This is a genomic window from Dechloromonas sp. A34 (assembly GCF_026261605.1).
Classification (GTDB): Bacteria; Pseudomonadota; Gammaproteobacteria; order Burkholderiales; family Rhodocyclaceae; genus Azonexus.
In genome coordinates, this window is the sequence record NZ_CP102486.1 from 2646668 (window position 1) to 2702698 (window position 56031).

The window sequence follows — 56031 nt, forward strand, 5'->3', positions numbered from 1 at the left end:
GCTCAAGTCGGGCAGACGGATGTCGCTGACGACAATGCTGTAGCGCCGTCTTTGCAAGGCCAGCAAGGCATCCCGCCCGCATTTGTGCCAATCGTGAGCGAAGCCTTCCATTTCGAAGCGCTCGCCCAGCGCCTCACCCATTAATTCGTCATCCTCGATCAGGCAGATGCGTAGCGGTTCGCTGGTCATATATTTTCTCCGGCCGGTAGCGAAATGGAAAATCGGGTCAGGCCGTCGTGGCTTTCGGCCGCGACCTGTCCGCCCAACTGCGAAACGATTTGATAAGTGATCCACAAGCCGAGGCCATGGCCGTTCTCCTGGCCGCAGGCAAAGGGTTCGAAAAGATGACTCATGACTTCCTCGGGAATGGGGGAGCCGGTGTTTTCGGTTTCGATGCTCAGGCGCTCCGGGTTTTGCGCATCGTGCAGCGGACCGTGGAAAGTTCTTCGGCGGCTTGGATGGCATTGAGTAGCAGGTTCATCAGAATCTGCCGTATCAGGTTAGCAGGCAAGGCCAAGGGAGCGACGAGGTCGCTGTCGATGTCAATTTCCACGGCCCGTTTGTGGGCTTCGCCGGTCAGTAGCGTGTGCACGTCATCGATGTCCTGCGGTCCGAAATTCCGGCTTTTTACCTTGGCTTCGACCAGCATGGCACTCACGCTATCCTTGATCTGGGCCAGGCCCCGTTCGATCATGGCGACGGTTTTGAGGGTGCGCTCATCATGCCCGCCGCGGCGCTTGAAATTGTTCAGGGCGATGAGCATGCCGCCCAGCGGGTTGTTGATCTCATGGGCGAGGCCGGCCGACAGCCGACCGATGGCGGCGAGTCGTTCCGAACGGATCATCTCCTGCTCCAGCAGGTTTTTGTCCTGCAAGGCTTTCACCATCATGCCGTAGACTTCAAATAGCTGCCCCAACTCGTCCTGGTAGGGATAGGCGGTCGAGAATGCCTCCGCCGGCCGGCCTTGTGCGACTTTTCCGATGCTGCGGGCCAGTTGCACGATGGGGATGGCCATGCGCTGCCCCCAGTACCAGTTGATCGGTAGCAGCAGCGCCAGCACCAGCAGACCTGTGAGCGTTGCACGCAAGGCTTTGCTGCGAAAGCGCGGCAGGAACTTGTCTTTCGAGTGCACGATGACCACGGTACCAACCCGCTCGCCATCGTCGCTGATCGGCACAGCCACGTAGATCTTGTGGGCTCCGGACAGTTCCACCGCGGCGGCTTCCGATGTCGCTGGGGCGGCAATCCGTTCTGCGAGTTGGGCATATTCCGCACCGAGTTGCCGTACGTCGGCCAGCATCGGCACGCCATTCGGTTGCGTGGTGACAAAGACCTTCTGCTGCTGGTCTAGGGCCAGGATCATCTCGGGCTGGATCAGGTCGTCGGCCTGCTCGCCGTGCAGCGGCGCCCGAATGATTTCGTAGGCTCGCCATACCTCGTCGTTCAGCATGACGGGGAAGAGATTCTTGGCCAGCGTTCGGGCAAGACTGGCCGAACTCGTCAGCAGGTCGTTACGCAGATCATCGTAAGCCTGGGCCATCAGAGCCGCCGAAACCGTCAAGGCGGCCACGACGATCAGACCGCTTCCCCACAGCGGCACCTTGTAACGAAAACTCAGATTGAACAAGCGCCTCATGGCTTGCCGTAGGCCCGGATCATTTGGTCGACCCGATCGTAGAAATGAGCATCTCCGGCCACGAAACCATCGAGGTTGAGCCCGCCCAGCAACTGCCGACCGAGTTCGTCCTCGCTCATCGCCAGCAGTGCCAACTGCATGGCGTGGAACTCCGCATCGCTGATCGAGGAGCGGGCAACAAAGGGCGGAAAGCCGTATTCGGGGGACCGGGAAACGATGCGGGTCGCTGCCGTGAGTTCCGGCTTGACCTTGGCGAGGGTGTCCCAGACGTGACTGCTCACCGCGCCACCCTGAGCGAGACCGGCGGCCACGGCTTCCACGGTCTTGCGATGCCCCCAGGTGAAAAAGGTCTTGCTGAAGAAACGCGATGGGTTTTCGCCCAACTGTTGCAACTCGAAGCGGGGGGTGAGGTAGCCGGTATTGGAGTAGGGGTCGGCGTAGGCGAATACCCGATTTTTCAGCTGGGCAATCGAGGTGGTCTGTGAGTCTTGCGCCGGAACGATCAGGTAGGACTGGTAATAGGGACGGCCGTGATAGAGCGGCACGGCAAGCAACTTGATCTGGCCCTTGAAAAACACAAAGGGATAGTCGCAAATCCACGCGAAGTCGACCTTCTGCAGGCGCAGCAAGTCCATCGCCTCGATATAGCTGTCGCGCCGGATGAACTCCACTTTGCGCTTGAGCCGTTGCTCCAGATAGCGGCGCCATTCCTCCAGTGCACGGTACTGGTCGTTCGGGAAGGTTGGCGTCAGGCCAATGCGCAAGGGCGTAGTCGGCTCCTCCACAGCATTGGCTGGCGCTATGCAGATTGCCGCCAGCACGGCGAGCACGACCGCGATCAAATTTTTCATCAGGTGTCCTGTTACCAAAAGGTAAGGGAAAAAATACGCTCTTTCAAGTTTATTACGCAACGGTAAGCCTTGGTGCCTCATTGATCAAGAAACAGCTATCCCAAGAGCCGGATGATTACTGCTTTCGTCTCGGCATTAAAAATATATTTCCAAAAATTCATTGAGTTACATTTTTTTTGCGCGAGATGGCCTGCTTTCTGCAGTACCAGTACCGGGAAACCCTTGAACGCAATTTGGACATCGTCCGATCGGAACTCGCAAACATCATGCCGGATGGCCTGCATCACTTGCCTGGTAGAGAACCTCTTCCATTACCGGTAGAGGGCCGTAACTCGAGATCGCCGCTGACCGCTTTCCGTATTTCCCATTTTCAGGAACGAGAGGGAGCGTCACATTTATTACCGAACAGTAACTAAAGGCCATTCGTCCGGAAAAAATCGGACGGGCAAAATCTTGATCTAGGTCAATACGCTATGACCAAAGTAATAGTCCTATTGATATACCGATTCAACAGAGGAGCTGAAAATCATGAATAGTCCCACCGGCGGCAACAGCCGTCGCAGATTCCTGCAGATGTCGGGTTCGGCACTGGCCGGCCTTGCCATGCCCTCCAGTGTGTGGGCCTTTTCGAAGATTGTGCCCGTCGATGATCCGCTCAAATCCTATCCCTACCGCGCTTGGGAAGACCTCTATCGCAAGGAATGGACCTGGGATTCGACTGGCTTCATCACCCACTCCAACGGCTGCGTCGCCGGTTGTGCCTGGAAAGTGTTCGTCAAGAACGGCGTGCCCATGCGCGAAGAGCAGGTCAGTGAGTATCCGCAACTGCCGGGGGTTCCCGACATGAACCCACGCGGCTGCCAGAAGGGGGCGGTGTATTGCTCCTGGTCGAAACAGCCTGATTTCCTCAAGTACCCCCTGAAGCGTGTCGGCGAGCGCGGCGAGCGCAAGTGGAAGCGCATCTCCTGGGACGAGGCCTTCACCGAGATCGCCGACAAGATCATCGACACCACCGTGACGCGCGGGCCGGGCAACGTCTGCATGCCCAAGCGGCCGTTCGCGGTCATCACCAGCACCGGCTACTCGCGGCTGGCCAACCTGATCGGCGCCATCAAGCCCGACGTCTCCTCGATGACCGGCGACCTCTATCCGGGCATCCAGACCGTGCGCATGCCGGCCCGCACCGTATCCACCTTCGACGACTGGTTCACCTCCGACCTGATCCTGATGTGGCACAAGAACCCCATTGTGACGCGGATTCCCGATGCTCACTTCCTGACGGAAGCGCGCTACAACGGCGCGCGGCTGGTCAACATCTCGCCCGACTACAACCCCTCCTCAGTCCACGCCGACCTGCACATACCGGTCACGACGGGTACCGACTCGCATCTCGCCTCGGCCATCGTCAACGTGCTGATCGCCGACAAAAAATACAAGGCCGATTACCTCAAGGAGCAGACCGACCTGCCTTTCCTGGTCCGCACCGACAATGGCAAGTTCCTGCGCGAAAAGGATTTCAAGGCGGACGGCAGCGACGAGGTGTTCTACATCTGGGATACCAAGAGCGGCAAGGCAGTACTCGCTCCCGGCAGCATGGGCAGCAAGAACAAGACCCTCAAGCTTGGCGCCGTGGAGCCAGCGCTGGAAGGCACCTTCAAGGCCGACGGCATCGAGGTGACGACGGTGTTCGAGCGCCTGAAGGCCGAGATCGCCCCGTACACTCCGGAGGCCACCCACAAGACCACCGGCATCCACCCTTCGGTGGTGCGCCAGCTGGCCGGCTGGATCGGCGACTGCAAGGCGCTGCGCATCCTCGATGGCTACAACAACCAGAAGCACTTCGACGGCTTCCAGTGCGGCCGCCTGAAGATCCTGATCCTTACGCTGATCGGCCACCACGGCACCACCGGCTCGATCGACACCACCTACGAGGGCTGGAACCTGGAAGGCAACAAAGAACTCGGTACAGTGAAGGGCCGCCCCGGGCGTAGTGTTTCCATGGTGCTGGCGCAGTGGGTGTGGGGCGAGCAGTACCGGCGCTCCAAGGCCTACTTCGACGACACGGAACTGCGCGAACAGATCGGTTTCGGTATCGACGAGATGGAAGCCCTGCGCAAGGAGTCGGAAGCCAAGGGCTGGATGCCCAACTGGCAGTCGATCAAGGATCCGCTGGTCTACATCAATGCCGGCATCAACACTTTCGCCACCTCCACCGGTTATCAGCATCTGCGGGAGAACTTCCTCAAGCGTTGCGAACTGTATGTGGTGGTCGACTTCCGCCTCAATTCCGGCGCCATGTATGCCGACATCGTGCTGCCGGCGGCGACCAACCTGGAAAAGCTGGACATCCGCGAGACCTCGTCGACCCGCTTCATCCATGCCTTCGGCCAGCCGATCAAGCCGATGTACGAGCGCAAGACCGACTGGCAGATCAGCGTCGGCCTGGCGAAGAAGATCCAGGAGCGGGCCAAAGCGCGCGGCATCGCCCGCGTCGAGGACCCGGAGATTAAGAGTTTCATCGACTTCGACAAGGTCTACGACGAGTTCACCATGAACGGCGCCGTCGAGAAGGACGAGGATGCCCTGCGCTTCGTCATGGAGAAATCCAAGGCCCTTGGCCCCGGTTCCTATGAAGAGATGATGAAGCGCGGCTTCGTCGGCGTCGGCCCGTCGGCCGGCAAGACGTCCCCTGTGCCCAAGGACAAGCCTTACCGGCCGTTCATGGTGAATGTGTCCGAGAAGGTGCCCTACAAGACCCTGACCGGCCGCCTGCAGTTCTACATCGACCACGACTGGTTTCAGCGCTTCGGCGCGACGGTGCCTAAGCCCCAGTACGGCGGCGGCGTGCTCGGGCCGAAGAAGTACCCCTTCGTCTATAACACGCCGCATACCCGCTGGGGCGTCCATTCCTTTGCCCGTACCGACCAGTGGATGATGCGCCACCAGCGCGGCGAGCCCGACGTGCGCCTCAATCCGGTGGCGATGGCCAGGAAGGGCATCAAGGATGGCGACCAGGTGCGGATCTTCAATTCCTCGGGCGAATTCTTCGCCATGGCCAAGGCCTGGCCGGGGCTACCGGAGAACATGCTGTTCTCCGAGCACGGCTGGGAGCAGTACCTATACAAGAACATGACGCACTACAACGCGGTGAACGCGGAGTTGATCAATCCGCTGGAACTGGTGGGCGGCTACGGCCACGTCAAGTTCGCGGCCGGCGGTTTCAATCCGAACCGCATCTTCCACGAAACGACGGTCGACGTCGAAAAAGCCTGAGGAAATAGATCATGAGCAAGAGACAGTTGGCCTACGTATTCGATTTGAACAAGTGCATCGGTTGCCACACCTGCACGATGGCCTGCAAGCAGTTGTGGACCAATCGCGACGGGCGCGAGTACATGTACTGGAACAACGTCGAGACCCGTCCCGGCAAGGGCTACCCGAAGAACTGGGAGCAGAAGGGCGGCGGCTTCGACAAGGATGGCAACATCAAAACCAACGGCATCATCCCGATCCGGGCCGACTACGGCGGCACCTGGAACTACAACCTTCTGGAAACGCTGGTGGAAGGCAAGAGCAACCAGGTGGTACCCGACGAGAAGCCGACTTGGGGTCCGAACTGGGACGAGGACGAGGGCAAGGGCGAATTCCCGAACAACCACTACTTCTATCTGCCGCGCATCTGCAACCATTGCTCCAATCCGGCGTGCCTGGCGGCGTGCCCGACCAAAGCGATCTACAAGCGCGAGGAGGACGGGCTGGTGGTGGTCGACCAGGAGCGCTGCCGCGGCTACCGCTACTGCGTCAAGGCCTGCCCCTACGGCAAGATCTACTTCAACATGCAGAGCGGCAAGTCGGAGAAGTGCATTGGCTGCTATCCGCGGGTCGAAAAGGGCGAGGCGCCCGCCTGCGTCAAGCAGTGCTCGGGCCGCATCCGCTTCTGGGGCTATCGCGACGACAAGGACGGACCGATCTACAAGCTGGTCGACCAGTGGAAAATCGCCCTGCCGCTGCACGCCGAGCATGGCACCCAGCCCAACGTCTTCTACGTGCCGCCGATGAACGTCACGCCGCCGCCCTTCGAGGAGGACGGTCGCCTCGGCGACAAGCCGCGCATTCCGATCGAGGATCTGGAAGCGCTGTTCGGACCGGGGGTCAAGCAGGCCCTGGCAACGCTCGGGGGGGAGATGGCCAAGCGCCGCCAGGCGCAGGCCTCGGAACTCACCGACATCCTCATCGGCTACACCAACAAGGATAGGTACGGCATATGAACGCGACGATCAACACTGCCGAAGCCCTGGCCGGCGGCTATCTGGCGATGGCCCAGGTGTTCTCCTATCCCAGCCCGGAAGTCTGGCAACGCTTGTCCGAATCCGGACTGGTGGATCCTGATCTGAGCCGGGAGACGCTGGAGGCGGAGTACTTGGCCGCTTTCGAGGTGGGGAGCAACGGCAAGCCGGTGGCCCTGTTCGAAGGCATTAACCGGCCCGAGTGCGGGCGTGACGGCATCCTGCAGGAACTGTTGCGCTTCTATGAATACTTCGATGTCCTGCTCAACGAGAATGACCGGGACTATCCCGATCATCTGGTGACCGAACTTGAATTCGTCGCCTGGCTCTGCCAGCAGGAGCACGCCGCCGAAGGCAAGGGGGGCGATGCCGCCCCTTTCCGCCGCGCCACACGGGATTTCCTCGACCGCCACCTGGTGGTTTGGTTGCCCGAATTTCAGCGCAAGCTCGAAGGAACGGGCACGGCCTACAGCGAGTATGGCGCCGCCCTGGCCGATCTGGTGCGCCAGCACCGGAGCCAGCTCAACGAAGAAGCGAATCGATTGGAGGCATCACATGAAAGCTAACGGAATGGCGAAGAAACTCTCGTTGGCGGCTCTGTGTTCAGTCGCCGCCCTGAGCGCACCCACCGTCGCCGCCCGGCGGCTAGCAAGACCCTGCAGGTATTCACGGCAGCGGCCGGGGTGGACGCCCGATCAACTGATGCCGCCATCTGGGAAAAGGCGCCGGTCGCCCAGGTGGCGTTGCAGACGGCCTTCCCCGGGCACCCCTCGATCGTCGGCACGGCGCTGAACGAACAGCTAACGGCCCAGGCGGTGCGGGCCGGGAACGTGCTGTATGTGCGACTGCGCTGGAACGACAAGACGGCCAACACCAAGGTCAGCGATAACAACCGCTTCGTCGATGGGGTCGCGGTGCAGTTTCCGGTTAATGGCAAGGCGTCCACCGTTCCTTTCATGGGTGACCCGAAGGCTCCGGTGAATGTCTGGCACTGGCGCGCCGACGGTCGCACGGAGAGCCTGGTGGCGCACGGCTTCGGTAGCGCGACGCGACTGCCCTTCGACGGCCTGAAGAGCGCGGCGGCACGCACCGATAGCGGATGGGCAGTGGTTCTCACCCGCACCTTGAAGGTCAAGGCCGACGAGGGCGCCAGCCTGCTCGGCAAGGGCAGCGTGCCGATCGCATTCGCCGCGTGGGATGGCGACAACCAGGAACGGGACGGCTTCAAGGCGGTGACCATGGAGTGGTGGCAACTGCGCTTCTGACCGTTGCCGCCGGCCGTCTCGAGCGTTGTTAACGGCGGCGGATGTGTGATGAAACGAACCGGAGGCGCAAGCTTCCGGTTAAATTTTCGGAAAGTATTGACATCATTCCAACGAACGTTAGACTGATGGAATGCGGTCGGGGTAGCCGGATCTGAAAACAGGCCGGAGTTGGCTCGACTTTCAGGTTGGTTCCTGATCGATTGTTTCCCAGTTCATTTCGGAGGCTCACCATGAAAATCCTGTTCATCCTTAACGATCCTCCCTACGGCAGCGAGCGCAGCTACAACGCGCTGCGCCTCGCCCGCGCGCTCGCCAAGCAGGCGGGGCAGGAAGTCAGCGTCTTCCTGATGGGCGATGCCGTCGCCTGCGCCAAGGCCGGCCAGCAGGTGCCCGACGGTTATTACAATGCCGGCGACATGGTGCGTATGGTCGCCGCCAACGGCAACGTGGGCCTCTGCGGCACCTGCATGACGGCCCGCGGCATCGGCGATGCCGAGGTGGTCGAGGGCGCGCGGCGCAGCACCTTGAACGAGTTGGCCGAGTGGACGGCGGCCGCCGACAAGACTCTGGTTTTCTGAGGAGGCCGCCATGGCGCGCACCGTTCTCGTTCTTGGCGCTGGACTGGGTGGGCTGGTTGCCGCCGAGGAACTCCGTCGCCTTCTCCCCGCCAGCCACCGGGTGGTGGTCGTCGAGCGCAACGGCGCACACTTTTTCCCGCCGTCGCTGCTTTGGTTGATGGTTGGCGAGCGTCGCCCAGCGGACATCACCCGTTCCTACGGGCGCCTGGATCGCCGTGGCATCGAGTTCTGGCAAGGGGAGGTCACCAAGATCGATCCGGCCGGGCGCAGTGCCGAGATCGATGGCCGAGCCATCGCCGCCGACGCGCTGATCGTCGCCCTGGGAGCCGACTATGCCGACGCGGCAATCCCGGGCCTGACCGAGGCCGGCTTATCCCTCTACACCCTGGACGGCGCTGAGGCGATCCGCCAGGCACTGGCGACATTCAAGGGCGGACGCATCGTCATCCTCACCGCCGCCCCCGCCTACAAATGCCCGGCAGCCCCCTACGAGGCGGCCCTGCTGGTGGATGCCAGTCTGCGCAAGGCGGGCCGGCGGAGTGCCGCCCGCATCGATTTTTTTGCCGCCGAAGCCGCTCCGATGGTGGTGGCCGGGCCGCAGATCGGCGGTGCCGTGCGCGGCATGCTGGAAGGGCGGGGAATCGGTTATTTCCCCGAACACCAGGTCAGCACGGTGGACGTGGCGGCCCGCAAGCTCGTTTTCGCCAACGGGGCCGAGGCCGAATTCGATCTCCTGCTCTACGTGCCGCCGCATCGCGCCCCGGCCGTGGTGCGCGAAGCTGGGCTGTGCAACGAAAGTGGCTGGGTGCCGGTGGATCGCCATACCCTGCAAACGCGCTTCGAGGGTATTTATGCCATCGGCGATGTCACCACCATTCCCCTGGCCATGGGCCGTCCTTTGCCGAAAGCCGGGGTTTTCGCCCATGGCCAGGCGGAAGTGGTGGCCCACAACATCGCCCAGGGTTGGACCGGCCAGGGCGACACGCGGCAATTTGAGGGGGAAGGCATGTGTTTCATCGAAACCGGCAATCATCGCGCCGGCATGGGGAGGGGCAACTTCTATGCCGAGCCGACACCGCAAGTAAAAATGCACGCGCCCGGCCTGCTCTGGCACGCCGGCAAGCTCGTCTACGAAAAATACTGGCTGTGGCGCCGGTTCTGACCGATTGAAGAAAGCATCCATGCAAGCGAGCCCGCCATGACGAAATTCTCCCTGGTCGAATTTTCCATTCGCCGCCCGAAGTGGGTGCTGCTGCTGGTCGGCCTGCTGACCCTGCTGTTCCTCACCCAGTTGCCGCGCCTGCGCACCGACACCAATCCGAAGCACATGCTGCCGGAGACATCCGACGTGCGGGTCTGGAACGACAAAGTCGACAAGACCTTCGCGCTCTACGAAGACACCCTGGTCGTCGGCGTGCGCAATGAAGCCGGTGTGCTGAACCGGGAGACGCTGGGGCGTATCGCCCGCATCACCGATGCCATCCTCATGCTCGATGGCGTCGCCAGCCGCGACGTCAATGGTTTGACCACCATTACTAACGTTACCGCCGAGGCCGGCACGTTGAAAGTAGGGCCCCTGATGCCGGGCGCACCGAAGACGGAAGCCGAGGTGTCGGCGCTGCGTGTGGCTCTGTTCGGGAATCCGCTGCTGGTGGATCGCGTCATCTCCCGGGACGGCAAGACCACTGCGATTTACGTGCCGCTGGAAAAGGGTGCCAACGGTGCCGAGATCGCTCAGAAACTCGCTGCCATCGTGGCCGGGGAGCCGGGCCCGAGCGCTATTACATCGCCGGCGATCCGGTCGCCCGCGATACCTTCGGGGCCGAGATGTTCAAACTGATGGGCATTTTCTCGCCCATCGCCGGCCTGATCATGTTCGCCGCCATCCAGCTGATGTTCCGCAACCTGGCACTGTCCGTCGCCATGATGGCGGTGGCCATGGCGGCCATCCTCTGGAGCATGGGCCTGCTGATCGGCGCTGGTTTTCCGGTGCATATCATGAGCTCGATGGCGCCGGTCTTCCTGATGGCTATCGCCACCGACAGCATCCACATATTCAACGAGTTCTACTTTCGCTACCGCGAGCGGCATGACAAGCTGGCGGCGATCCGCGAAACCATGCAGGCGGTGAGCCGGCCGGTGCGCTACACGGCCCTCGCCACCACCGCCGGCTTCGCCGTGCTGCTTTTCATGGACATCGTGCCGGTGCAGGTTTTCGGCGGCCTGATTGCCTTCGGCACGGTGGTGCTGCGCCTGTTCTCCTTCAGCCTGATCCCGGCCATTCTCACCTTCGTCAAGGAAGAAAATATCGTTCGTGCCGCCGAGCACGAAAGCATCGAACTCGATCGCAGCGCCCGCTTCCTGCGCCGGGTTGGCGCAATCGGCACCGATCACCCGCGGGTGACCGCGCTGGTCGGTTTTTGCCTGCTGCTGACGGCCCTCGTCGGCACCTCGAAAATCCACGTCAACAACAATATGGTGGCCTGGTTCAAGCAGTCGAGCGAGATTCGCGTGGCTGACACGGCGATGAATGCGGCGCTGGGCGGCACCTCGCTCGGCTACCTGGTGGTGGAGTCCACGGCGGCGGATTTCATGAAACAGCCCGAGGCCATGCGTTGGCTGGAGGGTCTGCAGCGCCATCTGGAAACGCTACCCGTGGTGGGCAAGACCTTCTCGGTCGCCGACTACGTGAAGCGCATCAACCGGGTGCTGCACGACGATGCATCCTTGTTCGACACCGTGCCGCCGACCCAGGACAGCATCGGCCAGTATCTCTTCCTGTTCAGTATGTCGGCCAAACCCGCGGATCTCGACAACGTGGTGGATCCGGCTTTTCAGAAAGCCAATGTCTGGGTGCAATTGAAGACCTGGGATGCCGACGCCATGCGCCAGGTGATCGATGCGGCGGCAGCCTACCAGCAGGCCTATCCCCTGGCGGCATCGGTCAAGCCGGCCGGTATCGCCTATTTCAACCTGGTCTGGAACGACGAGGTGCTGGGGGACATGGTGCTCGGCCTGGGTCTGGCGCTGGTGGTGGTCTTCGTCATCCTCGCCCTGGCTTTCCGCTCGGCCCGCTGGGCGCTGGTCGGCTATATCCCGCTGCTGTTTACCATCCTGCTCATCTACGGCGTGGTCGGCTTCATCGGCAAGGATTTCGACATGCCCTTGTCGGTGCTGAGTTGTCTGTCTCTGGGCATGGCGGTGGACTTTGCCATTCATTTCGTCAGCCGCTTCCGCCAGCATCTGGCCGAGACCGGCGGCGATCTGCGCGAGGCCTTGTTGTGGACCGCGGCGCGGCCGGGCAAGGGCATCTTCCGCAACGCCCTGCTGTTCGCGGCCGCCTTCTCGGTCATGATGTTCGCCCCGCTGACGCCCTATATCGCAGTAGGGGCCTTCATCGTCAGCATGATGCTGCTCTCGGCCCTGCTCACCGTTCTGTTCCTGCCCGCCTTGATCATGTTGGGGCGTGGCTGGTTGTTCGATCAACCGATGCCGGCCGCGAAACTCGCCCCGGCACCTGCGCAAGGAGATTGACATGAAACGTTGTTGGCTGTGGCTGATCGTTGGCCTGATGCTGCCCCTGCAGGCCCTGGCCCTGACGGGCGAGGAGGTGATGAAGAAATCCCAGGCGGCCTTCCTCTACCCGGGCAAGGATTTCAAGGCGCGGGTGGTGATGAAGCTCATCAACCGGGACGGCGCCGAACGAATCCGCGAAATGACCATGTTGCGCAAGAACGCGGGCGAAGCCGGCGGCGAGCAGAAGTACTTCATGTATTTCTTCCAGCCAGCCGACGTCAAGGACATGAGCTTCATGATCTACAAGTACCCGGCCAAGGACGACGACCGCTGGATGTTCATTCCCGCCATCAACATGGTCAAGCGCATCGCCGCCCAGGACAAGCGCTCCAGCTTCGTCGGCTCGGATTTCACCTACGAGGACGTCTCCGGCCGCGATATCGACGACGATTCGCACGTTATCGAGCGCGAGGAGAAGGTCGGCAGCCGCGACAGCTACGTGGTGAAGAGCACGCCTAAGGGGACGGATACCGATTTCGGCGCCAAGCTGACGTGGGTGGATAAGGCCACCTTCCTGCCGCTCAAGGAGGACCAGTACGACCGCAAAGGTGCCCTCTACAAGCAATTCAACGCCGATGAAGTGGCCGAGGTGAAGGGGGTGCCGACCATCGTCAAGCGCACCATGAAAAACCTGCAGACCGGCCATCGCAGCGAGGTCGCCTACCTCAAGGCCGACTACGATCTGGGCATCGAGGACAGCCTGTTCTCTGAACGCTTCCTGCGCCAGCCGCCGCGCAAATGGGTTGACTGATGCTGCGCTCGGCCACGTTCTGCGCCGCCGTCCTGCTGGCACTGCCGGCGGCACGGGCGGAAGTGACGCTGTCCGGCTTCTTGCAGCAGAACACCGCCGTCAACACCGTGACGACGAATCCGGACGGCCGCCATTACAAGTGGCTGGAAGAGCGGGCCCAAATCAAGCTCGATGCGACCGGTGGCGCCTGGCGCCTGCTCGCCAAGGGCGACTTGGCGTACGACCACCTCGGCCGCCAGGACGAAGCCGAGTTGCGTGAGGGCTATGTCGATTACACGGCCAGCAACTGGGACCTGCGTATCGGCCGCCAGGTCATCACCTGGGGCGTGGGCGACCTGGTGTTCGTGAATGACGTTTTTCCCAAGGACCACGAGGCGCTTTTCGCCGGGCGTCCGCTGGAGTACCTCAAGCGCGGCGTGGATGCGGTGAAATTCGGCGCCTATCCGGAATTCGCCTCGCTCGAACTGGTGCTGGCACCGAACTTCCGCGAGAGTCGTATTCCGGATGCACGCCGCTTCCATCTCTTCGACCCCATGCCCGCAGTGACCGATCGCCAGACCATCAAGCCGGACCAAGGCGAGGTCGGGCTGCGGATCTATCGCGATATCGCCGGCGTCGACGCGGCGCTTTACCTTTATCGTGGCTTCCAGCGCACACCCGCGATGCGGCCCGACAACATGACGGCGCCAACGCGAATCACCTATTTCTACCCCGCCCTCTCGGTCTACGGTGCGAGCGCGTCCGGGCGGGCGGGGAACGGGGTGCTGAGTGTGGAAGGCGCCTATTACGATGCGCGCGATGACCGCTCGGGAAACGACTTCGCCGTACCCAACGCCCAGACCCGGCTGCTCGTCGGCTACCAGATTCAGCCGCTCGAAGATCTGTCGCTCGGCTTCCAGTATTACGTCGAATATATGCACGACTACGGCGCCTACCGGGCGGCATTGCCCGCCGGCTTTCCGGTCGACCATCGTTGGAACCAGACCGCAACGCTGCGCTTGACGCAGTTTTTCCAGCACCAGACGCTACGGCTTTCTGCCTATGCTTCATACAACACCAGCAACGGCGACTACTTCGTGAATCCAGAGCTTCGCTACAGTTTCACCGACAAGGTGTGGGGCGCGCTCGGCGCCAATCTCTTCGGCGGTAAGCGCTGGGGGCAGTTCGGACAGTTGGCGGAGGACGACAATGCTTACCTTCAGGTCCGTTATGAATTCTGAATCGACGTATTTCCTGCTGTAAACAGCAGCGCCTTGCCGCCTAGTGGGTAGCTGTTGATAGTGTTGGAGCTTGCGAGAATATTGGGAAAGGATAGGAAATGGTATTAAGCGAGAGGCGCCGAGAAGGGGAAACTACTCCGCCAGTTTGGCTTGCGCCCGACGGTTCAGCAGTGGCGTGCGTCGAAAAAATCAAAGTGCTCAACGAAAATTTGACTGAATTCAGGCAACTCGCTCAGGATCTTATTGATGATGCCGTACTGATGGGGTGCTGCGAAAAACAGATCAATGACACTCTGCAGCGCACGCTCGAAGAACTTTCCAGCAATTACGCCGCTATGCGCTGACGACGGACAACTTGCCGCTTGAATCAAGAATCCAGGATTGAGTGCCGCAAACGGCGATCGATTCGATATTCAGCTTCCCTCCGGCGCATCGCTGCATCCTGCAGTTTGATTTGGCAGCGAGAATGCGTAGAACAGAGCTGCGGCACACGGCGCCTGCGCATTCCATCGTGATTCGCACTGAAAGATGAAAAGAGTTTCCTTGACAATCATTCCAATATACATAAGATTGTTGGCATGACAAGCAAGCCTACCAAGTCCTTCCTCTACGAACACGTCGCCCGCATCGGCAAGTCGCTGTCCAGCCCAAAGCGGCTGGAACTGCTCGAACTGCTTGCCCAGGGTGAAAAAACGGTCGAAACCCTGGCTGTCCAGGCGGCCATCGACATGCGCCTGACCAGTGCCCACCTCAAGGCGCTACGCGAAGCCCGTCTGGTCGACACCCGCCGCGACGGCAAATACATCCACTACCGGCTGAGCGGTCCGGACGTCGCCCAACTCTGGGTGACGCTACGCGAAACCGCCGAGGAACACCTCGTCGAATTGCGCGTCGCTCTCAGTCAGATGGCCAGCGCCCCGGACAGCCTCTGTTCGGAGAGCCGGGAAAGCCTGTTGCAGAAAGCGAAGCAGGGCGAGGTGATCGTCATCGACGTCCGCCCGCCGGCCGAATACGAAGCCGGCCACCTGCCTTTCGCCCGTTCCATGCCGCTCGGCGAACTGGAAAAGCGCCTGGCCGACCTGCCCGCCGATTGCGCCATCGTCGCCTACTGTCGCGGCCCGTTCTGCCTGATGTCCGACGAAGCGGTCAAATTGCTGCGCGCCAAAGGCTTCGCCGCCCAGAAGATCAGCGATGGCGTCAGCGAATGGGCAGCCTGCGGTCTACCCATCGAAACCAGTAAAAACTGATCCCCTTTCCCGGAGCAATTCCCATGAAATCGTTCGCTGCCGCCGTTGCTGGACTGTTTTTCGTATTTTCGGCCAGTGCTGCCGAGGTCTCGATGGCGGTGCCCGGCGCCAAGGATGTCGGCGGCCGCAGCGTCCTCACCTTCATCGCCAAGGATCCCCCGGGGCAGCGCTGCAATGGCAATCTGCAGGTCGCCGCCGAGATTGCCAACACCTACCGTGTGCCCATCCAACTGCTGCCGTCCAGCCTGGCACCCGGACTTCCCGCGCCGGCCGTGTTCTACGGCAGCCAACTGATTGTCGCCGACGGCAAGGACTTCAACGGTGCGGCCAGTTACCAGATCATCGCCGATGTGCTGGACATGGAGAGCGTACCCAAGCAGGGGAAATCCGGGCTGCTGTTCAACGATACCGTGCGCAAGGACTTCGATGCCTTGAAGGCCAGTATCAAGGCAGGGGGCAAGTAGGCATTTCAGCTATTCAAAAGGGAGATTCGCCATGCAAACACTTTTTATTCTCAACGATGCCCCCTATGGCACCGAGCGCAGTTACAACGCCTTGCGCCTAGCCAAAGCGCTGGGCAAGCGCGAAGGCGAATCGGTCCGCATCTTCTTGATGGGCGATGCGGTAGCCTGCGCCAAGGCTGGCCAGAAAGTGCCGGAGGGGTACTACAACGCCGGTGACATGGTGCGCATGGTTGGCGGCGAAGTCGGCCTGTGCGGCACGTGTATGGATGCCCGCGGTATCACCCCAAGTGACGTTGTCGAGGGCGCGCAACGCAGCACACTACTTGAACTGGCAGCATGGACCGCAGAGGCTGACAAGGTTTTGGTTTTCTAAAGCGCAAAACCGGTTGAGCGGCGCGAAATGCCGATAAGCATGGGCATGCCGACCGTCCCATCTACGGTATGGCATCAGATATGCGGTGCGCCTCGGCCATAACTTTATTCAGTCCATCTTGATAATTCGGATCGGCAAAACCTTGCCTGGAACAATGAATGAGCACATATAGAAAACCGGATGTTTTCATGGAGGCGAGTGACCTGCGCCAATTAATGGGGCGCGGGGATCAGGTAGTCATTGTCGATGTCCGGTCGGCAGAAGAGTTTGCGGATCGACATGTTGAGACTGCAATCAATATCCCAGGGGAGCAACTAGCTGCTCGGGCTTGCGAATTCTCCACAGATTCGATCATCGTGACCGTCTGCAATTTTGGCGTCTCGAGATCCCGCGCAGCCGCCGAGTTATTGCAAACAATGGGCTACGACAAAGCCATCCCACTTGCTGGCGGTATCAGCGGCTGGCAGGAAGATGAGGGACAAGATGACAAAAATGCAGTGTAAGACATTGCGCTCAAGCATTGAGTCCGCTGCATTCAAAGGTCTAAGCAACGTCGCTCTCCTGGCCACCAGCCAGGCACTGATGCTCTCGGCTGTCGTTATGTCGATGGCGCTGGGTGCCATTCTCGGCAATACGCTGGCCCCCGACAAAAGTCTGGCCACCCTGCCGATCGCCCTGATGGTTATCGGCACGGCAATCGCCTCGATACCCGCCGCCATGCTGATGCGTCGGTATGGGCGCCGCTTCGGCTTCCTGCTCGGGGCCTTGCTCGGTGCCAGTGGCAGTGTGCTCTGTGCCGTCGCGCTGCACGAGCAGTCGTTCAAACTGTTTGCCCTTGGTCATCTGCTGCTCGGTGTTTACCAAGGCTTCGCCAACTACTATCGCTTCGCCGCCGTCGAAGCAACCGATCCGGGTCACAGTAGTCGCGCCATTTCCTTGGTGGTAGCCGGTGGCGTCGTCGCCGCCTTCCTTGGCCCGCAACTTGGGCAATGGGGGCGCGACTGGATTTCCGGCGATTTTTTTGTCGGCTCCTATCTGGCCCAGGGCTGCCTGAGTCTGTTTGCTTTTGCCCTGCTGACCGGCCTGCGCCTGCCACCGGTCGCGGTCGCTCGAGGCGGCGATGCCCGATCGTTGGGCACGATTCTGGCACAGCCGGCCTTGCGGGTTTCAATTCTCGGCGCCGCCGCCGGCTATGCCGTGATGATCATGGTGATGACGGCAACGCCGCTCGCCATGCTTGGTTGCGGCTTGCCGGGTAGCAGCGTGACGCCGGTTATCCAGTGGCACGTAGTCGGCATGTTCGCCCCGTCGTTCTTCACCGGTTCGCTGATCAAACGCTACGGCGCCCCGCGCGTCATGCAGGCTGGCTTCGTACTGCTGCTTATCCATGTCGTACTTGCCTTGTCCGGTAACGAGTTTTTGAACTTCCTGTCGGCCTTGATTTTCCTCGGCGTCGGCTGGAATTTCGCTTTTATCGGCGGCACCGCCTTGCTGACTCAGACCTACCGGCCTGCCGAGCAACTGAAGGTGCAGGCGGTCAATGAAGCGGCGGTATTTGGTCTGGTCGCATTCGCCACGCTTTCTGCCGGTTGGCTTTACAACCAGTTTGGCTGGGCGACGCTCAATCTTGCCGTGCTGCCGCTGCTGGTCGTCGCGCTGTTTGCCGCGGTCGCGCTGGAACGTCGTCAACAATCTGTGCCGGCCGCCGCTTGAAACGAATCAATACCCCGAATCAAACAAACAAAACCGAGGAGATTCCTGATGTCCAAAGTACAGAAAGCCGCTCTATCCACGCGCGCCATCCACGGGCACAGTGCCCGGGACGCTCACGGCAGCCCGCATATCCCGATCTACAACACCACGACGTTTGCCTTTCCCTCTACCGCCGACCTGCTCGATGTGGTTGATGGCAGAAAGCCCGGCAGCCTGTACACCCGTTACGGGTTGAATCCGAGCATTTTCGCCCTGGAGGAAACGCTGGCCGGATTGGAGAATGCCGAGATGGCCTGGGCCTTCTGCTCGGGGATGGCGGCGGAAACTGCACTGTTCCTGACCCACGGACGCGAAGGCGTCGTCTGCATTGGTGATGCCTATGGCGGCACGCTGGAACTGCTGGCCAGCCAGTTGCCGCTGCTTGGCATCAAGACCCACCTGATACTCGGCAGCGAAATAGACCGGCTCGACGCCTTGCTGGCCGAAGGGGCCAAACTGGTTTTCTTCGAAACCCCGACCAATCCGACGCTGGAACTGCTCGACATCCGTGCCATTGCCGCCATTGCCCATGCTCATGGCGCCAAGGTGGCGGTGGACAACACCTTCGCTTCGCCAGTCAATCAGCGCCCGCTCGAACTCGGTGCCGATTTCGTCGTGCATAGCGCCACCAAGTATCTCGGTGGCCATAGCGACCTGACGGCCGGCACGCTGATGGGTTGCAAGGCAGACCTGATGCCGGTCTGGAACTGGCGCAAGAACCTTGGTTCGATGATCGCACCGGAAACCGCCTCGCTCCTTTCGCGTAGCCTGCGCACGCTGGTCGTCCGCGTGCAGCAACAAAATGCTACGGCTCAGACAGTGGCGGAAGCCATGCTCAAGCACCCGAAGATTGCCCGTGTCTATTATCCGGGGCTGCCAGAGTTTCCCGGTCATGCTCTGGCGTGCGAACAGATGCACGGTTTCGGTGGCATGGTCAGCATCGACATCAAGGGGACGGGCGACGATGCTACCCGCGTCGCCGACCGTTTGCGCCTGTTTGCCCTGGCGCCGAGTCTGGGCGGTGCCGAGAGCCTGGTCACCCAGCCCTGCACGACCACACACCACGGGCTGACACAGGAAGAACGCCAACGGCGCGGCATCTCGGATGCCATGCTGCGTCTGTCAGTCGGCCTTGAAGATGCGGCCGACCTGATTGCCGATCTGGAACAGGCGCTGGGATGAAGGGGATGTCAGACATGGCTGGGGGAAAATATGAAAGGACGTGAAAGCGGCATGCCGGAGGAGGCTTACTGGGCAACATTCTTCGACCCGGAAGCGGCGCTCGACCAACTGCTGATTCTGGGCAACTCGCTCGGCCACACCGTAGAGTTTGGTTGTGGGTTCGGTACCTTTACACTGCCGGCTGCCCGGCGAACCACGGGCATCGTCACTGCCCTCGATATCGAACCGGCGATGGTCGAGGCTGTTCGGCAAAAAGCCGATGTCGAGAAACGCGACAATATCCGGCCTGAAGTCAGGGATTTCGTTGCCGACGGCACCGGGCTGGAAAGTGCTTCGCAAGCCCATGCCATGATCTTCAATCTGTTGCATCTGGAGAATCCGGTTGCCCTGCTGCGTGAAGCGCATCGCGTGCTTGGCACCGGTGGCGTGCTCTCGGTGATCCACTGGCGCAGCGACATGCCTACGCCGCGCGGCCCATCGCTGGAGATCCGGCCGACACCCGAGCAATGCCAGGCGTGGATGCAGGAAGCCGGCTTCAAGGCGATCCGGAGCATCGATCTGCAAGCCAGTTGCCCCTATCACTTCGGCCTGCTCGGTCAGCGCTGAATTCGATTTTCCCCAACATAAACAAAAAAGGAGACAAACCATGTCAATCAATCTGCTCCGCGCCGGTCTGCTGGCGCTCGCCGTACTTTCTGCGCCGGCCATGGCCGACAACCGTGACGAAGCGGTCAAGGCCATGGAGGAATACCTCGATTTCGTCGACTACGGCGGCGCCACGATGTTTCCCGAGCAAATTCCGCGGGAAGACTGGAAACGCTTTCACGTCATCGATGCCCGCGACAAGGATCAATATGCGAAGGAGCACATTCCCGGCGCAGTCAATCTCGAATGGCGCCAGGTGATCGCCCAGCGTCAGTCAATTCCCAAAGACAAGCCGGTGTTGATCTACTGCAACACTGGCAGCCTGTCGGCCCAGGCCGGTTTCGCGCTGCGCATTGCCGGTTACGACAATGTGCGGATTCTGCAAGGCGGCTTTGCCGAATGGAAAACCAAGGGCGGGCTGGATGCCGCCAGCAAGGCGACGGGCGCCGCCCAGCACTGAGCAATTTGTTATACCAAGGTCGGTTTCCTGCAGGGTGCGGTCAACGGTGATTTGAAAGCAAAATTCATGGACTTCGAACAATTCGTTCTGGCCAACGAACCCGCTATCCGGCTCGGCTTTTTTCTTGGGGTGTTCGCTGTGATTGCTAGTTGGGAGCTACTGGCTCCACGGCGCGCGCTGACCGTATCCAAAACCTTGCGCTGGGCCAGCAACCTTGGCCTGGTGGTACTCAATACCGTGGTGCTGCGGTTGCTTTTTCCGCTCGCAGGAGCGGGAATGGCGCTGTTCTGTGCCGAGCAGGGCTGGGGACTGCTCAACCATTTTCAGGTGCCGATGCTCATCGCCATCCCGCTGGCCGTCGTCGCCATGGATTTCGTCATCTGGTTGCAGCATGTCATGGTCCATGCCGTGCCAGCACTATGGCGGTTGCATCGGGTGCATCATGCGGACCGTGACTTCGATGTCACGACCGGCGCCCGTTTTCATCCCTTCGAGATCATCCTGTCGATGCTGATCAAGTTTGCGACCATCGTCGTGCTCGGTGCCCCGGTGGTTGCCGTCGTAATTTTTGAAGTGATGCTCAACGCCACGGCCATGTTCAATCACGGCAACATCCGCCTACCGGCGGCGCTGGACCGGGTACTGCGCTGGGTTTTGGTGACCCCGGACATGCATCGGGTGCATCACTCGATTGAAGATGATGAAACCAACTCCAATTTTGGTTTCAACCTGACCTGGTGGGACCGCCTGCTCGGCACCTACCGCGAACAGCCGCACGCCGGTCAAATCGGTATGACCATCGGTATCCGCGATCATCGCAACCCGCAGGAAGTGGCGCGCCTCGATGGGATGCTTTTGTTGCCTTTCCGTGGAGAGATCAAGAACTATGCGATCAATCGTCGCAGCTTTATGGATCCACCCCGCGAGGAATAGCGGCAGTTCACAACTTGCTTAGGTGAAGCATTGCCGTAGCTAGGCTCATGAGGTCGTCGCTCGGTTTGAGTTCTAAGCGTGTCAGAAATTTTGTGTTTTCGAACGGCTGGTTTGCCATCTCAAGCAGTCTGAGACAAGGATGAAGTCAATCGCCTGTTATGGCCGAAGTGCGCCAGGTGCGCCGGGGTGTTATTTGTACTGCGATGCTGACATTCAGTGATGTGGTCATGACATTGGAAATCAATGTGCACCTATCGTTTTGCGAATCGTACCGATTTCGTCGCAGGGTAATGCCGCCTTATCCACGTCGATGAAAACACCCCAGCGCCCGCCCGGCCAGCCCTCCGACCACCAGCGGCACGCACGGTAGCAGCAGCGGATGCAGCATCACTGGCAGCACGAAGCCGATAACCGTCGCGCAGAGGATCACGATCCCCAGGCAGGCGTACAGCGCGAACATTTCCGGATCGTGCTGAAGGAACTCCTTGGCCTTGATGAGCCGCGCGAATCCGCCGTCGACGACTGCAGCCAAGACGAATGCCGCCAACCAGGGCAGCCATTCGAGCAGGGTGGACAGTCGATAGCTGGAGAGCAGGAGCAGCGCGTCGACGGCGCGGAAGTAGGCGTTGTTGAAGAGGCGCTGGTTGACCGAGGACATCTCCCGGGACACCGCGCCGTTCACGCCCGCCGGCGAAGGCGCATCCTTCGCGGCAGGAATCGGCGTGACCTGGGCCGTCGAATCTTGCATGCGCATTGCCCGATCCAGCATGCGGGTAGCCGGCTCGGCGCCCCAGTAGGCGGCGGCTGCGTCATGCTCGGCGCGTAGCTGCGCGAGGAAGCGCTCCGGGGGATGGGCCGACGGCACATACAGCACCAGGACCAGCAGGACGAGCAACGACAACACGGCGACGGCGCGGATCATGCGGCCGTCTTTTTTGGGGGGCGGAGCGAATCCGCATCGGGATCGAGGATAGGAAACCGCCCCTTGATAATCCGGCCTCCCGACACCGAGGCGAAGTATTGGAGATTAGGCAGCTTCCCGAGCACATCCGCCGGCACCATCTCCTCGAAGCTCTCGGTGAGTTGGGTGGAATAGCTCGACGAGAAGTCGCCGAGGTGGGCGTCTGACCCGTGGCTCAGGCCCACCCGCACGGTGTGAATCGCCGTCTTGCCGAAGGTCTCGACCACGAAGTCCTGGGTTGGCCGGTCCTTGGTGCGCAGGGCGATCAGATTGTTGAGGTTGCCCAGCGCCATGCGCGCCGCATCTTCGCTACCCAGCCGCTTGGCCAGGTCGGCCAGGGTCTGCATCGCGCAGGTGGTAAAGATGCCACCCTCGGCGCCCTTGTTGAGGATCTCGATCAGCGGCTGGTTGATGACGTTCGAGACCTCGTCGACAAAGAGCGCGATGCGCCGGTAGCCGCCCAGGTTGTAGCGCATGCCGGCGCGCGCCGCCTGGTCGGCGAGCGCCAGGGCGCCGATCGCCGAGGCGACCGACGGATCGGGAAGGGAGTCCAGGCACATATAGAGCACGTGGCCGGCGCGCTCGATTTTCTCGAAGTTCATGATGGGTCGCGTGTCGTCGGCGTCGAAGGGGTCCGGCGAGAGGCTGCGCCCCAGGTCGCCCGAAGTCAGCATCGACAGGATGGGCAGCAGGTTGGCGGTGATCTTCTGGTAGTGCTCGCGGTTGTGGCGAAAGGTTCGCACTTGGGCATCGATCACCTTGTTGCGCTGGTTCTGGGGGACGTGGTGCTCGTAGTAGGCGACGAAGGCCATCAGGTCGGCGCTGGCCGCCTCCGACGGCCGTTTAATGTTGCCGCGATGGGCATCGTGCAGCCGCCGCTTCATGTCTGGTAGTTCGCGCCAGCCGGCGCCCAGGGTCTGATCGTAGTAGCGGCGCAGTGAGTTCTCCAGTACCGGCTCGATGCCGCCCTCGATGTACTTGGTCAGTTTCATCAGATTTGGCCGTTCCTCGATTTCGACCAGGCCCTGTACCACGACGTTGACGGCATCCCAGCCGAAGGCCGAGAAGGCCCCGGCCGTGTCCGGCGGCATGATGGACTGGATACGCGAGGCGATCTCGGTGGGCTTCTGCCAGTTGAAGGTGAAATCCAGCCGTACCCCCCGCTCCGGAAAGGCCGGGTGGAACTCCAGGAAGGTATCCGGCTCGCGGTAGTCGGCGCAGGCGCGCTCGACGACCCGTTTGAGCCGGCGGCTGTTCTTCGGGTCGATGACGATCACGACGTCGCCGCGCCGGATCGCCTGGGTGATCAGGTTGGCCAGTGCCACGCCCTTGCCAGACTGGGTGGTCCCGACCAGCAGCGTACCGCCCTCGAAGTTCTGCAGCGGCCGATGCAAGGGGCCTTCGTTCGGTTCGACGCCGTGGATATAGGGCAGGCCGATCTCGGCGTCCGGCTGGGGCTTGCTGTCGTAGCCCAAGATCCGAAGCAGGTGTGGCGACACCGCGTACTCGCGGTAGTCGATCTTGGCGAGCTCATAGAGCCGCTGCGAATGCACCGGCCGCCATTCGAAGCCGAAGCCCAGGAACACCAAGGCTGGATCCTTGCACCAGCGGGCCAGGTCGTCGGTACCGACGACCTCGATGCCTCGTCCACCGAGGGAAGCGCGCAAGACCAGCATGCGCAGTGCCTGGGCCACCCGCAGCACGCCCATCGCGAAGCAGACGAGCGCCAGAGGTAGGGCCAGTTGCCGGGGGAGTGCGCCGGCTACGCCGACGCCAACGAAATAGACCAGCGCCAGCCACCAGGCGAGACCGGCATAGACCTCGTAGGCCCGGCGCCAGGGCATCTCGTAGCGGCGTACCAGCATCTCAGCTTCCTTCCGCCGGTGGTGCGGCAAAGCCCAACAGATCGAGTCCACTTACGCAGCGCGGGTCGAGCACGATGCCGACGGTGGGGTTGCCGTTGAATTCACGCGACAGCGTCGGCGGGCCATTGCGGTTGGGTTTCACCAGCAGGTTCGCCTCGGTGAGGGCACGCATGGCAAGGGATGGCTGGACGCCGCGCCGCCCGAATTCCTCCAGCGGTACGAATACTCCTTGGGCGACGGTGCATACCGTGGGCGGACCCATGCCATCATTCAGCGTGCGAACGGCCTCCGCCAGGGCGTCGCGCACGACCGGGTTCAGACGCATCGGTGCTTGCAAGGCGAAGGTTGCCGACGGCGGTGTCGTCGCCGGTTCCGGCGAGGCTGATCCGGGTGTTTCCACGACCGGCGCCACGCGGACGTCACTATCGGCGGCCGGCTCGGGCGGCGGAATGAGCGACAACTGGGTGCCGCTCTTCAGCGGTGCCAGCGGTGCCAGCGGCGGCACGGGAGCAGGCGTCTGCGGCGCAACTGGCGCAGACGCCTGTGCTGGCTTGAATTCCAGTGCCTGGGGCAAGGCGACGGGTGGCGGATCGATTCCGGCGAGGAGAATGGCCGGGGCCGAGAGCTTGACGGCTTCCAGCGGGGCCTTGGCGCCGGGCGGCTGGATGGACCAGGTCGAGCGGCCCGCCGCGGCCGCTTCGAACACGCCAGCGGCCAGCAGCAGTTCCAGCATCGTCTCGGGTGCCTTGGGGATGCCGGCCAGTTGGTCGGCTTCGAGCAACTGGTGGACATCCTCGGCGGCGCCGGGCCAGACCAGGAACAGACCGTCCTGTCCGAACCACAGGCGCGACTTCTCGCGGTTGGCCGCCCAGGCCGAGTTGCCGCTGGTGAGCCGGCGCAGGGCATCGACCAGGTAACGCTCCAGGTGCGAGCCGTATTGCGGCGAACCGTAGCGGTCGGCGCTGGCGACCAGGTTGCGGTCGATGACCAGCGCCAGCGAGCGGCGCACGAGTTCGTCGAGGATGTTGTGGTCGCGATAGACCGGGATGCCGCCGATGCTGGCTAGCAGATGCGGCACGATAACTGTGTTGCCCTCGGACAGGTCGGCCATCACCGCCGGCGGCACCACGTGCGGTAGTGCGAACAGACCCAGGCCGCGCGCCTCGACCGCCTGCGGTCGCCAGCGCAGGAAATAGCGCTCGCTGCCCCGGGTCGCCAGCCAGTCGGCCAGCGGCTGCAGGAAGGCCGGCCATGCTTCGCCGGCGGCATCGGTGACGATGATATGGCTCATCAGCCGGTGCAATTCGCAGCACAGCCCGGCGATGAAAGTTGCATGGCGCCAGCGTGGCTCCAGTTGGCGGCGTGCCGAGATGCTCATCCGTCCCGAGAAGATGTGCGCATCGGTACCTTGCAGGCTGAAGAAGGCGGTTTCCAGGCCGAGCCGCAGGAGGCCGCCCGGCTTGCTGAAATAGTTGTCTGCGGTCGCCGGCAGCAGATGTACGCAGGCGGCATAGCGATGCACCAGCGTCAATACGTCGCGCTCGAAGCCGTCCCGGTCGATGCCGTAACAGAGCTTGATGCGTGCGATCAGGTCTGCTTCGCCGGCCAGCAGATCATCGACCGGCACGGCGGCGAAGCCCGGGTCGGAGGCGGGGTAGCAAGTGACAGGCGTTGGCGTGGCGGGCATGGCGGTACTGCATCCGGCGAGAATGCGCAGTGGCCATTCTCGGGTCGGCTACCTTGCCTGTCCCGCCGAAACGGGGCCTATTCGGAAGGGGTATCGCCTTCGGCCCCGGGACTCAGCATGTGAAAAAACGCCAGCATGCCCATCTGGCGCCCGGTCATGTCAAGGGCAGGGCGAGCCGGGTAAGACGCTTGGATGCGATGGTCCAGGTGAAAGCGTTCCAGCAGCTTGCAAAAGGGGCAAGTCTCACCGGGGTGTGCCACGGTGCCGACCGCGGCAATGAACTCGCAGCCGCACCGGGGGCAGGTCAGCACGGATAGCGCCGGCGCATTGGTCAGCCAGATGCCGTCGATATAGGAGACGAGGTTGAAGGCTCGGTCCAGGCTGATACGGTAAGGCGGCAGCGTGGCAGCCTGGTAGGCACGGTAGGCGAAGACCAGGGCTTCGCCGGCCGTGAGTCCCTGGTTGCGCAACTGGCGGTATCTGGCGCCAATGAGGCAGGCGTCGGACCGCAGGATGAGATTGGCGCCGTGATACCACTCGGCCGAATCGGGGGCGCGTCCACGGGGGATGGATCGGGAATCGGGGAAGAAGAGGCTCTGCACTTGGCGCGGCGGGATGCCGGTGATGAGGTGGATCGTCTTCAGCCGAGCGCCGAGCGCCGCCAATTGCTTCGCCAGTTGTATGGCACGCAGGTGCCGGTCGCCGCGCGTCGGCATGGATAATGGCCCCTACCGCAGTCCTTCCAAGGGCTTGGGTGGATGAACGAGTGCCATGGGACCTGCCAGCGGCCGCGGCGCGCTCAAGAGCGTCACCAGGTCGGCGCGGGGCGGGAACAGGGTCGTGTCGCCGACGTGGATTACCAGGGACCACAACTCATCGAGGCTCAGTTCTCGAAGATGGTTGGCTTGCGCCGTATTGAGCCCGTACCGGCAGCAGGTCGAAGCGATGTCATACTGAAGACCGGCGCGTATGACGACGAGCATGTTCAGGTTGATCCATTCGGCATCGGTAAGCGTCACGTGGCTCATGGTCCTGGTCTCCGGTTAGCCCTTCGTGCGATCAGTACCTCCGACATCGAGTTTGGAAAACCTCGTGCGTGATCCGGTGCCATGGGTTGCAGTGAGGGCAGATCAAATCAGAATAGATACCGTGAATGCTGTATGGCAATAGCATTTACACGGTAGAAAGGGGCGCCGATCTTCTTGCCACACGCAAGGTCCGATCGATGCCGTTGCTTGGCGAATCGCGCCATCGCAGGCCGGCTGCGGCGACCACGCCGAGCGGATTATCCATGTTAATGACATGAAGGTGGCGACATAGGAAAGGGCGGAAGACCTGGCCGGAGCAATTGTCTCGGCCAGGCTTTCAGCGATCTTGAAGATTAGGCCGCTTCTGCCAACCCTTTCCACTCATGGGCCGGCAAGTCGATCAGCCGGCCGCCCAGCGCTTCGAACTCCGTCGCGCGGTCGTAGTCCTCGACCTCCTGGCTGTAATGCGTGACCGCATTGACCAGCCCATAGCCCGACAACTGCCCTTCGGCGATCAGGTGCCGCAGCACGCCGGTGCGCTCGGTATCGTTCAAGGTATAGCGCTGGGCCAGCACCTCGACCGTCTTCACCGGGTCGCCCACCAGCGGGATGTTGAGCGTCTTCTGCATCTTCTGCGCCGTCTGGCGGAAGGTCGCTTCCGACACTGCCGCCTGCACCACGTCGCGCACCTTGAGGAAGAAGGCCTTGTCGTCGGCGCGCAAGGTGTCGTCCTGGTACACCTGGATGCGTTCATCCTCGCCACCGAGCGCGCGTCCCACGTGGGTCTTGCGCAGCGAGCGGTCGGCAGCGATCAAGCCATTGCTGCACACCAGCCGGAACAGCAGCGGCTGCACCGACAGCGTGCCCTGGCCGACCTCCGAGTTCGAGATCACGACCCCGGCCTGCACCACATCGCCGGGCGCCATCTCGTATTTGAGGCGTGGCGTGATGCACTTCAGGTACATCTTCGTCTCGGTCAGTTCGACCGACTCGAAGCGTACCTCGGGCAGTTGCTGCAGGATGGGCAGCACACTCTCGGCCAGGTCGAAGTTGTCCAGGCGGCGGTAGCGATCCGACAACACGGCGCGCACCTGACCGTCCAGGGTGCGCAGCATGCGCCGCTCGTCCTCGCTCTGCAGCCAGGTGTTCACATTGCGGTCGAGCAGGGCCGGCTGGTCCTCGCGCATGCGCTCGAAATAGGCATACGGGATCTTCAGCTTGTCCGCCAACTGGCGACGCGCCAAGGGCGTGACGCCGTAGTGCACCGGGCTGCCGCCTTCCTCGATGATGAGTCGCGTGCTTCCCAACTCGTCGGTGGCATGGCGTACCAGCGTCGAGGGCACGATCAAGTCCTTCTTCGAATGCAGTTGGCGCTCCAGTTCCTGGGCCAGGCTAACGAGCGAACGTCCGTTTTTCATAGCAATCTCCTTGTCGGAAAAGAAAAGCGGAGACGGCATCACCCCTCGGGGGAAGCGCATCCCCGCCAGGGTCGATGACGGACCAGCGGTCGCCGGTCCAGAAAGGGCGCGAGAAATCGCGCCGGAACTCCAGGGCTGTCTTCGCGGCGCCGTGGGGCGCCGCCTGGTGTGACAACTACCAGTAGGGCAAACAAAGGGGCCTTTTCACCGTCACCGCCTGATGCAGTGCCGCTGAAAAGGCGGGTGCAGCCGACCGGCCGCACCCTTCATCAAACATTCATGCCGCACGCGGCGCCTGGGCTTCCAGGCGTTGACGCCAAACATCGGCCCAATCGGTGCCGGCATGCTTGGGCAGGAACACCCGCACTTGCCGCCGACCGGTCGTTTTCTCCTCCCGCTTCAACCGGCGCGCCAGCGCGAAGGCGAAGGCCTGGCCGGCGAAGTCGCCATCGGCGTCGTTGTCGGCATAAATGCAGACCTTGCGCACCGAATCCGGCAGCCACAACTTCTCCAGGTTGCCGGCGTTGAGGCCGGCCCAGACCGGCTTGCCGGTCGCCAGATGCAGGGCGAGGCCGGTCTCGATGCCTTCGCTGATCGCCAGTTCCTCGGCCGCATCGAACAAACGGACCGCGGCGCCGTTGATCCCAGCCGAGAGCACCTTCTTCGCATCGAGCGCCGCGAGCTTGCCGCCGTCCCGAAGATAGGTCCGGTGTAGCGTCACGGCGTGGCCGTCGGCGCCTTGGATGCAGGCGAGCATCGCTGGGTACTCGGCGATCTTGCGTGACTTGCCGGCGGCATCCTTCTGGTAATAGCCGAGGGCAGGGTGGAAGCGCAGCACCTTCGGATACACCGGCAGGGCGAGACCCCGGCCGCTCAGGTAGCGATCGACCTCGTCGCCCACCGTTACTGCTTTGGCCTCGTTCCAGATACGTTGGGCCAGCTTCTTCATGCGCTCGGCTGAAGGCTCGTTTGTTCGGGACGGTGCCGTCACCGGCATCATCCCCAGGCAGCGCTCGACGTCACGCAGCGCGGTGTTGAAGTCCGCGCCCATGACGGCTTGCAACAGCTTGAAGCCGCCACCCGGGCCGCATTGGCGGCAGTGGTAGTTCCCCTCGCCGAACTTGTCGGTGTACTGGAACCGATCCGTGCCACCGCACAAGGGGCAAGGCAGGTTGCGCCGCTTGAGGATGCGTTCATCCACGCCCAAGCTCGCCAGGATTTCCGTCCACCGGCCATGGGCACGCTGCTTGACCGCTTCGATGCGGGCCGCGTACTCACGATCCTGCATGGCCAGCTCCCGCATTGGCAGAACCCTCTTCGGCAACCAGGGCCACCGAATGGCCGGGTGCAGCACCCACCCCCACGGTGACCTGGAAGGCCTTGCCGTGCAGCAGCGGATACCGGCCCAGCCGCAATTCCTGCAGCAGCGAGTCCAGCGTCTGCACCGGATCGACCGAACGCAGGCGACGGATCAAATCCGCCAGCGCATCGCGATCCGCATCCAGGTCCGAGGCTTGGAACTGGTCGTTCTCGTCGATGAAGGACGAGGCCTGACGTACCGGCTCGCCGGAGGTCTCGCCGGCCGGGATGTACAAGACATCCCCGTGGCAGACGCCCGCGTCGGTGATCTCGGCTACGTCCTTGGCGGAGCGCAGGATGACGCTCCCGCACAGGATCACCGTCGGCCACACCCAACGCCCTTCCAACTGGACGCGAAGCTGTTCGGACACCGCTTCGACTTGCACCGTTTCCTGGTCCAGGAAACGTACGTGGCGCCATGCCCAGTGCTCGGAACCTAGGCCGATCCAGTCGAAGACCAGATAGCCCTTGGCCCGGGCCAACATCCAGCGCGCCGCGTTGTCGTCGTCCAACCAGTCGAGGGACACCAGGGTCACCGCGCCGCTCTCGACGGCTTGGCGGGTGGGCGCTACGGCAACTTGCCGGACATAGCTGCGATCGTCATCCTGGATCGGATAGTCGACGATCTCGTCGAACAACTCGGCGGGCAGCACGTCAAGGTCGTTCAGCAGGTCCAACTGTCCCCAGCCCCGCATCGCCGCGTAGTAGGTCTCGACGAAGCGTTCTGGCGAAAGCTGGGTCTTGGCGACCTCTAGCGTCTGCCGCCAGCAGGCCTTCAACTCGGTATCGATCCGCTTTCTTTGTACGTCCTCGTCGATCAACTTGTCGCGATCCGGCAGGCGCGCCATGAACTGGCGCGAATCCAGGTGCACGACATTGACCTCATCGAACGGGCAGTAGTTGGGCTTCATGACGCAGAAGCCCTGCAGGAAGACCAGGGTGTTGTAGCTGAACTTGCCGTCCCGCGTACCGGTGAGGTGGACCGTACCCATCGGGCTGGCCATCGTCGCCAGATGCGCGGCGGCAAAGCGCCGCAACAGCGGTTTGCCGTTGAACAGCACCTCCACCGGAAACCCCAGGCACAAGCTCTCGATGCGATTTCCGAGGTCGGGCAGGTCAACGCCGTGCAACTCGATCCGGGTACCGGTAAAAGCTTCGGTGATGGGCTCCACCTCGATGGATGCCTTGGCCAGCGCCGCCGCGGTGTCGATATCGACCCGCTGATGCTTTGACGCGACGATGCAGCGCGTGGCGGCATACAGGCACTTTGAGAAGCCCACCCCGAAAGGGCGCTCCTTGGCACTGGTGGCCACATCCCAGCCCGACTCGTGGAAGCTCAGGAGCTTCTGAAAGTCGTCGAGGCCCTGGCCATCGTCTTCCACCCGCAGCACCTGCGCGGTGGCGTCGTAATGGATTTCGATGCGCATCGCGCCGGCGCGGCGGGCGTTCTGCAACAGCTCGGAGACGAGCGTGAAACGGTCGGTGAAAGCGTAGCGCTGGTTGCGCAGCGCGCCTTCCTCGTTGATTCGAACCTGTATCTGCATGATGTGATCCATGAGTGCAGGCGGAACCCGGCCCTGGCGGGACGGATCCGCCAAGGGGGGAAAGAACGATCGGTCAGCCGAGACGGCGGATCGGCGGGGTAAACAACTGGCCGGCGGCCAGGGCCTCGATCAGGCTGTGCCCGAGGAACTCCCGGGGCAGCAGGTGCTGGGTGCTCAGGACCCGGCCCTCGGCATTGAGTCGTTCGACCTTCACGCCGATCGGATGCCAATGCACCCGGTAAGCCAACCAGTCGGCGCCGGCGATGACGAAGGTGCGGCCGGCCCGACCGGTAAGGACTTCGCTTTCCTTGACGAGGAACTCGATGTCTTCCGGCGCCTGGACGGTCAGCAGGGACGGGGCGCCGTGTGCGATGCGTGTTTGCGTGTGCATGGCGGCCTCCTCACAGCGCGCGCGGCGTGCAGGGCCCGTCGTCGGGCGCGCCTGCGTCCGTGCAGCGGGTCGATGGACCGAAGGGCAGATCGTTGATCCGCGCCAGGGCTTCGCGGTCGGCCGGCGTCGTCATCAGACAGTCGGCGTGATGCCGTTCCTTGATGATCTGTTCCAGCCCTACCGCGTCTTCATAATCCAGGCGTCCGACGATGCCGTAGGCGACGAAGATCGCCAGCAGACACAGGACATCCTTGAAAGTGGTCATGACGACTCCTTGAAAGGGGAGGGCCTTCGCGTTGGCGACCAGCCCGAAAAATGGGAGACGGCATCAGGCGAACAGGTCGCCCTGCACGGCCATCCGCTTAAGTTGCTCGTTGATCCACTGGGGGTTCTTGGCGAGCCGGGCCTCGACCCATGCGGGGTTGTTGACGACGGCGTCGCACACCCAGTCGGGGTAGCGCTCGAGCGTGGCGTTGAACCAGGCCTTCAGGTTGTGACGGATGCGGTCGCGCACTTCCTCCGCGTCGACCCGACCGCAGTACGCGATCGGCGACAGCGGGCTGCAGCCGACGACGCGCAGGCAACTCACGAAGGAGAACGGCAGGCCGTCCTTCTCGCGTTCGCTGAACACCCAGCGCAGGGTGTCGAACTTTTCTGCCAGGGGCGTCGCCGGGTCGGCCAGTTGGCTGACTTCCTGCAGCAGGCGCCAATGCAGAAAGACGATGTCTTCCTCGCTCCATTCGACGGGGGCGTCCTCGTCGTCGAGCAAAGCATCCAGGGCGGCGCGATCGGGGATCGCCGCCGGACGGTGACGCGAGGTGGCCGCGAAAAAAAAGGGAAGAATCGGCGGCACAACTGGGCCCACGGGCGTGGGACGGGAAACTCGGGGGGATACGCTCTGATTCAGCATCGTTGGCTCCAGGAAAAAATGGAGGCAACGTGCACCACGACTGGGGGCATATGCCCCCGTGGGGTGAGAAACGGCCGACCCGCTACGGGCGGAACGGCGCTATGGGAAGAAGCTCCAGGGCTGGCTTGAACGGGCGGTGAGAACCGCCGTGATCGGTGTACCAGCTACCGATCGAGGAAGGCTTTCGGGGGAGGGGCGCTTACGAAATCGTTGAAGCGCTTCGCCCCTGCCTCGAAAACTTGCCTCGATGGCATGGGTGCGACAGGCACCCATATCGGTGCCGGCAAGATCGTCGCACGCGGCACCGGGGAAGCCGATGGCATACGTGACAGACAGGAAACTCCAGGGCTTGCCTTGTTTGAATGCAGGGCCAGCTACTGCATGACGTCAAGGTAGCGGAGCCGGATTGCCGAGTCAATCCCGAAAACCTGCCCGAATCGGGGCCGATGCCGAAAGGCCCCTCAGGTGACGGCCATTTCCGGTGGCGAATGAGCATGCTGTTGCGGATGATTGCTCCGAACGCGGTATTTCGAGGAGCACGGCATGTCGGAGATCCAGATCGTCAAGGTAGACCAAGGGGCCGTCAACGCTCGCATTCTCGCCAAGGAGGCCAAGGCCGACTTCCGACGCGTCGAGGCGGCCAGCCTGAAGATGCCGACGCGCTTCACCAGCGCCGAGGGCAAGCGTTTTTTTGCGCGGCTATTCAACACGCTGCAGCTCAACACTCACTTCATCTCGGTGATCGCCCGCACGCGGCTCGAACACGACGACGTTGCCAAGATCGAGGACACCATCCGCGCCCAGATGGACGCGGTGACCGCAAACCTCAACCACGCCATCGACGGCGCGGAAGCGCTGTTCAAGGTACATGGCATTACCAGCACTGCGACCTACGACACCGTGCCGCTGGATGTGGACGTCCATGTTCTGTCGTCGATCGGTCGACGCTTCCTGGAGGTGCTGGGCAAACTCGATCAGCTGATGCCGTTGTTGCAGACCCTGGAGATTCACGAAGTGATTACCACCCAGGCCGTCGACATGCAGCGCGCGGGTCTCAAACGGCAGGTGCGCGATGTCGCGAATGGTGCGCGCAACTTTGCGATGGGGTTGCGGCGGCGGATGAATGCCCTGGACGCGCACGATGTCGAAGGCCGCAGCGGGCCAAGCCGGCAAGAGGCCGAAGCCGTGGGTGTAACGGATGGCGCGGAAGAACCCGGTCCGGAACGCGACGCGGCACTCGATCCGACGGATGCCGACTCCAGCGCGCGATTGCCGGAAGGCCTGGGAAGCACCGTATCGGCAGTTGGTGATTAACGTCGATGGCTGCTGCCTGGAGGGAACTTCACGGTCAGTGATTCTGTTATCGGGGCCGCTGAACCTGCACGGCGGCGTTCGCGCTCATGGCCATTGCATTGGCATTTCCGAAGCCGTTTGACGTTTTCCCGGTCGACGCACCCATACATCTGATCAGCGAAGGTGACCGATTTGCGTTGCCACCATCCAGAGCGTGATTAGAGCAATCTGATCCATCTATTCGGGATCGTCTGCTGTAAGCCCCCCACCACGCGCAGCGGACGCCCGAACATGCCCCACCCGCCATTTTCCTCCGCCAAAACTCAACAATTATGTTGATAGCAATAACTACATAAGTCGCCCTGTTTCGATAGTCCAGTGACCGTCATTCTTGTTGATTGAAAGGACAACACGATGGCGGTAAAGAAAAAAGACTCCGCCCGTCTGGCGAAGCGATTGGGGGGCAACCTATCGAAGCGACGCAAACAGCTGGGATGGACACAGGAAAGGGTCGCGGAGCGGGTCGGCGTTGACGCCGAAACCATTTCGCGCATCGAGCGAGGCGCGCATTTGCCGTCCCTGCCGACGCTGGACAGGCTTGCGCTGGCACTCCAATGTTCTGCTGGCGACCTGTTATCCACGGAAGGACCAGAAGAGGCCAGCGAAGCTGCAACCTTCGGCGCATGGATTTCCGAACTGGGGACTGACGATCGGGCATTCGTTATGACGGTCGTGCGGAACTGTTGTGAGTACTTGGGCAACCGCTCGAAATAGCCAATATTTCCACCCACCGGGGGGAGCATGGGCCGCACGGCCCCGAAATGTCGTGGGAGAAACCCTCCAGTCGCTCTCCCCGGTGGATAACTGGCAGGCGGCCACCAAGGCGCCTGATGAGACGCGGGCACAAATCATGGTCCTATCCGCCAACACGGGCTTGAGCCGGATCGGCTTCGTCCGCGATCCGGCGCCTGGGCGGCAAACTTGATGACGGCGTGCCGGAATGGGTTCCGTACCGGTGCCATCTCCAATCGCTGGCGTGTGCGGCCCCTTTCGGCTGGCGCGTCCCGGGGCGTCTTGCGTCGGCCCACCGACCTCAATATCGTATCGACAGGTTCCCCGTCAGGCTGGCCTGACACCGTGGGCACCCTCACCGCTCTCGTGGTGGCGTCGCAGTCGATACCTGCCTGTTGCCCAACGATCCGCTGTCGCGCGTGCTGCGTGGTGCAGGTGCGGATCGGCTGATCTTTCCCGACCCGGACGCCCTTGGCCGTCATGCGGTGGGATTCACTTTCTTGCTCATCCTTCCATGCCGCGCGACCGGGGCGCCGGCGGCATGTCGTCGAGTTCTGCGTTCCCTATCGGCCCGCGCCATCCTGACCTAGCGCGGCCGCAACAGAGCAGGTCATGTCCTTTATCGGCACCCGCCGTGACGAGGCCCGATCATGCCCAACATCCGTACCAGTACCGCCGCGAAGGTGGCGGCGTCCAGCGCTCTTCCAACTACGCCCGCCGCTCCGGTTTCGACCCTGACGCTGCCCGAGACCGGCTTTCTGCGCCAGCCCCAGGTGTTGGCCTTCGTTCCCATCTCCAAATCCACCCTCTGGCGGCGCATCCAGGCGCGCACCTTTCCCGAGCCGGTCAAGCTTTCGGAGCGGGTGACCGTCTGGCGCGCGGAAGATATCCGCCGCTGGATCGCGCAGCAAGGCCAGTCCGGGTGACGGGCAAGGCAATGAGCGGGGACCGGTTCGGCTCGCAACGGCGGCGTCGTTCGCGTATCGACCGGGTCGGCGCCGACCCGCCACATGCGTCTCGCGTGCGGTCATCGGTCCGGACGGCCAGTTCTTGGGCGACGGCGGCGCGCTCGGCCTGATGACGAAATCCCGCGCCTTTCCCGGCGTTTTCGCCTGGCGAAGGGTGCGTCGGCGCTCGAACATTCGGGCTAATGACGATCGAGAGATGATGGGAGAAACAAGACATGCAAGGCAACCAGGAGGTCGACAAGTACCACGACAATGCATTGCAATCTGTTGAGATGCTCCGTGCCGTCATTGGCGGTGAGACCTACGAGGCGGTGGCCGTGCGCTTCGGCGTCTCGCGCACGGCGGTCGAGCGGCGCATCAAGTCCGTCGCGGTCCAACTCACCCAGGTGGTGGGCGTGGATGGACTCAAGGAAGAGGGCGCGGCTTTCGTGCGGCGGCTGCGCCTGCATCGGGAGGCCATCCTGGTCGCGCTGGAAGGGTTCGAGCCCCAGCCGCCGGTCGGCACTCGTCCGGCGCGCGTATTGTCAGCGGCGGAGGTGACCCAGGGCGCGGTGCGCATCAAGGGCCGCACCAGCCGCACCTGGCACGACCTGGCCCTGTACTACATGCTATTCGCCACGGGTCTGCGCCCACTTGAGATCGCCCGGATCGAGGTGCGCGACTACCTGCATGCCGACGGTAGCGTGTGCCGGGAATCGGAGTTGCGTGCCGACGCGGCGATCAACGGCAAACTCCGGCCACTGTACTTCAGCAGCAGCCGGCTCGACGATGCGCTGGCCGCCTATTTCCGCGAGCGTCTCGCCGGCGGACATGGCCTGGGTGGGCCGGATGTCTACCGTGGCTTGGACCCGGGTAGCCGACTATTCCTTTCCCCGAGGGGCGAGCCCTACAAGATCACGCCTAACAATGGCGAGCCCGGACAGAACCGCTACGTCTGCCGGGCGCTGCTGGAGATTTACCGCAAGTTGTTCCGTTACGCCGAACTCAAGGGGTTGAGCACCCAGTCGGCGCGCCTTACCGTGATATCGCGGATGTATGAGCGTGGGGCCGACGAGGATCAGGTGGGTGCGATCCTGGGGGTCGGCGAGCGCAGTGCAGTGCGGGAACTGCTGCCACGGCCCAAGCCGACGCTGGCGGAACTACTCGATGAGTTGATTTGAGACCGCCATGGACACTCAGCGCTTCGCCATCAAGGGCCGCGTGATCGGCGCGGACGATCCGCAACTGCAGGAGGCGCTCGGCCACGTCTACGACACACCCGAGCGGCCGCGCTGCATGTGCGTGCCGGGCGGCGTGGAGATGTACGTGGCATTGCACCGACAGTTCGTAGTCAAGCGCATGCCGGATAGTGGCAGCGCCCACCATCCGGGCTGCCCCTCCTACGAGCCGGAGGTCCAGCAGTCAGGACTGGGGGAACTGGTCGGTGAAGCGGTGCTGGAGTCGGAACCGGGGCGGGTCGAATTGCGGGTGGATTTCCCCTGGACACGGGTGCTGGGGCGCGGCGTGCCGCGCGGCGAACCCCAGGAGGTGGCGGAGATCGGCGTGCCACGGCGGCAGATGACGTTGCGGGCGTTGATGCATTTCCTGTTCGAGCGCGCCGGCTTCAACCGCTGGAGCCCGGCGATGGCGGGCAAACGCAACCAGGGCGTCTTGCGCAAGTACCTGCTGGAGGCTGCCGAGGAGATCGTGGTCAAGGGCGTGCCGCTGGCCGAGCGCCTGTATGTACCCGAACCTTTCAGCGAGAGTGCCAAGGCTGAGGCGGCACAGCGCCGGCGCGAGAAACTGGCGGTGCTGCGCCCCAAGGACGGGCAGACGCCCCTGGCCATCGTGATCGGCGAGTTCAAGGCCAGCGAGGCGACGAGTCAGGGCTGTCGAGTCTGGATTCGGCACATGCCGGATGCCCCACTGCTGATCGCCAGCCGGAGTTGGGAGCGCATCGAGCGGGTGTTCGCTCCGCTGTTCGAGGCGCGCGATGCTGATACCGCCCACCCCGTCCGGGTAGTCCTGGCCGCGCTGATCCGCGCCCGCCGCGAATACACCTATGAAATCGATGCGGCAAGCCTGATGCTGACGAGCGAGCAGTGGATTCCCATCGAGGGCGTGCATGAACTGCCCCTGATCGACGCGCTGGTTGCCCAGCACCGCCGCTTCGTCAAACCGCTGCGCTATGACGCTCGGAGTGCGGCGGCTTTTCCGAATGCCTTGCTGCTGGATGCCGGACCGGTACCTGTTCCCTTGCACGTCGTCAGCGCTTTCATGGACCCGAAGGAGCGGGCAGCGAAAGAGAAAGCGACTGTAGCGACCAAACAGGATGCCTGGGTATGGCGGACGGATCAGCCGATGCCGTCCTTGAGAAGTGCGAAGGGTCTCACTGAAGGGGGCGCGGGCTGATATAGAAGCTGCCGTTGAACCGCTGTCGTCTGCGTGCTAATCGGCCTTGGACTAAACCGCTGGCGCGGTAGGCGCCCGGTTTGACCAGCGGCGGGCGGGGTTCCGGCTTGGGCAGATTGGCTGGAGGACGGGAGGTCGGGTTCACAGGAAGCTCGGATCGGAGAACGATGGAATTGCTGTTCGCAGCATTTCCCTCAATCTCGAGAAGGAGCTTTGCCATGACACCGCTACGTCAGCGGATGCTCGAAGACATGGGCATTCGTAATCTTGCCGAGAACACCCAATCCGCCTACCTGCAGCAGATTGCCGCGTATTCCCGTTACTTCAACCGCTCGCCTGATCAACTCGGGCCGGAAGAGATTCGCACCTACCAACTGTATTTGATGGAGGTCAGAGCGCTGACGCCAAGCAGCATCTGCGTCGCGATGGGGGCACTTCGCTTCCTCTACAAGGTCACCCTGAAACGCACCTGGGCGGTCGAAGAGATTCCGATGCCCAAACGCCCGCGCAAGCTCCCTGAGATTCTCAGTCCCGAGGAAGTGAGGCACTTCCTGAACGCGATCACCAATCACAAGCACCGAGCGATTCTCATGACCGCCTATGCGGCCGGCCTGCGCGTCTCCGAAGCCACCCACCTCAAGGTAACCGACATCGACAGCCAGCGCATGATGCTCCGGGTCGACCAAGGCAAAGGGATGAAGGATCGCTATGTGATGCTCTCGCCACGGTTGCTGGACGTCCTGCGCACCTACTGGAAATCCGCCCGGCCGACCCGGTGGATGTTTCCGGGCGAGGTGCCCGGTCAGCCGATCACGCGCGAGGCCGTTGGACTCGCCTGCCAGAAAGCACGCCGTGACTCGGGCATTACCAAGCCGATCACCCCGCACTCGCTGCGTCATGCCTTTGCTTCCCACCTGCTCGAATCGGGTGCCAATTTGCGTACCATCCAGCTCCTGCTGGGCCATCGTAGCCTGGCCACGACGGCGCGTTACCTGAAAGTCGCGACCAGTACCGTGTGCGCCACGGCGAGCCCTTTCGATCTGTTGCCCAAGTTTGACCCGCCGCCGACACCGACTCCGCTCATGCATTTCTGAGTTCGGCCCTTGCGTGCCATCGGGCTCGAACTGGCGGACATCTTCCGCCAGGCCGGCCCTGCCTACCGTCAGGAACACGGCGACTCGCTCAGCCGTGGTCAGCGCTGCGTCATGAGCGCGATCGAGCGTTGCCGCACGGCCGCGCTCGGCGGCCATGTCGAACAATGTGACGCCTGTGGCCACCAGCGTATCGCCTTCAACAGTTGCCGCAATCGGCACTGTCCGAAGTGTCAGTCGCTGGTCCGGGCGCAGTGGCTGGATGACCGGCGGGCAGACCTGATTCCCGTTGAGTATTTCCACGTCGTGTTTACGCTGCCTGAAGAGATTGCCGCGATCGCCTACCAGAACAAGGTCGTGGTCTATGACCTCCTGTTCCAGGCGACGGCCGAGACCTTGCGGACAATCGCTGCCGATCCCAAGCATCTGGGCGCCGAAATCGGCTTCATCGCCCTGCTGCATACCTGGGGCAGAACCTGATGCATCACCCCCATCTGCACTGCGTCGTTCCTGGCGGCGGCCTGAGTGTCGACGGCGAGCGCTGGATTGCCTGCCGCCCCGGTTTCTTCCTGCCGGTACGGGTGCTCTCGCGGCTCTTCCGTCGTCTGTTTCTGGCGCGGTTGCAGCGTGCGTTTGACGCTGGCGAGCTTCGCTTCTTCAATCGCCTTGAAGCACTTTCTTCCCCTGCTGCATTTGCCCGGTATCTGGCGCCGGTCAGGCAAGCCGAGTGGGTGGTTTACGCCAAGCCACCGTTTGGCGGCCCCCAGCAGGTTCTCGAGTATCTTGGCCGTTACACGCACCGGGTGGCGATCGCGAACAGTCGTCTGATCGACTTTGCCGATGGCAAAGTGAGCTTTCGCTGGAAGGATTACCGCCACGAATCACAGCAGAAGGTCATGCGTCTCGACACCCACGAGTTCATCCGTCGCTTTCTGCTGCATGTGCTTCCGAATGGCCTGCAGCGAATTCGGCACTACGGCTTCCTCGCCAACCGTTATCGTGCGGTCAAACTGGCTCGCTGTCGCGAATTGCTCGCCAAACCCGAACCCGTCATCAGCCTTGCCACGGCGCCAGCCGACTATCGCGACCACTACTTGCTGCTCACCGGCACATCGCTGCGTGACTGCCCGCAGTGCGGTCGCGGCCACATGGTGTGCATCGAAAGCTTCCCGGCGGGCTCGATGCCCCGTGGACCACCCCGCGATCACTGATGCATGCCATCACACCACGCCGAGTCAATGCACGTTCCATGAGACATTTCGCGAAACGGTGGGAACCCCTGCGCGACACCTGGCCCATTCCAACGTCTTGCCCCCTGGCGACCCGCCGTTCGCTGATCGAACTGCACAGATCCCCCCAAAATGCCAAGCGTTTGGCCGAAAGACCGACAAACAGGCTTCTTTCGAAGGCGCTTGCTCAGCGCACGCGCCCTTGGTTGACGCCACCGCCCTGATTCAAACCCCATAGCGCCACCGTCGGCGCGTCGGTTCAGTCCAAAGGGCTTTTTAGCCAACCGGACGCGGAATAGTCACCGTGCTCCGATCAGATGCCGTGCGCCGCGTCCGCTAGGCTAAAAACCCTCTGCCTTATGTAACCCGCTCGAATATGCGGACTACCAAATCGGCATGCTTCTGATGCCTTGCGTAATCAGGCTTTTCGACGATTGATGTAACGGCACACTCGACATTATTTCAGCGACCGACTGAAGTTACGGCTCCACTTCAGGAGACCGTTATGAAAACGACTGCTTCGCACCGGGCCGCGCCGAAGGCTCCACGCTTATCTGCCTCATTCTCGGCAAGCGTCACTGACGATCCTCGACGACGGCTTCACGTAACGCCGTGAGGTGAGCACTGGCCAGACGCATGTCGATGACGGCCTGGGTGGCCAGGGGTTCAACGGTTTTTTCGCCTTGGGCCAGCAGTTCGAGCAGTTCCAGCGGCTTCGAGCTGGGCAGCGGCGGGCGACGTGTTCGTAGAGATAGGACTTGCTGGGCTTGGCTTTCATGAGAACAATCGAACGTGTATTGGATTGATGGTCAAGAAAAGCCATTGTTGAGACCGCTCGCCTGATCAGGCCGCCTTCCAGCCCGCTACGATGATGCCCATGCCGAGAAGTGCAATCCCGGCCCCCAACCAGTCGAATGCAGACAGTTTCACGCCATCAACCACGCGCAACCAGAGCAGCGCCGTCGCCACATAAACACCGCCGTAAGCCGCATAGACCCGGCCACTCGCCGCTGGATGCAAGGTGAGTAGCCAGACGAAGACAGCGAGGCTGATGGCCGCTGGCAGCAACAGCCAGGGCGATCCCTCCTTGCGCAGCCAAAGATATGGCAGAAAGCAGCCAATGATTTCAGCCAGCGCGGTGGCAAAAAACAGCAAACCGGTCTTGATCATTGTCCGTCCTCAGTGCTTATGCGGATGGTGAGCATCGGGAAAGTGAGCATGGGCATGCTCGATTGGCGCATGCTGGTGACGATGGGTGTGCCGAGTACCGTGCAGAACCGGCAAGGAATGCTCGTGATCGTGGTGAGCGTCATTTTTTCCGTGGACATGCTCATGCGTATGCTCAAGCGCTTCGTGCCGGTGTCCATGCTCATGCCGCTCGGACAGGTGCAGCCAGACACCCACGGCCATCAGCAACCCGGCCGCCAGCAATTGCGGCGTCACCGGTTCGTTGAGCAACAGGATCGCCAGCAACGTTCCGAAGAATGGCGCAATGGAAAAATAGGCTCCGGTGCGGGCCGTACCCAGATGGCGCAGGGCGATGACAAAGAGCGTGAGGCTGGCGCCATAGCTGGCGAATCCGAGCAGTGCCGCCAGCACGACCATTTCTGGCGCCGGCCAGGTCGCCCCGGCCAGAAGCGCCAGCGCCAGATTGGTGGTGCCGGCGACCAAGCCCTTGACCATGGCGATGAACGAGGCATCAGCCAGTGCGACCTTGCGCGTGAGGTTGTTGTCGATTGCCCAGGCAAAGCAGGCGCCCAGGATCGCCAGCGCGGGCCATGCCCCGGAGAACTGCGCATCGGATGGCCAACTCAGAACCAGTGCCCCGGCGACGATGGCGAGCATGCCCAGGGCGATACGGCGGTCGAAATTTTCGTGGAAGACGAACCAGGCAAGCAGTGCGGTCAGGACGCCTTCGGCGTTCAACAGCAGCGAGGCGCCCGAGGCTGGCATGGCCGACAGGCCGAGCATCAGCAGCACCGGGGCTATCATGCCGCCGGCCACAGTGGCGGCGGCCAGCCAGCGCCAATCGCCTCGATCAAGATGCACCTTCGGGCTACGGCGAATCTGGCGCATGAGCCATAGGCCGATGCCAGAACCGAGATAGAGTAGCGCTGCCAGCAGCCAGGGGCTGACCTCGGCCAGCAAGAGCTTGGATAAAGGGGTGCCGATCCCGAACAATCCGGCTGCCGTGAGGGCAACTGCAATGCCGGGATGCCAGCGCATCGGCTATGCGCCTTGAGAGGCAGAAGAGGCAGCGATTGCTTCTGCCTTGACCGAGATCGAAAGTGTTTCGCCATGACAGACGCAGGCTTCATGGTGGGCAGCCGCGACCAACTCGTGAAGAATCCCGCAATCCCCAGCAATATGGCTGTGGCCGCAACGACCGCGCAATGCGGTGAGTTGCCGCTCTAAAGCCTGCATGCTTTGCAAACGGGCCTGGACACGGGCTAGTTGCGCATCGATCAGTTGGTCGATATCGCGGCAATCGCTTTCCGGATGCGCCACAAACGCCAGCAAGCGCTGGATGTCGGCCAGCGAAATATCCAAAGCCCGACAATGACGGATGAAGGCCAGCCGTTCCACGTGCAAAGGGGCATAGGCACGGTAGCCGTTTGGATGACGGGCCGGCGCCGGTAGCAAACCTGTTTTTTCGTAGTAGCGAATGGTTTCGACATCCACACCAGTGGCTTGCCCGAGCTCACCAATTCTCATGATTTGATCTTTCTCGCGGTCCACGCATTTCAGGAAACTTTATTTTACGCGCTTGACCTTGTAGCGACTACAGGGTGTGTAATGCAGGCTACAGATTCAAAGGAACTCTCGCCATGCCTGCTTGCAATTGTCAGACCGCCTGCACCCCGACGACGCCAATCCCGTCCCGCTACCGCAAGGCCTTATGGGCTGCGCTGGTGATCAATGCCGCCATGTTTGCCGTTGAAATCATCGGCGGCCTGCAGTCCGGTTCGGTCTCGTTACTGGCCGATGCCGTCGATTTCGCCGGCGATGCGGCGAATTACGGAATTTCCTTGGCCGTCCTCGCCATGGGGCTGACTTGGCGAGCCCGTGCCGCGCTGCTCAAGGGCATGACCATGGCCGGATTCGGCGTATTTGTGCTGGGCCAGGCCGTCTGGGCCGCCTTCTCGGGCGTTGCGCCCGAACCGTTCACGATGGGGAGCATCGGCTTGCTGGCCCTGCTGGCCAATGGGCTGGTGGCCCTGATGCTCTATGCTTTCCGCGATGGCGACGCCAATATGCGCTCGGTGTGGTTGTGCAGCCGGAATGATGCGATCGGCAATGTTGCGGTGATGTTGGCCGCCGCCGGGGTGTTCGGCACCGGGCTGGGCTGGCCGGATTTCATGGTGGCGGCGATCATGGCCGGACTGGCGCTATCCTCGGGACTTTCCGTGCTTCGGCAAGCTCGCCAGGAGTTAGCGCAACGTCCCGCAGTGCTGGTCCCTGCTGACTAGAGCTTGCATATCTTGCCAAAACCCTTTCTTCACAGTGCATCCAGGCAGCAGAAGGCCAATCCTCCCCTTCGGGTTGACAGACCAAGTCCGTAGTAATTAAAGTGTTCGAAATGCGACGTTTTCTCATCCTCGTTATGCTGTGTCTGCTCCCGCTCCAGGTGACCTGGGCGGCGGTGTCAGACTATTGCGGGCACGAGCAGGGGAAAGCCGCGCAGCACTTCGGTCATCACGACCACGATCACAAAGTATTTTCTGAAAAGTCCGACCCGGGCAAGCAGTCCGGGAAACTCGACTTTGGCCATGATCACTGCCATTTGTCCGGCTTCCTCGGGCTCCTGAATGCGCTAGTTGTTCAGGCCTCGGTGCCGCCCACGCTACCCGCGTTAGGTGGCAACGAACGGATTTATTCCTCTCTCGCTCTGGATCGACTGGAACGTCCCAACTGGCACTCGCTCGCCTGATACGGCGGGACGGATGCCAGTTCTCAAAATAGCCCGCGCTTTTTAGCCGGCGCTCTCCGTTTCGCCGAATTTATCCTGTAATTTCCGGAGAATTCGATGCGAAGACGTTTATTGCCGCTGGGGTTGGCGGCGCTGTTATGCAACCCCTCTTTTGCCCAAACGGTCACCGTCGGACACGACCGTACCGACGAAATCGGTCATTTCGGCGCGCCGCGTGCCGCCGAACCGGCAGCCCCGCTCAGCCTGCAGGCGGCGCTGGCCCTGGCATTTGGCGCCAGCCCGGAACTGTCGGGTGCCAAACGCGAACTGGCGGCGACCGAAGCCACGATCATTCAGGCGCAAACCCGACCGAATCCCGAGCTTGCAACACTCATCGAGGATACGCAGAAGGCGACGCGAACCACGACACTGCTGCTGAACCAGCCGATCGAACTGGGTGGCAAGCGCGCCGCCAGAATCGAGGCCGCCGAGCGCGGTCGCGATGCCGCATCGGCGGAACTGGAGGTCAAGCGCGCCGAAATTCGTGCCGCCGTAGTGGCGGCATTCTTCGACGTGCTCATTGCCCAGGAACGTTTGCGCCTGGCGCAGGGCTCGGTTGAACTGGCGCAACGGGCCAGCGGCGCCGCCTCGCGCCGGGTCACCGCCGGCAAGGTGTCGCCGGTCGAAGAAACCAAGGCACGCGTGGCCGAAGCCGGGGTACGGATAGAATTGACGCTGGCGGTCAGTGAACTGGCGACGGCACGCAAGCGTCTCGCCGGCATTTGGGGCAACCCGGCCCCTCGTTTTGAGCGCGCCGAAGGTGATCTGGATGCCTTGCCGCCGCTTCCCGCGCTGCCTGATTTGAACGCCCGCCTGGCCACGTCGCCCAACCTGTTAAGGGCAAAAATCGAGGTTGACCGCCGGCAAGCCCTCGCCGAGATCGAACGCAGCCGGCGTGTTCCGAACGTGACCGTCAGTCTGGGCGCCAAACGCGATGAACAACTGGACAGAAATCAGGCGATTCTCGGCTTGTCGATTCCTATCCCCGTGTTCGACCGCAATCAGGGCAATCTGCTGGAAGCGCTGCACCGTACCGACAAGGCGCGGGATGACCTGTCGGCCACCGAAATCCGCCTGTCCAACGAACTGACCCTGGCCTATGAGCGACTGAATACTGCCCGCGGGGAGACGGAATCGCTACGGCGGGAGATCCTGCCCGGGGCGCAAAGTGCCTACGAGGCCGCGACCAAGGGCTTCGAACTGGGCAAGTTCAGCTTCCTCGACGTGCTGGATGCCCAGCGCACTTCATTCCAGGCCAAATCCCAGTATCTGCGCGCACTGGCCGAGGCGCATCGGTCGGCAGCCGAGATCGAACGCATTCTCGGCGAAGCATCGGCCAGTTCCACCACTGCCCCAGTCGCCGCAAAACCGTAGGAACCCCCATGAAAATCGATTTCAAGAAGAAACAAACGCTGTCCATTGCCGGCGTCCTCGTGGCCGGCGTGCTACTCGCCGGGTTGATCCTCGGCACCGACAAGTCGCAGCCGGAAAACGACGAGCACGGCCACGGTAGTCATACGGAAGCGGCCCCCCATGCCGACAAGGAACACCACGGCGAGCCGGCCAAAGACGGCCATGCGGACGACAAGGGGCATGCCGACGAAGAGCACCATGAGGCGGCCGCACCCAAGAAAGGCCCGCATGGCGGAAAGCTCTTTACGGAGGATGGGTATGGCGTCGAGGTCACCATCTTCGAACAAGGCGTCGAGCCGGAGTTTCGTGTCTACACCTATCAGGACGGCAAGATACTCGACCCGGCGGCCAGCCAGATCAGCCTCACCCTGGAACGCCTGGGGCGCCCGCCGCAGGCCTTCAGCTTCGTCAAGGAAAAGGACTATCTCAAGGGCAACGCGGTGGTCGAAGAGCCGCATTCCTTTGTCGTAACGATCGCCGCCCAATACGGTAACAAGCCTTATCGATTTGCCTACGAGCAGATCGAGGCACGGGTGGCCATGTCCGATCAGCAACTCAAGCAGAACAACGTCGAGGTACTGACGGCCGGACCGGCACGCATCAAGAGCGCCCTGCAACTGATCGGTGAAATCCGCTTCAACGAGGATCGCCAGGTGCACATCGTGCCGCGCTTGACCGGCATCGTCGAATCGACGGCTGCCAACGCCGGCGACCGGGTGCGCAAGGGCCAGATACTCGCCGTGATTTCCAGCCAGGCGCTGGCCGACCAGCGCAGCGAACTGTTGGCGGCGCAGAAGCGCCTGGCGTTGGCGCGCACGACCTACGCCCGCGAGAATAAACTGTGGGAAGAAAAAATTTCCGCCGAACAGGATTACCTGCAAGCCGGCAACGCCCTGCAGGAAGCGGAGATCGCCACCCAGAACGCGCAACAAAAACTCGCTTCGCTCGGCGGCGAACTGCGCGGTAGCGGTAATCTGACGCGCTACGAGATTCGCGCCCCGATCGACGGCGTGGTGGTCGAGAAGCACCTCTCGCTGGGCGAGGCGGTCAAGGACGACGCCAACATCTTCGTCATCGCCGACCTGGCCACGGTGTGGGCCGAGATGACGATTCATGCCAAGGACCTCAACACCGTCAAGGTCGGCCAGAAAGCCAGCGTCAAGGCGACCGCCTTCGACTCCCAGAGCAGTGGCACCGTCTCCTACGTCGGCTCGCTGATCGGCGAGCAGACCCGGACCGCGAAGGCGCGGATCGTACTGCCCAACCCGCAAGGCATCTGGCGTCCCGGTCTGCCGGTCAACATCGAAGTGGTGGCCGACGAGGTCGAGGTGCCGGTGGCCGTCTCGGTGGAGGCGATCCAGAGCGTGCGCGACTGGACCGTCGTCTTCGGCCGCTATGGCGACAGCCTGGAAGCGCGACCCGTGCAACTGGGGCGCAGCGACGGCAAATTCACCGAAGTCGTCCGTGGCCTCAACGCGGGCGAGCAGTACGCCGCGCAAAACAGCTTCCTGATCAAGGCCGACCTGGGCAAATCCGGCGCCAGCCACGACCACTAGGAGATCACCATGAAACAGATCATCGCCATTGTGCAGCCCCATCGTCTGGAGCAGATCGAACATGCCCTGCATGGCCTGGCGCATTTGTCCGGATTCACGATCTTTCCGGCGCACGGCCATTCCCGCGGACAAGGTCCGCACCATGCCTTTGCCGCCACCGAGTGGAACCCCGACGCCCACGACCGCCTGGTCTTGATGATGTTCTGCCCCGATGAGCAGGTGCCAAGCGCTGTCGAAGCCATTCGCGCCGCCGCCCATACCGGCCTGCCCGGCGACGGCTTGATCGCGGTTTCCGAACTTGCCGACGTGCTGCGCATCCGCTCCGGCGAACGCGGCGACGCGGCGCTCTAACCGAAAGATTCCCCATGTTCGAAAAAATCATCCGTTTCGCCATCGAGCAGCGCTGGTTAGTGCTGCTGATGGTGCTCGGTATGGCAGCGCTGGGCGTTTACAACTACCAGAAGTTGCCGATCGACGCCGTCCCAGACATTACCAACGTGCAGGTCCAGATCAACACGGCAGCACCCGGTTATTCGCCGCTTGAAGCCGAGCAGCGCATTACCTACCCGATTGAAACCGTCATGGCCGGCTTGCCCGGTCTGCAACAGACCCGTTCGCTGTCGCGCTACGGCCTGTCGCAGGTGACGGTCATCTTCGAGGACGGCACCGATATCTATTTCGCGCGCCAACTCGTCAATGAACGCATACAGCAGGCCAGAGGCAAACTGCCGGCCGGCACTGAGCCCGGCATGGGACCGATCTCTACCGGTCTCGGGGAAATCTTCATGTGGACGGTCGAGGCGAGCGAAGGCGCGCTCAAGGCCGATGGCACCCCTTACACGCCGACCGATTTGCGCGAGATCCAGGACTGGATCATCAAGCCGCAACTGCGCAATGTGCCGGGCGTCACCGAAATCAACACCATCGGCGGCTACGCCAAGGAGTTCCAGGTCGCCCCCTTGCCCGACAAACTGGTTTCCTATGGCCTGGCCATGCCGGATCTGGTTGCCGCGATCGAGCGCAACAATACCAACGTCGGTGCCGGTTACATCGAAAAGCGCGGCGAGCAGTATCTGATCCGCGCCCCAGGTCAGGTGACCGACATCGCCGATATCGGCAACATCGTCGTCAGCAGTCGCCAAGGCGTTCCGATCCGTATCCGGGATGTGGCCGAAGTCGGTATCGGCAAGGAACTGCGCACCGGTGCGGCGACCGAGAACGGTCGCGAGGTGGTGCTCGGCACGGTATTCATGCTGATCGGCGAAAACAGTCGCACAGTCTCCCAAGCCGTCGCCAAACGGCTGGAAGAGGTCAACCGCACGCTGCCGCCAGGCGTGGTGGCCCAGACCGTTTATGACCGGACGATCCTGGTGGACAAGGCGATCGACACGGTCAAAAAAAATCTGATCGAGGGTGCCCTGCTGGTGGTGGCGATTCTGTTCCTGTTTCTCGGCAACATCCGGGCGGCGATCATCACCGCCCTGGTCATTCCGCTCGCCATGCTGTTCACCTTCACCGGCATGGTCAGCAACAAGGTCAGCGCCAATCTGATGAGCCTGGGAGCGCTCGACTTCGGCATCATCATTGATGGTGCCGTGGTGATCGTGGAGAACTGCGTGCGCCGGCTGGCCCATGCGCAAACCGTGGCTGGGCGGCCGTTGACGCGCAACGAACGGTTTCATGAAGTGTTCTCGGCGGCCAAGGAGTCGCGCCGTCCGCTGCTCTTCGGTCAGCTCATTATCATGGTGGTGTACTTGCCGATCTTCGCGCTCACCGGCGTCGAGGGGAAAATGTTCCACCCGATGGCGTTCACCGTGGTCGCCGCCTTGCTGGGCGCCATGATCCTGTCGGTCACCTTTATCCCCGCCGCCGTGGCGCTGCTGATCGGCGAGAAGGTCAGCGAAAAGGAAAACCGCCTGATGCTGTGGGCCAAGCACGGTTACGCGCCGATGCTCGATCGGGTGATGCTCAACAAGCCCCTGGTTCTGACCGTCGCGGCAGTCGCCGTCATTCTCTCCGCCTTGCTGGCCACCCGTATGGGCAGCGAATTCGTACCGAGCCTCAACGAAGGCGACATCGCGCTGCATGCCTTGCGCATTCCCGGCACCAGTCTGACGCAGGCGATCGAGATGCAAACTGAACTGGAACGGACCATCAAGCAGTTTCCAGAGGTCGAGCGGATATTTGCCAAACTCGGTACGGCCGAGATCGCGACCGACCCGATGCCGCCCAATGTTGCCGACAACTTCGTCATGTTGAAGCCGCAATCGGCATGGCCTGATCCCAGCCGCGACAAAATCGATCTGGTCAATGCCATCCAGGCCGCGGTGGCCAAGGTGCCCGGCAACAACTACGAGTTCACCCAGCCGATCCAGATGCGCTTCAACGAGCTGCTTTCCGGCGTGCGCAGCGATGTCGCGGTCAAAGTGTTCGGCGACGACATGGAGACGATGAACAGCACTGCCGGAGAAATTGCGGAAGTGCTGGAGAAAGTGCCCGGCGCCGCCGACGTCAAGGTCGAGCAAACCACGGGCTTGCCGATGATGACCATTCATATCGACCGCGAGAAGACCGCGCGTCTCGGAGTGAATGTCGGCGACGTCCAGGAAGCGATCGCCATCGCCGTGGGCGGCCGGGAAGCCGGCGTGCTGTTTCAGGGCGACCGGCGCTTCGACATCATCGTCCGTCTGCCCGAACGGCTACGCAGTGATACGGAGGCCATGAAACAGTTACCCATCCATTTGCCCATGGACGAAGCGGGTGGGCAAACCCGCCGTTCCTATCTGCAACTGGGCGACGTGGCGAGCTTTGAGGTCGCGCCAGGACCGAACCAGATCAGCCGCGAGAACGGCAAGCGGCGGGTCGTCGTCACGGCCAATGTCCGCGGACGGGATATCGGGTCTTTTGTCGCCGAGGCCGAACAGAAGATTCAACAGCGGGTCAAGGTGCCGACCGGCTACTGGACGACCTGGGGCGGCACCTTCGAACAGTTGCAGTCGGCGACAAAACGCCTGCAGATCGTCGTTCCGGTGGCGCTGTTGCTGGTCTTCATGCTGCTGTTCGCGATGTTCAACAACGTCAAGGACGGGCTGCTGGTGTTCACCGGCGTACCGTTTGCCCTGACCGGCGGCATTCTGGCGCTCTGGCTGCGCGATATCCCGCTGTCCATTTCGGCGGGGGTCGGCTTTATCGCACTGTCCGGCGTGGCGGTACTCAACGGTCTGGTGATGATCGCCTACATCCGTTCACTGCGCGAGGAAGGCCGGTCGCTGGATGCGGCGATTCACGAAGGTGCGCTGACGCGTCTGCGCCCGGTGCTGATGACCGCGCTCGTCGCTTCGCTCGGCTTCATTCCGATGGCCATCGCCACCGGCACCGGCGCCGAGGTGCAGCGCCCGCTGGCCACCGTTGTCATCGGCGGCATCTTGTCATCGACGGCGCTGACCCTGCTGGTCCTGCCGATCCTGTATCGGCTGGCTCACCGCAAGGAGGAAGAGGAAGACCAAGGCGACGATGCCAGCGGCAAGCCCAAGGTGAAGCAAGCCTGACCGGAGCCCCCTGGCTTGTGGGCGAGGGGGCATGTCAAAAATGCACAGATTAGCTTGATGCAAGTACGGGGGACATACGATGGACTTCACCATCAGGACGTTGATGGATTGCCGGCCAGAAATAGCCCCGTTCAATTTAAAGGAGATCGATCATGAGTCCGATAAATGGAATTGGTAACGTACCCCTTGACGGTCTCAACGGGACGGACGGGAAAAAATATGCTGCGCAGGGAGCCGCGCAAACTTTCCCTGACGCTTATCGGGTTGCGTTGGCCAATGCGCCCCATTCCAAAGAGGTGAGCACAGCAGCCAATTCCTCATCGTCGGCCAAAGTGGCTAAGCATATTCCCTTAGAGGGCCAGCCTCAGAAAGAGTGGGACGAAAACTTGCATGAGGTGGCGCTAGGGCTGAGAGTCTATCGCCAGCAACTCTTGGCATCGAATATCGCCAATGCGGATACACCCGGCTATAAGGCGGTCGATATAGATTTTCAGGCGGCATTGCATAGTGCGCGAACTGCGGCACACGTTGGATCGGTGAAGTTATCGACAACCGCTGAGGAGCATCTATCCACTCCGACACCGACCCAATCTCCCAATATCCCCCTGAAATATCATGTTCCGCTCCAGGCCAGCATTGATGGCAATACCGTTGATATGGATGTGGAGAGGACCAAACTTGCCGAGAACGCACTGATGTACCAATTCTCCATAGATCAGGTTGGTAAGAAGGAGATGTTGGATTTGCTGAATAACTTGAGATGACTAGGGTTATTTCAAAGCCTGTTGAGACTCCTGTCTTCATGTCGACTCGTCTGGCGCTGAACGATCGGAAGGTCAAGAAAGTCGTAATCATCCGGTAGCCAGAAATTTGCATCGTTTGGGCAAAAGTGGAGCATGAAACAAAGTGTCGTCGTCAAATCAAATACAAAGGAGTGAATCATGGGATTTTTTGAACGGATGCTGGGCAATTTGATGGGCGGCAGACTCGGTGGCCACTCCGGCGGTCATCATGGCGGCTCAAAGCATGGCGGCTACGGCGAATATCAGGGATATCCGCAAAACGGCCAAGACGGCAGGAATTCCGGCAACTCCTGCCCCAAGTGCGGCAGCGCCAACGTGGCGGAAGCACGCTTCTGCCAAAAATGCGGTAATTCCCTTTCACCCAGTACATGTTCTGGTTGCGCGACGGAACTGCCGACGGGAGCCAGATTTTGCGCCCAGTGCGGTAAACCGCAACAATAACGCTGGCTTTTATTTGGCGAATAGAAGGGTCAAAAATGATCAAATGCGACGTCGTAAAAACCATTGACATGTCGTTCGAAGACACAAGTTCAACTGAGGGTTGGGTATGAGAAGGTGGCTCTGGATCGCTGGGCTGAGTTTGGTAATTTTACTTGCGCTCCTCGTCTGGGGGGGAGTCGCCGGCATTGGATTCGTCACTGACAGGCTTCCCCTGTGGCTGACTGATGGAAAGCAAATCGCCGCACAGTCCATGAAAAAGACCGAGGAAGTGTTGCCCGGGCTCAAGGAGCGAATTGCGGAATCGACCCCCGAACTTGCGCGCAGGATTGAAGAGTGGGTGTCAGATGCAGCCTTGCCCAAGAAGGACGTGGGTGGTGAGGATATCGAGGGTATCCCGCGTTTTCCCGGCATGGTGCGAGTCGCCTTCGGTGTCCAAGAGCAGAAAAAAAGTGTGGCCTATAAGGGCGAGAGCGGTTTCGCCGAAGTCATCGTATTTTACGCCCGCGAGATGGCGAAGCAGGGATTCAGCAAAGAAGTAACCTCCGCCTCCACTGCTGAAGAGACTCACGTCTACACCAAGGGGAGCCGTCGCTTCGCGCTTAAATTCGTGAAAACGGTGCGACTAGCCACAGAAACCACGGACGTGGAGGTCAGGGAATTGTGAACCGCTGATATGACTGCGACTGCTGGTGTTGCTTGTGGGGAAAAAGCATGGCGTTTCTTGGTCGATTCCAATATGACTACTTGTCTAAACGCAACGATTCGAAGCAGGCGTAGATGCTGATGGGGTACGCGGATTTCCTGGCTTCGCCGGCAAACGCGTAGTGGTTGCCGGAAGGACTGTGACGATTTTTTCGGCGCATCAGTCGCTTTCCGATTTGGGCAAAGCGTGCCACTGCACTCGCCCTTGTGGCTGATTGAAAGAAATGAGGAGATAAACGAAGAGATGGATATCGAAACTGAACTTCTTTATACCTCCCGAATGATTCTTGCTGCAGTGATCGGCGGCTTGATTGGTTTGGAAAGAGAGCGTCATGCCAGCGATGCGGGCATTCGAACATTCATGGCAATTTCTATGGGCTCGTGTGCATTCAGCCTGATCTCAGTCCATGTCGGCGGTGATCCAACCCGTATTGCGGCACAAATCGTCACCGGCATAGGCTTTATCGGAGCAGGCGTCATTTTTCAGGATAAGGGGGGCGTGGCAGGACTAACGACAGCAGCAACGCTCTGGGCGACCGCGGCAGTCGGTATGGCCAGCGCTTTCGGCATGTATGTGCTGGCGATTGTCACAGGAGGACTGATTCTTGCCACCCTCGCGCTTCACCACCTACCCGGCTGGAAGCGGCTTAGGGAAAAAAATGGTAAACAAGACCACCCCGAGTAAACACATGCAGTCAAGTGGCATGCGCATTTTTGTCATCGCTCAAGGAGTAAATCATGGGATTCCTTAAGTGGATGTTGGGCAATTTGATGGGTGGCCATCACGGCAGCCCCAAACATGGCGTGGTGGCTGCGACGGTACTCCTTGCCCCAAATGCGGCGGCGCCAATGCGGTCGAAGCACACTTCTGTCTGCAATGAGGTGCTTCTCTATCGGGTAGTAAATGTTCCGGTTGCGGCGCGAAGCTGCCGGCGAGCATCAGGTTTTGCCGCGAGTACGGCAAAACACAACAGTAATGCAGCACGTACCCCGCTGAAATAAATTAGTTCCAAGGAGCGACCGCATGTCCGAAAAACTGAAACTGGACTTATCCCTGATCTTGCCGGACATCCCCGATGAGCGGGATGCCTGCGTGGGACGGCTGAGCGAACTGCTGCAGGCAGGGGGAATGGAGCAGGCGCACGTGACCCGTGAAAATGGCAGCTCCCGCCTTTGCCTGCATTACGATCCACAGCGGTTCAGTGTGAGCCGGGTACGCGAACTGGCTCAGGCCGCCGGGGCGAAAATCGGCACTCGCTATCGTCACGAGAGTCTGCGCATCGACGGTATGGATTGCACGACCTGTGCCACCGTGATTGAGCATGCCCTGCAACGAATCGACGGCGTGCTGGAGGCTTCGGTGAGCTACGCAGCCGAACGCCTGCGCCTGGAATTCGACAGTGAAAAAGTCGAGCGCCGAGTGATCATCCAGCGCATCCAGGCCCTGGGCTATAGCGTGCTGGAAGAAGGCCACGAAGCCGGATGGTTCGCCGAACATCGTGAGCTGGTTATCAGCGGCGTTGCCGGCTTGCTGCTGCTGGCCGGTTGGCTGACCGGCCTTTCCAGTGCGCCGCGTAATGTGGCGCTCGGCCTGTTGCTGGGCGCCTATGCGGCGGGTGGTTTCTACACCCTGCGTGACGCCTGGCAGAGTGTGACGAGCGGCCGCTTCGATATCGATACCCTGATGATCGTCGCGGCGGCCGGCGCGGCGGCGCTCGGTGCCTGGGAAGAGGGAGCGCTGCTGCTGTTCCTGTTTAGCCTCGGGCATGCGCTGGAGCACATGGCCATGGACCGTGCCCGCAAGGCCATCGAGGCCTTGGCGGAACTGGCACCCAAGACCGCCATCGTGCAGCGGGATGGCGTGGAGATCGAAGTCCGGGTGGAGGAACTGCAGCGAGGCGACCGGGTGATCATCAAGCCCGGCCAGCGTATCCCGGCCGACGGCCAAGTGGCGTCTGGCAACTCGGCAGTGGATCAGGCGCCGGTTACCGGCGAGTCCATACCGGTGGACAAACAGCCCGGCGACAAGGTGTTTGCCGCCACGATCAATGGCGAGGGCGCGCTGGTCGTCGAGGTGACGAGGCTGGCGCGAGAGAGTACGTTGGCGCGCATGGTGGAGATGGTGGCCGAGGCGCAGACGCAGAAATCGCCCACGCAGCGCTTTACCGACCGCTTCGAGCGAATTTTCGTGCCCGTCGTGCTGGTGGGCGCCGCCTTGCTCATCGTCCTGCCGCCGCTGTTCGGCTTTCCTTTTGCGGAATCCTTCTACCGTGCCATGGCGGTGCTGGTGGCTGCCTCACCCTGCGCGCTGGCCATCGCCACCCCGTCGGCAGTGCTGTCCGGCATTGCCCGCGCCGCCCGCGCCGGTGTACTGATCAAGGGCGGTGCACATCTGGAGAACCTCGGTCGGCTCACCGCCATCGCTTTCGACAAGACCGGCACGATCACGACTGGGCGGCCGCGGCTGACCGACATCGTGGCCCTCGGTGACGTAACCGAGAAGGAGCTCCTCGCGCTGGCGGCGGCGGTGGAGAGCCGCAGCGGCCACCCCTTGGCGCGGACGATCGTCGAGGCCGCCCGCAAGCGTGGCCTGCGCTGGGAAGAGGCCGCGGAGGCTGAGGCGGTGACAGGACAGGGGATCCGCGCGACCCTTGGCGGCCGGCGCGTCGAGGTCGGCAACCGCAAGCTCTTCGGCAGCGAGGTGGACGCGTGGTTGGCCGGGCGGGTCGATGAGTTGGAGGCGCTCGGCCGCACCACCATGCTGGTACGGGCGGACGGACGCTTTGCCGGCATCCTCGGGCTCATGGACACCCCGCGCGCCGGCGTGCGCGAGATCCTGGAGCGTCTGCACGCGCTGGGTATCGTCGAGATGGTCATGCTGACCGGCGACAACGAGCGCGTGGCGCGTGCGGTGGCGCAAGACGTGGGCTTGAGCGACGTACGGGCCAGCCTGCTGCCCGAAGACAAAGTCACCGCCGTGGCTGAACTCGTCGCACAGCACGGCCAGGTGGCCATGGTGGGCGACGGGGTCAACGATGCCCCGCGCTGGCCCGCGCCACGGTGGGCATCGCCATGGGGGGAGCCGGGAGCGACGTGGCGTTGGAAACGGCGGACATCGCCCTGATGGGCGACGAACTCGACAAGCTGCCCTTCGCCGTCGCCCTGAGCCGTGCCGCGCGCAGGGCGATCCGCCAGAACCTGTTCATCTCGCTCGGAGTGGTGGCCCTCCTGATCCCGGCTACGCTGTTCGGCTGGGCCGGCATCGGTGTAGCTGTGCTCATTCACGAGGGATCGACGCTTGTCGTGGTGATCAATGCGCTGAGATTGCTGACTTATCGTTCTCCGACTGGGGGAAGCGGGCGACTGGCAAGCCAGGAAATTGGCGCTAGGTGACGAAAGGCGAGCCCTTAAGGGCTTCATTGCAAACAGGCACCATCACCCGCTCACGCAGT

General features: G+C 62.0%; 57 protein-coding genes and 1 pseudogene (2 of these 58 only partly in view). 38 read left to right on the top strand and 20 right to left on the bottom strand.

The window, feature by feature from the left end:
* The 4 genes in view from NQE15_RS13225 to NQE15_RS13240 are tightly spaced (at most 44 nt apart) and all read right to left on the bottom strand, a layout consistent with a single transcriptional unit that may run on beyond the window.
* A protein-coding gene (locus NQE15_RS13225) for a sigma-54-dependent transcriptional regulator (RefSeq protein ID WP_265942022.1) crosses the window boundary here: on the bottom strand, positions 1-189 show its 5' portion. It extends 1161 nt beyond the left edge of the window; the window shows 189 of its 1350 coding nt (coding positions 1-189); the start codon lies at positions 187-189; its stop codon lies beyond the left edge, outside the window.
* On the bottom strand, positions 186-353 hold the full coding sequence (locus NQE15_RS13230; protein WP_265942024.1) for an ATP-binding protein: 168 nt from the start codon (positions 351-353) through the stop codon (positions 186-188). The genes NQE15_RS13225 and NQE15_RS13230 overlap by 4 nt, the downstream gene beginning before the upstream one ends.
* A 44-nt stretch (positions 354-397) precedes the next feature.
* Entirely contained in the window at positions 398-1636 is a 1239-nt protein-coding gene (locus tag NQE15_RS13235) for a histidine kinase dimerization/phospho-acceptor domain-containing protein (protein ID WP_265942027.1), read from the bottom strand.
* Complete coding sequence (locus tag NQE15_RS13240; protein ID WP_265942029.1) at positions 1633-2487, bottom strand: PhnD/SsuA/transferrin family substrate-binding protein; 855 nt, start codon at positions 2485-2487, stop codon at positions 1633-1635. Before NQE15_RS13240 ends, NQE15_RS13235 begins: the two co-directional genes overlap by 4 nt.
* A gap of 528 nt (positions 2488-3015) precedes the next feature.
* Between NQE15_RS13240 and clrA the strand changes: the two genes are divergently transcribed.
* The 20 genes from clrA to NQE15_RS13340 all read left to right on the top strand — a co-directional run bounded on the left by clrA (position 3016) and on the right by NQE15_RS13340 (position 21219).
* Positions 3016-5760 (top strand): chlorate reductase subunit alpha, encoded by a 2745-nt coding sequence (gene clrA / locus NQE15_RS13245; RefSeq protein ID WP_265942031.1) that lies wholly within the window; start codon positions 3016-3018, stop codon positions 5758-5760.
* 11 nt (positions 5761-5771) lie between these two features.
* Positions 5772-6755 (top strand): chlorate reductase subunit beta, encoded by a 984-nt coding sequence (gene clrB, locus NQE15_RS13250; RefSeq protein ID WP_265942032.1) that lies wholly within the window; start codon positions 5772-5774, stop codon positions 6753-6755.
* Entirely contained in the window at positions 6752-7339 is a 588-nt protein-coding gene (locus tag NQE15_RS13255; RefSeq protein WP_265942034.1) for a molecular chaperone TorD family protein, read from the top strand. Before clrB ends, NQE15_RS13255 begins: the two co-directional genes overlap by 4 nt.
* 33 nt (positions 7340-7372) lie before the next feature.
* Entirely contained in the window at positions 7373-8038 is a 666-nt protein-coding gene (locus tag NQE15_RS13260; protein ID WP_265942036.1) for an ethylbenzene dehydrogenase-related protein, read from the top strand.
* 230 nt (positions 8039-8268) lie between these two features.
* Positions 8269-8616: a DsrE/DsrF/TusD sulfur relay family protein gene (locus NQE15_RS13265; RefSeq protein WP_265942038.1), complete on the top strand. Its 348-nt coding sequence runs from the start codon at positions 8269-8271 to the stop codon at positions 8614-8616.
* Positions 8617-8626: 10 nt separating this feature from the next.
* The gene (locus tag NQE15_RS13270) at positions 8627-9778 is read left to right on the top strand and encodes an NAD(P)/FAD-dependent oxidoreductase (RefSeq protein ID WP_265942041.1); all 1152 of its coding nucleotides are present in this window, start codon (positions 8627-8629) and stop codon (positions 9776-9778) included.
* Between the two features lie 36 nt (positions 9779-9814).
* Entirely contained in the window at positions 9815-10456 is a 642-nt protein-coding gene (locus tag NQE15_RS13275) for a hypothetical protein (protein WP_265942043.1), read from the top strand.
* Positions 10444-12150: an efflux RND transporter permease subunit gene (locus NQE15_RS13280; RefSeq protein ID WP_265942045.1), complete on the top strand. Its 1707-nt coding sequence runs from the start codon at positions 10444-10446 to the stop codon at positions 12148-12150. The genes NQE15_RS13275 and NQE15_RS13280 overlap by 13 nt, the downstream gene beginning before the upstream one ends.
* Position 12151: 1 nt before the next feature.
* Complete coding sequence (locus NQE15_RS13285; protein WP_265942047.1) at positions 12152-12943, top strand: outer membrane lipoprotein-sorting protein; 792 nt, start codon at positions 12152-12154, stop codon at positions 12941-12943.
* A complete protein-coding gene (locus NQE15_RS13290; RefSeq protein ID WP_265942049.1) occupies positions 12943-14163 on the top strand; it encodes a DUF1302 family protein in 1221 nt (406 codons plus the stop codon). Before NQE15_RS13285 ends, NQE15_RS13290 begins: the two co-directional genes overlap by 1 nt.
* Positions 14164-14261: 98 nt before the next feature.
* Positions 14262-14507, top strand: coding sequence for a hypothetical protein (locus NQE15_RS13295; protein WP_265942051.1), 246 nt, complete (start codon positions 14262-14264; stop codon positions 14505-14507).
* 234 nt (positions 14508-14741) lie between these two features.
* A complete protein-coding gene (locus tag NQE15_RS13300; protein WP_265942053.1) occupies positions 14742-15410 on the top strand; it encodes an ArsR/SmtB family transcription factor in 669 nt (222 codons plus the stop codon).
* A 23-nt stretch (positions 15411-15433) separates the two neighbouring features.
* On the top strand, positions 15434-15874 hold the full coding sequence (locus tag NQE15_RS13305) for a hypothetical protein (protein WP_265942055.1): 441 nt from the start codon (positions 15434-15436) through the stop codon (positions 15872-15874).
* A 31-nt stretch (positions 15875-15905) separates the two neighbouring features.
* Entirely contained in the window at positions 15906-16247 is a 342-nt protein-coding gene (locus NQE15_RS13310) for a DsrE/DsrF/TusD sulfur relay family protein (RefSeq protein WP_265942057.1), read from the top strand.
* A gap of 158 nt (positions 16248-16405) precedes the next feature.
* Entirely contained in the window at positions 16406-16750 is a 345-nt protein-coding gene (locus tag NQE15_RS13315; RefSeq protein ID WP_265942059.1) for a rhodanese-like domain-containing protein, read from the top strand.
* Between the two features lie 79 nt (positions 16751-16829).
* Positions 16830-17960: an MFS transporter gene (locus tag NQE15_RS13320; RefSeq protein ID WP_265942061.1), complete on the top strand. Its 1131-nt coding sequence runs from the start codon at positions 16830-16832 to the stop codon at positions 17958-17960.
* A 48-nt stretch (positions 17961-18008) separates the two neighbouring features.
* Complete coding sequence (locus tag NQE15_RS13325; protein WP_265942063.1) at positions 18009-19181, top strand: trans-sulfuration enzyme family protein; 1173 nt, start codon at positions 18009-18011, stop codon at positions 19179-19181.
* Positions 19182-19211: 30 nt separating this feature from the next.
* Positions 19212-19787 carry a class I SAM-dependent methyltransferase gene (locus NQE15_RS13330; RefSeq protein WP_265942065.1) on the top strand — a complete coding sequence of 192 codons (576 nt, stop codon included), beginning with the start codon at positions 19212-19214 and terminating at the stop codon, positions 19785-19787.
* A 40-nt stretch (positions 19788-19827) separates the two neighbouring features.
* A complete protein-coding gene (locus NQE15_RS13335) occupies positions 19828-20286 on the top strand; it encodes a rhodanese-like domain-containing protein (protein ID WP_265942067.1) in 459 nt (152 codons plus the stop codon).
* A gap of 66 nt (positions 20287-20352) precedes the next feature.
* Positions 20353-21219: a sterol desaturase family protein gene (locus NQE15_RS13340; protein WP_265942069.1), complete on the top strand. Its 867-nt coding sequence runs from the start codon at positions 20353-20355 to the stop codon at positions 21217-21219.
* 298 nt (positions 21220-21517) lie between these two features.
* Here NQE15_RS13340 and NQE15_RS13345 read toward each other — a convergent pair whose 3' ends face one another.
* The 11 genes from NQE15_RS13345 to NQE15_RS13395 all read right to left on the bottom strand — a co-directional run bounded on the left by NQE15_RS13345 (position 21518) and on the right by NQE15_RS13395 (position 32382).
* Entirely contained in the window at positions 21518-22141 is a 624-nt protein-coding gene (locus NQE15_RS13345) for a DUF4400 domain-containing protein (protein WP_265942071.1), read from the bottom strand.
* Positions 22138-24045, bottom strand: a complete 1908-nt coding sequence (traD, locus tag NQE15_RS13350) for a conjugative transfer system coupling protein TraD (protein WP_265942073.1) — start codon at positions 24043-24045, stop codon at positions 22138-22140. The genes NQE15_RS13345 and traD overlap by 4 nt, the downstream gene beginning before the upstream one ends.
* Position 24046: 1 nt before the next feature.
* Positions 24047-25732: a MobH family relaxase gene (gene mobH / locus NQE15_RS13355; RefSeq protein WP_265942075.1), complete on the bottom strand. Its 1686-nt coding sequence runs from the start codon at positions 25730-25732 to the stop codon at positions 24047-24049.
* 77 nt (positions 25733-25809) lie between these two features.
* On the bottom strand, positions 25810-26448 hold the full coding sequence (locus tag NQE15_RS13360) for a FlhC family transcriptional regulator (protein ID WP_265942077.1): 639 nt from the start codon (positions 26446-26448) through the stop codon (positions 25810-25812).
* Between the two features lie 12 nt (positions 26449-26460).
* Positions 26461-26760, bottom strand: coding sequence for a hypothetical protein (locus NQE15_RS13365; RefSeq protein ID WP_265942079.1), 300 nt, complete (start codon positions 26758-26760; stop codon positions 26461-26463).
* A 353-nt stretch (positions 26761-27113) separates the two neighbouring features.
* On the bottom strand, positions 27114-28178 hold the full coding sequence (locus tag NQE15_RS13370) for a DUF932 domain-containing protein (RefSeq protein ID WP_265942081.1): 1065 nt from the start codon (positions 28176-28178) through the stop codon (positions 27114-27116).
* Between the two features lie 277 nt (positions 28179-28455).
* Entirely contained in the window at positions 28456-29466 is a 1011-nt protein-coding gene (locus tag NQE15_RS13375; protein WP_265942083.1) for a toprim domain-containing protein, read from the bottom strand.
* Positions 29453-31081, bottom strand: coding sequence for an ATP-binding protein (locus tag NQE15_RS13380; RefSeq protein WP_265942085.1), 1629 nt, complete (start codon positions 31079-31081; stop codon positions 29453-29455). The genes NQE15_RS13375 and NQE15_RS13380 overlap by 14 nt, the downstream gene beginning before the upstream one ends.
* A 73-nt stretch (positions 31082-31154) precedes the next feature.
* On the bottom strand, positions 31155-31472 hold the full coding sequence (locus NQE15_RS13385) for a hypothetical protein (RefSeq protein ID WP_265942086.1): 318 nt from the start codon (positions 31470-31472) through the stop codon (positions 31155-31157).
* A gap of 10 nt (positions 31473-31482) precedes the next feature.
* Complete coding sequence (locus tag NQE15_RS13390; RefSeq protein ID WP_265942087.1) at positions 31483-31737, bottom strand: hypothetical protein; 255 nt, start codon at positions 31735-31737, stop codon at positions 31483-31485.
* A gap of 63 nt (positions 31738-31800) precedes the next feature.
* A complete protein-coding gene (locus NQE15_RS13395) occupies positions 31801-32382 on the bottom strand; it encodes a hypothetical protein (RefSeq protein ID WP_265942088.1) in 582 nt (193 codons plus the stop codon).
* Positions 32383-32925: 543 nt separating this feature from the next.
* Here NQE15_RS13395 and NQE15_RS13400 point away from each other — a divergent pair.
* The 7 genes and pseudogenes from NQE15_RS13400 (at position 32926) to NQE15_RS13430 (ending at position 40128) form a co-directional block, all read left to right on the top strand.
* On the top strand, positions 32926-33696 hold the full coding sequence (locus tag NQE15_RS13400; RefSeq protein WP_265942089.1) for a DUF1845 domain-containing protein: 771 nt from the start codon (positions 32926-32928) through the stop codon (positions 33694-33696).
* A 393-nt stretch (positions 33697-34089) separates the two neighbouring features.
* On the top strand, positions 34090-34449 hold the full coding sequence (locus NQE15_RS13405; protein WP_265942090.1) for a helix-turn-helix domain-containing protein: 360 nt from the start codon (positions 34090-34092) through the stop codon (positions 34447-34449).
* Between the two features lie 668 nt (positions 34450-35117).
* Positions 35118-35393, top strand: a complete 276-nt coding sequence (locus NQE15_RS13410; protein ID WP_265942091.1) for a helix-turn-helix transcriptional regulator — start codon at positions 35118-35120, stop codon at positions 35391-35393.
* 257 nt (positions 35394-35650) lie between these two features.
* Positions 35651-36595 carry a site-specific integrase gene (locus NQE15_RS13415; RefSeq protein ID WP_265942092.1) on the top strand — a complete coding sequence of 315 codons (945 nt, stop codon included), beginning with the start codon at positions 35651-35653 and terminating at the stop codon, positions 36593-36595.
* A gap of 7 nt (positions 36596-36602) precedes the next feature.
* A complete protein-coding gene (locus NQE15_RS13420; RefSeq protein WP_265942093.1) occupies positions 36603-37826 on the top strand; it encodes a DUF1173 domain-containing protein in 1224 nt (407 codons plus the stop codon).
* Between the two features lie 218 nt (positions 37827-38044).
* Positions 38045-38920, top strand: a complete 876-nt coding sequence (locus NQE15_RS13425) for a tyrosine-type recombinase/integrase (protein ID WP_265942094.1) — start codon at positions 38045-38047, stop codon at positions 38918-38920.
* Positions 38921-38929: 9 nt separating this feature from the next.
* A pseudogene (locus NQE15_RS13430) lies at positions 38930-40128 on the top strand (IS91 family transposase).
* A gap of 861 nt (positions 40129-40989) precedes the next feature.
* On the opposite strand, the gene NQE15_RS13435 reads toward NQE15_RS13430, so the two are convergent.
* The 3 genes from NQE15_RS13435 to cadR are packed head-to-tail and all read right to left on the bottom strand — an operon-like array spanning position 40990 to position 42861.
* The gene (locus tag NQE15_RS13435) at positions 40990-41316 is read right to left on the bottom strand and encodes a YnfA family protein (protein ID WP_265942095.1); all 327 of its coding nucleotides are present in this window, start codon (positions 41314-41316) and stop codon (positions 40990-40992) included.
* A gap of 9 nt (positions 41317-41325) precedes the next feature.
* A complete protein-coding gene (locus NQE15_RS13440; RefSeq protein WP_265942096.1) occupies positions 41326-42372 on the bottom strand; it encodes a DMT family transporter in 1047 nt (348 codons plus the stop codon).
* A gap of 3 nt (positions 42373-42375) precedes the next feature.
* A complete protein-coding gene (gene cadR, locus NQE15_RS13445) occupies positions 42376-42861 on the bottom strand; it encodes a Cd(II)/Pb(II)-responsive transcriptional regulator (RefSeq protein ID WP_416336540.1) in 486 nt (161 codons plus the stop codon).
* Between the two features lie 113 nt (positions 42862-42974).
* On the opposite strand from cadR, the gene NQE15_RS13450 reads away from it, so the two are divergent.
* Positions 42975-43616, top strand: a complete 642-nt coding sequence (locus NQE15_RS13450; protein WP_265942098.1) for a cation transporter — start codon at positions 42975-42977, stop codon at positions 43614-43616.
* A gap of 176 nt (positions 43617-43792) precedes the next feature.
* Here the strand turns inward: NQE15_RS13450 and NQE15_RS13455 are convergent, their stop codons facing one another.
* A complete protein-coding gene (locus NQE15_RS13455) occupies positions 43793-43930 on the bottom strand; it encodes a hypothetical protein (RefSeq protein WP_265942099.1) in 138 nt (45 codons plus the stop codon).
* Between the two features lie 243 nt (positions 43931-44173).
* On the opposite strand from NQE15_RS13455, the gene NQE15_RS13460 reads away from it, so the two are divergent.
* The 10 genes from NQE15_RS13460 (at position 44174) to NQE15_RS13505 (ending at position 55972) form a co-directional block, all read left to right on the top strand.
* On the top strand, positions 44174-45490 hold the full coding sequence (locus NQE15_RS13460; RefSeq protein ID WP_265942100.1) for a TolC family protein: 1317 nt from the start codon (positions 44174-44176) through the stop codon (positions 45488-45490).
* A gap of 8 nt (positions 45491-45498) precedes the next feature.
* Positions 45499-47085: an efflux RND transporter periplasmic adaptor subunit gene (locus NQE15_RS13465; protein ID WP_265942102.1), complete on the top strand. Its 1587-nt coding sequence runs from the start codon at positions 45499-45501 to the stop codon at positions 47083-47085.
* A 9-nt stretch (positions 47086-47094) separates the two neighbouring features.
* Entirely contained in the window at positions 47095-47436 is a 342-nt protein-coding gene (locus tag NQE15_RS13470; protein WP_265942104.1) for a P-II family nitrogen regulator, read from the top strand.
* A 14-nt stretch (positions 47437-47450) separates the two neighbouring features.
* On the top strand, positions 47451-50633 hold the full coding sequence (locus tag NQE15_RS13475; RefSeq protein WP_265942106.1) for a CusA/CzcA family heavy metal efflux RND transporter: 3183 nt from the start codon (positions 47451-47453) through the stop codon (positions 50631-50633).
* 152 nt (positions 50634-50785) lie between these two features.
* The gene (gene flgB / locus NQE15_RS13480) at positions 50786-51397 is read left to right on the top strand and encodes a flagellar basal body rod protein FlgB (RefSeq protein WP_265942108.1); all 612 of its coding nucleotides are present in this window, start codon (positions 50786-50788) and stop codon (positions 51395-51397) included.
* A 177-nt stretch (positions 51398-51574) separates the two neighbouring features.
* On the top strand, positions 51575-51877 hold the full coding sequence (locus NQE15_RS13485) for a double zinc ribbon domain-containing protein (RefSeq protein ID WP_265942110.1): 303 nt from the start codon (positions 51575-51577) through the stop codon (positions 51875-51877).
* A gap of 250 nt (positions 51878-52127) precedes the next feature.
* Positions 52128-52541 carry a hypothetical protein gene (locus NQE15_RS13490; protein ID WP_265942112.1) on the top strand — a complete coding sequence of 138 codons (414 nt, stop codon included), beginning with the start codon at positions 52128-52130 and terminating at the stop codon, positions 52539-52541.
* Between the two features lie 282 nt (positions 52542-52823).
* Positions 52824-53264 carry an MgtC/SapB family protein gene (locus NQE15_RS13495; RefSeq protein WP_265942114.1) on the top strand — a complete coding sequence of 147 codons (441 nt, stop codon included), beginning with the start codon at positions 52824-52826 and terminating at the stop codon, positions 53262-53264.
* 339 nt (positions 53265-53603) lie between these two features.
* Positions 53604-55703 (top strand): heavy metal translocating P-type ATPase, encoded by a 2100-nt coding sequence (locus NQE15_RS13500; protein ID WP_265942117.1) that lies wholly within the window; start codon positions 53604-53606, stop codon positions 55701-55703.
* Positions 55703-55972 carry a hypothetical protein gene (locus tag NQE15_RS13505; protein ID WP_265942119.1) on the top strand — a complete coding sequence of 90 codons (270 nt, stop codon included), beginning with the start codon at positions 55703-55705 and terminating at the stop codon, positions 55970-55972. The genes NQE15_RS13500 and NQE15_RS13505 overlap by 1 nt, the downstream gene beginning before the upstream one ends.
* Here NQE15_RS13505 and NQE15_RS13510 read toward each other — a convergent pair.
* On the bottom strand, positions 55965-56031 hold the end of the coding sequence (locus NQE15_RS13510; RefSeq protein ID WP_265942121.1) for an integration host factor subunit beta. Its footprint extends 254 nt past the window's final position; only the last 67 of its 321 coding nucleotides appear in the window; its start codon lies beyond the right edge, outside the window — the gene reads right to left on this strand; the stop codon is at positions 55965-55967. The genes NQE15_RS13505 and NQE15_RS13510 overlap by 8 nt on opposite strands.

Coding starts and splice junctions, on each gene's coding strand:
- NQE15_RS13230 (WP_265942024.1), bottom strand. CDS start 353: ATGAGTCATCTTTTCGAACCCTTTGCCTGCGGCCAGGAGAACGGCCAT.
- NQE15_RS13235 (WP_265942027.1), bottom strand. CDS start 1,636: ATGAGGCGCTTGTTCAATCTGAGTTTTCGTTACAAGGTGCCGCTGTGG.
- NQE15_RS13240 (WP_265942029.1), bottom strand. CDS start 2,487: ATGAAAAATTTGATCGCGGTCGTGCTCGCCGTGCTGGCGGCAATCTGC.
- clrA (WP_265942031.1), top strand. CDS start 3,016: ATGAATAGTCCCACCGGCGGCAACAGCCGTCGCAGATTCCTGCAGATG.
- clrB (WP_265942032.1), top strand. CDS start 5,772: ATGAGCAAGAGACAGTTGGCCTACGTATTCGATTTGAACAAGTGCATC.
- NQE15_RS13255 (WP_265942034.1), top strand. CDS start 6,752: ATGAACGCGACGATCAACACTGCCGAAGCCCTGGCCGGCGGCTATCTG.
- NQE15_RS13265 (WP_265942038.1), top strand. CDS start 8,269: ATGAAAATCCTGTTCATCCTTAACGATCCTCCCTACGGCAGCGAGCGC.
- NQE15_RS13270 (WP_265942041.1), top strand. CDS start 8,627: ATGGCGCGCACCGTTCTCGTTCTTGGCGCTGGACTGGGTGGGCTGGTT.
- NQE15_RS13275 (WP_265942043.1), top strand. CDS start 9,815: ATGACGAAATTCTCCCTGGTCGAATTTTCCATTCGCCGCCCGAAGTGG.
- NQE15_RS13280 (WP_265942045.1), top strand. CDS start 10,444: ATGTTCAAACTGATGGGCATTTTCTCGCCCATCGCCGGCCTGATCATG.
- NQE15_RS13285 (WP_265942047.1), top strand. CDS start 12,152: ATGAAACGTTGTTGGCTGTGGCTGATCGTTGGCCTGATGCTGCCCCTG.
- NQE15_RS13290 (WP_265942049.1), top strand. CDS start 12,943: ATGCTGCGCTCGGCCACGTTCTGCGCCGCCGTCCTGCTGGCACTGCCG.
- NQE15_RS13295 (WP_265942051.1), top strand. CDS start 14,262: ATGGTATTAAGCGAGAGGCGCCGAGAAGGGGAAACTACTCCGCCAGTT.
- NQE15_RS13300 (WP_265942053.1), top strand. CDS start 14,742: ATGACAAGCAAGCCTACCAAGTCCTTCCTCTACGAACACGTCGCCCGC.
- NQE15_RS13305 (WP_265942055.1), top strand. CDS start 15,434: ATGAAATCGTTCGCTGCCGCCGTTGCTGGACTGTTTTTCGTATTTTCG.
- NQE15_RS13310 (WP_265942057.1), top strand. CDS start 15,906: ATGCAAACACTTTTTATTCTCAACGATGCCCCCTATGGCACCGAGCGC.
- NQE15_RS13315 (WP_265942059.1), top strand. CDS start 16,406: ATGAGCACATATAGAAAACCGGATGTTTTCATGGAGGCGAGTGACCTG.
- NQE15_RS13320 (WP_265942061.1), top strand. CDS start 16,830: ATGCTCTCGGCTGTCGTTATGTCGATGGCGCTGGGTGCCATTCTCGGC.
- NQE15_RS13325 (WP_265942063.1), top strand. CDS start 18,009: ATGTCCAAAGTACAGAAAGCCGCTCTATCCACGCGCGCCATCCACGGG.
- NQE15_RS13330 (WP_265942065.1), top strand. CDS start 19,212: ATGAAAGGACGTGAAAGCGGCATGCCGGAGGAGGCTTACTGGGCAACA.
- NQE15_RS13335 (WP_265942067.1), top strand. CDS start 19,828: ATGTCAATCAATCTGCTCCGCGCCGGTCTGCTGGCGCTCGCCGTACTT.
- NQE15_RS13340 (WP_265942069.1), top strand. CDS start 20,353: ATGGACTTCGAACAATTCGTTCTGGCCAACGAACCCGCTATCCGGCTC.
- NQE15_RS13345 (WP_265942071.1), bottom strand. CDS start 22,141: ATGATCCGCGCCGTCGCCGTGTTGTCGTTGCTCGTCCTGCTGGTCCTG.
- traD (WP_265942073.1), bottom strand. CDS start 24,045: ATGCTGGTACGCCGCTACGAGATGCCCTGGCGCCGGGCCTACGAGGTC.
- mobH (WP_265942075.1), bottom strand. CDS start 25,732: ATGCCCGCCACGCCAACGCCTGTCACTTGCTACCCCGCCTCCGACCCG.
- NQE15_RS13360 (WP_265942077.1), bottom strand. CDS start 26,448: ATGCCGACGCGCGGCGACCGGCACCTGCGTGCCATACAACTGGCGAAG.
- NQE15_RS13365 (WP_265942079.1), bottom strand. CDS start 26,760: ATGAGCCACGTGACGCTTACCGATGCCGAATGGATCAACCTGAACATG.
- NQE15_RS13370 (WP_265942081.1), bottom strand. CDS start 28,178: ATGAAAAACGGACGTTCGCTCGTTAGCCTGGCCCAGGAACTGGAGCGC.
- NQE15_RS13375 (WP_265942083.1), bottom strand. CDS start 29,466: ATGCAGGATCGTGAGTACGCGGCCCGCATCGAAGCGGTCAAGCAGCGT.
- NQE15_RS13380 (WP_265942085.1), bottom strand. CDS start 31,081: ATGCAGATACAGGTTCGAATCAACGAGGAAGGCGCGCTGCGCAACCAG.
- NQE15_RS13385 (WP_265942086.1), bottom strand. CDS start 31,472: ATGCACACGCAAACACGCATCGCACACGGCGCCCCGTCCCTGCTGACC.
- NQE15_RS13390 (WP_265942087.1), bottom strand. CDS start 31,737: ATGACCACTTTCAAGGATGTCCTGTGTCTGCTGGCGATCTTCGTCGCC.
- NQE15_RS13395 (WP_265942088.1), bottom strand. CDS start 32,382: ATGCTGAATCAGAGCGTATCCCCCCGAGTTTCCCGTCCCACGCCCGTG.
- NQE15_RS13400 (WP_265942089.1), top strand. CDS start 32,926: ATGTCGGAGATCCAGATCGTCAAGGTAGACCAAGGGGCCGTCAACGCT.
- NQE15_RS13405 (WP_265942090.1), top strand. CDS start 34,090: ATGGCGGTAAAGAAAAAAGACTCCGCCCGTCTGGCGAAGCGATTGGGG.
- NQE15_RS13410 (WP_265942091.1), top strand. CDS start 35,118: ATGCCCAACATCCGTACCAGTACCGCCGCGAAGGTGGCGGCGTCCAGC.
- NQE15_RS13415 (WP_265942092.1), top strand. CDS start 35,651: ATGCAAGGCAACCAGGAGGTCGACAAGTACCACGACAATGCATTGCAA.
- NQE15_RS13420 (WP_265942093.1), top strand. CDS start 36,603: ATGGACACTCAGCGCTTCGCCATCAAGGGCCGCGTGATCGGCGCGGAC.
- NQE15_RS13425 (WP_265942094.1), top strand. CDS start 38,045: ATGACACCGCTACGTCAGCGGATGCTCGAAGACATGGGCATTCGTAAT.
- NQE15_RS13435 (WP_265942095.1), bottom strand. CDS start 41,316: ATGATCAAGACCGGTTTGCTGTTTTTTGCCACCGCGCTGGCTGAAATC.
- NQE15_RS13440 (WP_265942096.1), bottom strand. CDS start 42,372: ATGCGCTGGCATCCCGGCATTGCAGTTGCCCTCACGGCAGCCGGATTG.
- cadR (WP_416336540.1), bottom strand. CDS start 42,861: ATGAGAATTGGTGAGCTCGGGCAAGCCACTGGTGTGGATGTCGAAACC.
- NQE15_RS13450 (WP_265942098.1), top strand. CDS start 42,975: ATGCCTGCTTGCAATTGTCAGACCGCCTGCACCCCGACGACGCCAATC.
- NQE15_RS13455 (WP_265942099.1), bottom strand. CDS start 43,930: ATGGCAGTGATCATGGCCAAAGTCGAGTTTCCCGGACTGCTTGCCCGG.
- NQE15_RS13460 (WP_265942100.1), top strand. CDS start 44,174: ATGCGAAGACGTTTATTGCCGCTGGGGTTGGCGGCGCTGTTATGCAAC.
- NQE15_RS13465 (WP_265942102.1), top strand. CDS start 45,499: ATGAAAATCGATTTCAAGAAGAAACAAACGCTGTCCATTGCCGGCGTC.
- NQE15_RS13470 (WP_265942104.1), top strand. CDS start 47,095: ATGAAACAGATCATCGCCATTGTGCAGCCCCATCGTCTGGAGCAGATC.
- NQE15_RS13475 (WP_265942106.1), top strand. CDS start 47,451: ATGTTCGAAAAAATCATCCGTTTCGCCATCGAGCAGCGCTGGTTAGTG.
- flgB (WP_265942108.1), top strand. CDS start 50,786: ATGAGTCCGATAAATGGAATTGGTAACGTACCCCTTGACGGTCTCAAC.
- NQE15_RS13485 (WP_265942110.1), top strand. CDS start 51,575: ATGGGATTTTTTGAACGGATGCTGGGCAATTTGATGGGCGGCAGACTC.
- NQE15_RS13490 (WP_265942112.1), top strand. CDS start 52,128: ATGAAAAAGACCGAGGAAGTGTTGCCCGGGCTCAAGGAGCGAATTGCG.
- NQE15_RS13495 (WP_265942114.1), top strand. CDS start 52,824: ATGGATATCGAAACTGAACTTCTTTATACCTCCCGAATGATTCTTGCT.
- NQE15_RS13500 (WP_265942117.1), top strand. CDS start 53,604: ATGTCCGAAAAACTGAAACTGGACTTATCCCTGATCTTGCCGGACATC.
- NQE15_RS13505 (WP_265942119.1), top strand. CDS start 55,703: ATGGGCGACGAACTCGACAAGCTGCCCTTCGCCGTCGCCCTGAGCCGT.